Origin of the sequence: Microbispora sp. CA-135349 (genome assembly GCF_050947365.1) — a bacterium.
In the GTDB taxonomy this organism is placed as follows: Bacteria; Actinomycetota; Actinomycetes; order Streptosporangiales; family Streptosporangiaceae; genus Microbispora.
Genome location: NZ_CP192001.1, coordinates 169,978 through 224,724, shown reverse-complemented (window position 1 = coordinate 224,724; position 54,747 = coordinate 169,978). Strand labels below are relative to the sequence as shown.

The following is a 54,747-nucleotide window of genomic DNA, read 5'->3' as shown; positions in this document are numbered from 1 at the left end:
AGCGCATCCACGAGCCAGCCTATAAGCCGGAAACGCCCCGGCCGCGCTTTCGCTGCGGCCGGGGCGCCGGGATCGGACGACGCGGCGTCAGGACCGCTCGATGGTGACCTCTTCGAGGACCACATCGTTCACCGGGCGGTCGTTGCGGCCGGTGGGGGTCTTGCCGATCGCGTCGACCACCTCGGAGCCCTCGATCACCTCACCGAAGATCGTGTGGCCCTGGTTGAGGTGCGGCTGCGGGCTCATGGTGATGAAGAACTGGGAGCCGTTCGTGCCCTTGCCGAGCCGCTTGCCCGCGTTCGCCATGGCGAGCAGGTAGGGCCGGTTGAACTGGTTCTCCGGGTGGATTTCGTCGTCGAAGCTGTAGCCGGGCCCGCCGACGCCCTGTCCGAGCGGGTCGCCGCCCTGGATCATGAACCCGTTGATGACGCGGTGGAAGATCGTGCCGTCGTAGAGCTTGACGTTCGTCTGCTTCTCGCCGGTCTCCGGGTGGGTCCACTCCCGGGTGCCCTCGGCGAGTTCGACGAAGTTGCGCACGGTCTTCGGCGCCTTGTTGGGGAAAAGCTGAACGCGGATCGTGCCGTGGTTCGTACGCAGATTCGCGATGAGGTTGTCAGCCACGAGGGCCGCCCCCTTTGTCTGATCGTGTTTGTTGTCCGTGAACAGGGTAGCGAGCATGCCTTCAAGCACTGCTCGTGATTGAGCCGCGACCATCCGGGAAGGGGTCGTCTCGGGGCCCCGTCGATTGGGGAGGTTGATCGTGTCCCTGACAATGAACAGAAGGCGCCGCGCCGAGGTAGTCATCCCGCAAACGTGGCTGAGCAGGATGAGAGACCAGGCGAGGAAGGCAAGCGGCCGGATGAGCCCGGTGGCGGAGACCGCACGGGATCTCGCCACGCACCGGCTCGAGGACGCCAGAGTCTGGGCGGCGCCGAAGCTCGACCAGGCGGCTCAGTCGGTCGAGGAGCAGATCGCTCCGATCGTGAGCGCGTTCCTGGCCGAATTGGCCCGCCGGATCGATGTGACCAGCGCCAAGAGGACCCGCCGGCGCTGGCCGGTCGTCGCGCTGCTGGGTGGAGTCGCCATCGGCGCCGTGGGCGTGGCGATGTACCGCAACAACGCCCAGCGGTGGACCGAGACCATGCGGGAGAGCATGCGGCACACCGGCTCCGACGCCAGCAAGTGGGTCGGCGACAAGGCCGGGGAAGTCGGCGAGAAGGCCGACAAGGCCGCCGACGAGATCTCGGGAAAAATGTCCTAGCCCGTCCCTCACAGCCACCCGGTGCGGCCGGCGTTCCCCCAACGCCGGCCGCACCGTGTTTCCCGCTTCGCTCATCGGGGCGCTCACTCCCGGTGTCTTCCCTCGTCACGTGCTCGCTCGTTCCTCGCTGCGCGCGTTCCTCAGTCCAGACACCGGCGCGCCCCTCCGGCTCGCTCGGCGTTTCCCGCTTCGCCATCGGGACGCTCGCTCGGCGTTTCCCGCTTCGCTCATCGGGGCGCTCACTCCCGGTGTCTTCCCTCGTCACGTGCTCGCTCGTTCCTCGCTGCGCGCGTTCCTCAGTCCAGACACCGGCGCGCCCCTCCGGCTCGCTCGGCGTTTCCCGCTTCGCCATCGGGACGGAGCGAGGGAGCGGAGCGGAAGGGAGCGAGGACCGGAGCGAAGGCCCAGCGGAGCGGGCTTCGCGAGGACCGGAGGTTCCTTCCGGCGCAGTGACCGGCCCATCGACGCAGTGACCGGCCCGTCGGCGCAGTGACCGGCCCGTCGACGCAGTGACCGGCCCGTCGACGCAGTGACCGACCGGGCTGACGACCGCGAAAATCCCACTAGCTGATCGAATTCTCCAAGCGGTGCAGGACGGCGGGGAGGCGGTCCTCGTAGACCACGGTGAGCCGCCGGGTCGCCCGGGTGATGGCGACATACAGGTCCTGGCCGCCCTGCGGCGACTGGCGCAGGATGCCCTCGGGATCCACGACCACCACCGCGTCGAACTCCAGGCCCTTCGAGCCTCGGACGGTCAGGACGGCCACCGGGCTGTCCAGCGGGTCGACGGCCTCGGGGAACAGCGCGGCGACCTCCGCGTGCCGGGCGTCCGGCGTGACGACGCCGACCCGTCCCTCTTCGATCTCGCGCAGCTCCGACTCCACCAGCAGCCGCAGGTCGGTGCCGTCGGCGGGCACGGCGCGGGGGCGGGCGCCGCCGAACCGGACCGACTCGGGCGGCTCCTCTCCGGGCGCCACGGCGCGCAGCACGTTGGCGGCGACCTCCATGATCTCGGCCGGCGTGCGGTAGTTGACCAGCAGGCGCTCCTCCCGCCAGCGTCCCTTCACGTACGGGTCGAGCATCTCGCCCCACGACCGCGCGCCCGCCGCCGAGCCGGTCTGGGCGATGTCGCCGACGACCGTCAGGGAGCGGGCCGGGACCCGCCGCATCACCGTCCGCCAGGCCATAGCCGACAGCTCCTGCGCCTCGTCCACGATCACGTGCCCGTACGCCCAGGTGCGGTCACGGCCGGCCCGGTCGGCCGTCGTCACGTACAGCCCGTCGTCGCGGTTGCGGCCGGCCAGCAGGGTCGCGTCGAGCACCGGATCGACGTCGGTGATGGTCAGGACCTCCCGCGCGTACAGTTCCTCCTCGCGCCGATCCTCCTCCGCGCGGCGCCGCCTGGCCCCGGCGCCGTAGTCGTACTCGCCGAGCAGTTCGGCGGCCTCGTCCAACAGGGGGATGTCGCCGACCGTCCACGGCGCCTCGCGAGGCCGCAGCAGGAGCATGCGCTCCTGCTCCGACAGGTGGGGCCCGGCCGCCGCGCGCAGCCGTTCCTCGTCCGACAGGAGCTCGCGGACGAGCCGCTCCGGGGTTATCTCCGTCCACAGGGCGTCGAGCGCGTCGCGCACCGCCCGGTGCTCCCACAGGGTCGTTGCGGCGTACCTCAGGTCGCCGTCCTCCAGCGGCCGATCGAGCCGTACCGCCTCGTCCAGGGCCAGTGCCCGCAGCACCTGGTCCACGAACGTCCATCGGGCGATGTTGTGCTGACGCCGCAGGCCGCGGGCGCGGTCGCGGGCCCGCAGGCAGATGGCGTGGTCCACCCGCAGCGTCATCTCCTCGACCACGACCTCCACGCCGCCGCGCACCGACGTACGGATCGGGATCTTCACCTCCAGGTCCCCCTCCGGCACGCGCTCGCGGTCGCGCACCGCCTCCTCGATCACCTTGGCCATCCGCACGTCGCCCTTGACGACGGCGACGGCCGGCTCGTCCTCGGCGGTGGCCCGCACCCCGGGGTGGAGCCCGCCCATGCTCGTCAGCACCACCTGCGTCTCGCCCAGCGCGGGCAGCACCTGGCTGATGTAGCGGGAGAAGGTGGCGTTGGGACCGACGACGAGCACGCCGCGCCGCTCCAGCGTGTCGCGGTGGGTGTAGAGCAGGTACGCCGCCCGGTGCAGGGCGGCGACGGTCTTGCCCGTGCCCGGCCCGCCCTGCACGACGAGCGCTCCCGCCAGGCCGGAGCGGATCACCCGGTCCTGCTCGCGCTGGATGGTGGCGACGACCTCGCCCATGCGTCCGGTGCGCCCCCGGCGCAGCGCCGCGAGCAGCGCGGCCTCGCCGACGAGCGTTCGGCGGTCTCCGTCGGCCATCCGGTCGAGGTCGAAGACCTCGTCGTCGATGCCCACGACATCGCGGTGCCGGGTGTGCAGGTGCCGGCGGCGTACGAGGGCGCCCGGGTCGCTGGGGGTGGCGACGTAGAAGGGGCGCGCGGCGGGGGCCCGCCAGTCGACGAGCACGGACGTGTGGTCGTCGTCGCGCAGCCCGACGCGGCCGATGTAAAGGGTCTCGCCGTCGGCATCGTCGATGCGGCCGAAGCACAGGCCGCGTTCGACCGCCGACAGTTGCGCGAGGCGGCGGGCGTGCTCGGCCGCCGCCACCTCCCGCTCCACGACGGCCTGCCGGGTTCCCGTGCCGCCGCGGGCGAGGACGTGCCGCATGCCGCGCTCGGCCCGTTCGCGGGCGATGTCGAGGCGGTCGTACAGCATGGAGACATAGGACTGCTCGATCCGCAGGGCCTCGGCGCGAGCGGAGTCGGATTGACGCTCACCCATTCCTGTGATAAACTCCTAGTGAGAGGGCTTTATTTTTCCGCTGACCTGGAACCTCTCACTATAACTCATCGCGCGCCTCACACGGTGTCCGCGTTGTGCCGCAATCCACTCCGTTTCGGGGTGGATTTTTTTCTTTTCCGGGACTTCTGGGACGGATGAGAGTGATGTCGCGTCCGTCCTGGGTAGCCGACGTTCGGCGCAATCGGCCAGGACGCATCGCCACGTTTCGTTCGAATTCACATCGCGACCTGGTCAACCGCCGCGCACCGCGGGACGTCTTTGCAAACAAGGAGGCCCGGATGGACGTCCTCGACAGCCTTGTGGACGACGAGCTCCGCCTGGAGCTCGTCCTCATCGAGGCATTGCACCATGAGGCGGAACGGCTGGCCGCCCCAGCCGTACGCTGAGATCGCCCCGCCCGCCGCCTCACCTCGGGGCGGCGGGCGGACCCCACCTCACGCCCAGGGGCGGAAGACGGCGCGGACGCAGCCGTCCTTCTTGTGCTTGAACATGTCGTAGCCCTTGGGCCCCTCGTCGAGCGACATGGTGTGCGTCGCGAGGTAGGAGGTCTTCAGATCGCCCTTTCCGATGCGGTCCAGGAGCTTCGGGATGTACCGCTGGCCGTGCTGCTGCGCGCCCCGCAGGGTGAGGCCCTTGTTCATCAGCGCGCCGAGCGGGAACTTGTCCACGAATCCGGCGAAGACCCCCAGCACGAACACCGAGCCGCCCTTGCGGCAGGCGTGGATCGCCTCCCGCACCGCGATCGGCCGGTCCTGCTCCAGGCGGAGCTGCTGCTTGACGCCGTCGTACACGCGCTGCATCCCGGTGCTGTCGGCCTCCATGCCGACGGCCTCGACGCACACGTCCGGGCCCCGCCCGCCGGTGCGCTCGCGCAACTCGGCGGTGACGTCGGTGCTCGTGTAGTCGATCACCTCGCAGCCGACGTGGCGGGCGGTCATGGCCAGCCGTTCCGGGTAGCGGTCGATCGCGATGACCCGCTCGGCGCCGAGGAGCATGGCGGCCCTGGCGGCCATCTGGCCGACGGCGCCGCACCCCCACACCGCGACCACGTCTCCCGGCTTCACCCCGCCGAGCTCGGCGCCCATCCAGCCGGTCGGGGCCGCGTCGGAGGCGAACAGGGCGTCGAGGTCCGAGACGCCTTCGGGAACCGTGAACGCGTTGTAGTCCACGAAGGGCACGCGGATGTACTCGGCGTGGCTGCCCCGGAAGCCGCCCATGGCGTGGGAGTAGCCGAAGATGCCGGCGGTCGTGCCACCCCACATCAGGTCCGTGATGCCCGGTTTGGGGTTGCTGTTCTCGCACAGCGACCACTCATCGTGCCGGCAGGCCCAGCAGCGGCCGCATCCGATGATGGAGCAGACCACGACGCGGTCGCCCGCCCGGTGCCGGTTCACCTCGGGGCCGACCTCGACGATCTCGCCGATGAACTCGTGCCCGATGACGTCACCCGCCCGCATCGCGGGGATGTATCCGCCGAGCAGGTGGAGATCGGAACCACAGGTGGTGCTCGCCGTCACCTTCACGATCGCGTCCTGGGCGTTGAGGATCGCGGGGTCGGGCACCTGCTCGACCGACAGCTCGTTCACGCCCTGCCAGCACAGCGCCTTCACAGCCGCCCTCCTTCGGACGCGCGTCCCAGCGCCATGTCGAGCACCTTGCCCGGCACAGTCGGCCTGGTCGTGCCGATCTCCTCGTCCGACCGCAGCACGTCGCCGGTCTCCAGCAGGGACTTCGTCTCGCGCAGGGCCGTACGGATCACGGTGCGGGGATCCTCACCCCGCAGCCGGGCGAAGACGCCGTCGGCGCCGGCGCGGTGCTGCCTCGGCCGGGCGTAAACCTCCGTGCCCCGGTCGCCGGGCGCCTTGTTCATCCGCACTTCGGCGTCCACTCGGGCCAGCGGCTCCGGCAGGTGCCCGCTCGGAGCGACCTCGTCGGGCGGCCGGTTGACCGTGACGCCCAGCCAGCGGCCGGCCTCCAGAGGGTCCTTCGCCGGGGACGGCACCCGGCCGCGCGAGGCCGCCCATCGCGCCATCCCCAGGCCCGCGGCCGCAAGAACCGCCGCTCCGGCAACGAGACGTTTCATGACTTCGCCCCCTCCACGGCCGACTCCTCGGGTGCTACCCCCGGCTCGTGGGCTCTATCCCACCCGTGACGGCACCTGTGGAGGTGTTGGCCGCGCGATGGCGGACCGGCGGGCTAACCCTGGTCGCGGGACGGCGCGACGGCGAGGGCGTCCTCGACAGTGGGGAAGACCGGAACATGGGAGGTCAGTCCCGTGATCCACAACGCGCGGGCCGCACCCCGCTCGACCGCGACGAGGGCCAGCCAGCCTCCCTCGTCCAGCGCGCGCTTCCAGCAGGTGACCAGCAACCCCGTCGCTCTGGAATCGAGGAAGTCCAGTTCGAGCAGGTTCACCACGAGATTCGGCCCGAACTGGGCGAAGGCCTTGTCGAAGAATTCCGTGGCCGGCTCGTGCGTGGTGAAGTCGAGCGTCCCCCGCACCGTCAGCACTCCGATGCTTTCGATGCTCTCCGCGGCGAACGTGGTCTCGGCTGTCGAGATGTTGGGAAGATCAGACATCAGGACACTTCCAAGGAGTTCGGCAAAATGCGCGCGACCAGAATGCAGGTGTCATCGCCGGTGTTACTCGGGGACAGGGCCTCCATGACCGCCGCCACCCGGTCCTGAGGCGGCACCTGCGGCACGGTCTCGGCGATCGCCGCGCTGAGGATGTCGAGGCCTTCGAACAGGTCCCGGCCCGGCCGTTCGATGAGACCGTCGGTGAACATGAGGAGCAGGTCATCCGGCTCCAGCCGGATCTCGGCACAGCTGTAGGTCACGTCCTCGAAGACGCCGAGGAGCACGCCGGGATGCAGCAGCCGATGGACCTTGTGCCCTCGGACCAGCAGCATCGGCGGGTGGCCCGCGTGGGTCCACCTCAGCGTGCGGTCCTTGGTGCGGTAGCGGGCCACGACCGACGTCGCCAGCACGTCGGGACGCATGCGCCGCAGCAGCCGGTTGAGCGCCACGAGGATCTGCGCGGGGTCGTGGTCGGCGAAGGCAAGCCCGGTGATCGCATGGCGCAGCTTGGCCATCGCGGATGCGGCGGCCAGACCGTGCCCGGCGACGTCTCCGACGGCCAGCAACGCCTCCTCGTTGTCGAGGTGGATGGCCTGATACCAGTCGCCGCCCAACGGCGCCGTCTCCGCAGGGAAGTAGCGCACGCCGATCTGCAGCCCCGGCACCGCGTCCTGCACCGGCAGGATGATGCTCTGCAGCCGCGCGGTGAGCTGCGACTCCTCCTCCAGCCGCTGGGTGACCTCGGCGAGCTCGTCGGCGGTCCTGCGCCAGTCGGTCACATCCTGCACGACGCCGTGAATCTCGACGGGCCTGCCGCCCGCGTCCCTGCTGACCTCGGCCGTGGCCCTGATGTGCCGGTATTCGTCGCCGACGCGAATGCGGATCTCGAACTCGTGCGGCCCGCCGGTGCTGGTCAGCGTCGTGAGCGCGTGCTCCACGACCGTGACGTCGTCCGGGTGGGCGATCTCGCGGTAGTGCTCCAGCGCGAACGGCCCCTCGGCCGGGTCGCGCCTGTGGATGACGTAAAGCTGGTCCGACCACTCGGCCTCACCGGTGATCAGGCTCCAGTGCCCCCATCCGAGATGGCCGAGGCGCTCGGTGTGGAGCAGCCGGGCCGACAGGCGCTCCTCCCTGTCGTGCCTGTCGTGGCGCACCCAGGAGGTGAGCAGGCCGCCCTGCAGCCGGGCGAGATGGACGCCGTAGGTGGACAGCTGGGGGACGTCGTCCCCGTCTTCCCGGTGCACGTAGGGGTCGACGTCCTCGACTTCCCCGGTCTCCATGACGCGGAGGTACGCGTCCCACAGAGCAGAGCCGGCGATGCCCGGATACGCCTCGAGCGTGCGCAGGCCCACGAGCTCCTTGCCGGTCCGGTTGTGGATGTCCCGGGCTTCGGGACTGGCCGCGAGCACCTCGAAGTCGAGGATCACACCGGCCTGATCGCGGATGGGCACCACCCAAGCGCCCTGGATCGGAGCCGCATCGAGCATGGCCTGCACCAGCCCGGCCATCACTTCGACAGACGACTCGCCCGGGTCGACAGACTGGCCGCTCGCTGGATGAAGCCGCAGGATGCGATCACCTCCGCTCATTTGATCCGCCGGCCACCTTCCGCAAGGCATCCACAAGAGCGGACGTTCGGGAGGATCGCTCTTGCCTTCCCGATGAGGTTACCCTCCACTGCCCAGGATAGTGCTGGACGCCCATTGGTCTCCCGGCGATGTTCCGACCTCCGCGTTCCGCGCGATCCGTCTGAGGGGACGCCCGGCTCCCGGCGCCCGCTTCGCGCGCGGCGATAAATGGGGTGACGAGCAGGAACCGGAGACGGCACGATGGACTGTCCCCCCTTCTTCGTGTTCCACGTCCTCCGGAGTTCTCCCATGCCTGGCTTCCGCCGAGATCTCGGCCTGCTCAGGGATCGGCGGTTCGCCCTGCTGCTGGCGGCCCGGACGATCTCCGTGCTCGGCACCGCCTTCGCCCCGGTGGCCCTCGCCTTCGGCGTGCTGGGGCTCCCGGGCGCGGACGGCACCACACTGTCGGCCGTGCTCACCGCCGAGGCGCTGCCGATGGTGCTGTTCATGCTCGTCGGCGGCGTGATCGCCGATCGGCTGCCACGCCACCGGGTGATGACGACGGGGGAGTCGATCAACGCGGTGGCGTACTTCTGCCTGGCCGCGATGATGCTGACGGGTTGGACGCCGCTGCCCGCGCTCGTGACGGCCAGCGCCGTCAGCGGCATCGCGACCGCGATCCTGTTCCCCGCGCTGACCGGCATCATCCCCGACGTCGTGCCCGCCGAGCGGTTGCAGACCGCCAACGCGCTGCTGGGACTCGGCCAGAACATCTCCCGGGTCGCCGGTCTCGTGCTGAGCGGCGCGGCCGTGGTGCTGCTGGGCGGCGGCTGGGCGCTGGCGGCCAGCGGGGCGATGTTCGCCGTCGCCGGCGTTCTGATCGCACTGCTGCGCCTCACGCCGGCCGAGCGCGCGCCCGGCGGGGGGCACTCGGTGCTGGCCGAACTGCGGGACGGCTGGCGCGAGTTCGTCTCCCGGCAGTGGCTGTGGGTGGTCGTCGCCCAGTTCTCGATCCTGGTCATGGCGCTGCAGGCCGCCCACGGGGTGCTCGGGCCGCTGGTGGCCAAGGAGTCGCTGGGCGGGGCGCCCGCCTGGTCGGCCGTCCTGGCGGGGGAGGCCGTCGGCATGATCGTCGGGGTGGTCGTCACGCTGCGCCTGCGGCCCCGGCGGCCGATCCTGGTCGGCACGCTCGTCACCCTGCCCACGGCTCTGCCGTACCTGCTGCTGGGCATGAGCGCACCGCTGTGGACGGTCGTCGGCGGCGCGTTCGTGATGGGGGTGTGCTTCGACATCTTCGGCGTGCTGTGGCAGACCACGATGCAGCGCGAGATCCCGGCCGAGTCGCTGTCTCGGGTGAGCTCCTACGACGCGCTGGGTTCCCTGATGTTCGGGCCGATCGGCCTGCTGCTGGCCGGGCCCGCGGCCGTCGCGGTCGGGCCGCGGCCGGCGCTGGTCGCCTGCGGGACGATCATCGTGCTGGTCACGCTGGCCGCGCTGCTGGCCCCCGGCGTACGGCGGCTGCGGGTGGTCGACGAGAAGCCCTCGCCCGTGCCGGCCCCGTCCTGAAACCGCACGCCCTGGGATGACGCCGGTCGTGCGGGCCCGAGCGGCCCTGCCCGGAGCCGGAACACGTGCGTCCCGGCTCCGGGCAGGGCCCCGGCGTCAGGCCGGCCTGGTCAGCCGGACCTCGACGCTGATCCCCTCCGTGCGGATCTCGCAGGTGCCGAACGCGCTCTCGGCGGCGAGGCGGGCGAACAGGCCCCGCGAGTAGGCGCGGCGGCGCAGCGCCAGCAGCGGCACCTTGGTCATGAAGGAGTTCAGCGGCGTGAGGCCCATGCCCCTGACCTCCTCGTCGATGTCGGCCCTGGACGCCTCCCGGCTCATGTCGTGGATCACCGCCGTACCGCCGGGACGCAGCACCCGGTGCATCTCGTCGAGCGCGCGGACGGGCCGCCCGAAGTTCTTGAACGCGGCCTGGCAGACGACCAGGTCGAAAGAACCGCCGGGGAAGGGGAGGTCGGCGGCGTCGCCGTGGCGCACGTCGACGCGCACCCCCGCCCTCCGGGCGTTGTCCGCGGTGATCTCCACGAACGTGCGGCTGAGGTCGAGCGCGGTCACCGCACAGCCGAGCCGCGCCATCTCGACGGCCAGGTAGCCCGGCCCGGGGGCCACCTCCAGGACGTCCGCCCCCGCCGGCAGACCGGCGGTGACCTGCGCGGCATACCGCCGTACGGCGTCGATCTGGGGCGCCGAGGCGCGCTGCCGCGCGTACCACCGGGCCATCGCGCCCTCCATGCCGGGCGCCTGATTCTGCGTGATCTTCTCCATGGTCTCCTCCGGTTCCGGATCGTGGGTGTCCGAACCGGCCCGTGGAGGGAGCCCGGCTATCCTTGCGGTTGCCACTTTCCGACCGGATTCCGCCCGCGGGTTTCGGTTCGGGGGTCACGGGCTCCGGCCAGGTGTTCCCGCACCTCGCCGGGGCCCGTATCAACGAGTTCAGTCCGTCGTGCGGCCCCTTTCGGCGAGTTCGGCCACCTCGGGCGGCATCTGCCCGGACTCGTGCCACGCCCGCCACAGAGACAGGTCGGGGAACGACCCCGTGGTCAGCTCCTCGATGAAGGACCGGACCCAGGACGCCTCGGCCTCACGGACGGCGAGGTCGTACTCCGCCTCGACGAGGAACAACCGGGGCACCGCCTCCCCGCGCGACGCGTCGAGCATCTCCCGCTGGGCGGCGACCTCCTCCTCCAGCAGGGCCAGCCGCCGCCGCAGCAGGCCGGCCAGCTCGTCCGGCGGGAGCACGGCGCTCACCGACAGCCCGGCCTGGAAGCGTGACCGCTCCCGTTCCGGCGTCGCGATCAGGTCGCGCACCCAGTCGGCCAGCTCCGCCCGTCCGGCGTCGGTGATGCGGTAGATCGTGCGTTCGGGGTGCGCCCCCTCCCGTACGGTCCCCTCCACGGCCAGGAACCCGTGTTTCTCCAGGTTGCGCACGACCGTGTAGAGCGAGCCCCACTTGACGTCCATGTCGCGGTCCTTGCCGCGGGCACGGATCAGTGTGGCCATCTCGTACGGGTGCATCGGCCGCTCGACGACGGTCGCGAGCACGGCGAGGCCCAGAAGGTTGTTCACCTTCCGCCGTCCGGCCATCGTCCTCACCTCATCCCGATATTCGTCTGCGAGTATACGTCGGCGAGTAAAGCCCGTCCATCCGTGAACTCGGAGAGGGACGAGTGGCGAGACATGGCTGTCAGATCCCCGACGGTTAGGCCGGCTCGATGCCATGGTGTCCTTGATGATCCCCCTTGCCGCCTCGCGCGAGGACTCGGATTTGATCGCCGAGTCCAGGGTGCGGCCCGAGGCGTTCGCGGCGCTGTTCGACCGCTATGCCGGGATGCTCTACCGCTACGTGTCCCGCCGGCTCGGGCCCGAGGTCGCCGAAGACCTGGTGGGCGAGACGTTCCTGGTCGCGTTCCGGCGCCGGGACCGCTACGACCTCACCCGCCCCGACGCCCGTCCCTGGCTGTTCGGCATCGTCAGCAAGCTCGTCTCGCGGTACCACCGCGACGAGGCCGCCCGCTATCGGGCGCTCACCCGCAGCCCGCTCGACGATGTCGCGGAATCTCCCGCGGAACGGGTCGAGGACGGCGTGCGCGCGACGACGGTCCGCCCACTGCTCGCCTCGGCGCTCATGCGCCTGTCCAAGGGCGATCGCGACGTCCTGCTGCTCATCGCCTGGGCCGACCTGTCGTACGACGAGGCGGCACAGGCCCTCGGCATCCCCGTGGGCACCGTGCGCTCACGCCTGAACCGGGCCCGCCGCAAGGTGCGCGAGGCGCTCGGCCACACCAATCCGCTGCGCGACGAGGAGTAGCCATGGACGACCTGACGATGCTCCGCGACCTCGGCCGGGCCCTTGAGCACGAGCCGCCCGCCGGTCTCGCCCGTCAGCGGGGCCGCCTGCTGGACGAGGCGGCGGGCGGGCGGCGGCGCCTGATGAGATGGGCCGGCGGCCGACGGGCGGGCTGGATCACTGTGGCGGCGGTCGCGGCGGTCACCGCCGCGCTGGTCGTGGTCCCGACCGTGCTGTTGCGCGGGACGACCGGCGCGCACATCGGGGCACACACCGTGGCACCGCCCACCAAAGACCGCCCGGCCGGGAAGGGCGAGGCGCTGACCGTGCTGCTCCTGGGCACCGACGAGCCGCCCCTGCACGCCGGGCGCGACCGTGGCGATCGCAGTGACCTCATGATCCTCCTGCGGCTGTCGGCCGACCGGAAGCGGGCGACGGCCGTCAGCCTGCCGCGCGACTCCATGGTCCGGATCCCGCAGTGCCGGTCGGCCGACGGCAAGACCGTCGCCGCACATCGGGACATGATCAACCAGGCGTACGCGATCGGCGGCCTGACCTGCGCCTGGAAGACGGTGGAGACCACCACGGGCGTGCGTGTGGACCACGCCATCGCCATCCGCTACGACGGATTGGAGAAGCTGGTCGACGCGCTCGGCGGCGTCGAGGTCACCCTCCCCCAAGCGGTGAACGACCCCAAGGCGAAGCTGAGGCTGCCGGCCGGCCGCTCGGTGCTCGACGGCGAGACCGCGGTGGCCTACGCACGGCTGCGGTTCGCGTTGGGCGACGGCTCCGACGTCGCCCGCATCGAACGGAACGTGGCACTGATGCAGACGATGCTGCAGAAGGTCTCGCGTCTCGGCGATCCCGCCGCCCTGACCCGCCTCGTCCGCGTGGCCGCGGCGTCCGTCACCACGGACGCGGGGCTGGACCTGGACACCATGCTCACCCTGGCCCAGGACGTGCAGCGGGCCGGCACCCGGGTCTCGTACGTGACCGTGCCGTGGCGGCCCCACAAGGAGGATCCGAACCGGATCGAGTGGAAGCAGCCCGAGGCCTCCCGCCTGTTCGCGCGACTCGCTGACGGCTGAGGCCCGCGGCCGTGCTCCCGCGGTGCTGGGGCTGTCAGCGGCCCCGGCCACGCTGGCGGCATGGAGACCACGGATGCGGTCCGGCTGGAAGCCGTCCGCAAGATGTACGGCGGGGGCGGCGGAGCCGTCGAGGCGCTGGCCGGTGTCACGATCGGCTTCCCGAAAGGCACGATGACGGCCGTCATGGGCCCCTCGGGGTCGGGGAAGACGACGCTGCTCCACTGCGCCGCGGGGCTGGACCAGCCCACGTCGGGATCGGTCACGCTGGAGGGCCGCGAGATCACCGGCATGAGGGAGAAGGCGCTCACCCGGCTGCGGCGCGAGCGCCTGGGCTTCGTCTTCCAGGGCTTCAACCTGCTGCCCGCCCTCACCGTGCTGCAGAACGTCACACTGCCGCTGCGGCTGGGCGGGCGCCCGGTGGACGACGCGCAGGTGGCCGCCGTGATCGAGCGGGTGGGCCTGACCGGCCGGGTCGGCCACCGCCCCGCGGAGCTGTCCGGCGGCCAGCAGCAGCGCGTCGCGATCGCCAGGGCCCTGGTGACCCGGCCCGCGGTGATCTTCGCCGACGAGCCGACCGGCGCCCTCGACACCCGGACCGCGCTGGAGGTGCTCGGCCTGCTGCGGGAGATCGTGCACACCGGCGGGCAGACGATCGTGATGGTCACCCACGACCCGGTGGCCGCCGCACACGCCGATCACGTCGTGTTCCTCGCCGACGGCACGCTCGTCGACCGGCTCGACCGGCCCACCGCCGACGCCGTGGCCAAGCGGATGACCGGTCTCGGCGCGTGGGGGCGGTCCTGATGTGGTCGCTCGCTCTCGGCACCCTGCGGCGGCGCGGCAGCGCCTTCGTCGCCACGTTCGTGGCCCTGCTCGTCGGAACCGCGATCGTCGCGGCCTGCGGCGGGCTGATGGAGACCGGCATCACGCTCGCCGTCACACCTCACCGGCTCGCCGCCGCGCCGGTCGTCGTCACCGGCGACCAGACGTACGACCTGCCCAAGGCCGACCCGGCCGACGAGGAGGAGGACGTCGAGTCGGCCGTACTGCCCGAGCGGGTGCGCCTGGACGGCGACGCGCTCGCCCGGGTCTCCCGTGTGCCCGGCGTGCTGCGCGCCGAGGCGGACCGCGAGAGCGGCGCCGTCGCCGTGTGGACGACACCGGACTCCGGCGAAGCGGTCGCGGACCGCATCGAGCGGGCGGTGCCGGGCACGGTCGCGCTGACCGGGGACGAGCGGGGGCTGGCCGAGCACCCGGAGGCCCTGCTCAGCCGGGAGAACCTGGTCGTCCTGGCGGCCGTGTTCGGGGCGATGGCCGTCATGGTGGCGTTGTTCGTCGTGTCCACCACGCTGGCTCTGGCGGTGCGGCAGCGCCGCCGCGAGATGGCGTTGCTGCGGGCGGTCGGGGCCACCCCGTCGCAGGTGCGGCGCATGGTGCTGCTCGAGGCGCTGGCGGTCGCGGCGCCGGCCACCGCGCTCGGGTGCCTGGCCGCGCCGTTCCTCGGCCGGTGGCTGCTCGCCCGCCTGGCCGGTGCGGGCGTGGTCCCGCCGGTGGTCGAGTTCCGCCAGGGCCTGATCCCCCCGCTGGTCGCCGCCGGGGTGGCCGTGCTGACCGCGGTCGTCGCCGTCCTGGCCGGCGTGCGCGGCACCGTGCTCGCCCGGCCCACCGAGGCGCTCGCGGAGACGGCCCTGCCCGCCGGACGCGTCGGGCCGCTGCGGCGGGCGCTCGCGGCGTTCTGCTTCGCGGGCGGCGTCGCGCTGGCCCTGGTGAGCGTGCTGTTCATGCCGGTCTCTCTGGTCAGCAGCACGGCCGGGCCCGCGGTGCTGCTGTGGGCCGTCGGCCTGGCGCTGCTCGGCCCGGCGCTCGTCAGGTGGATCACGAACGCGCTGCCCTGGCCGTTCCGCGGTCCGGCGGGTCATCTCGCCATCCTCAACTGCCGCGCCCGCGCGGTCACGCTGGCCGCGGTGATCACTCCGATCACGCTGGCCAGCGGGATGGCCACGGCGAACCTCTACATGCAGACCACACAGGCCGGCGCCGCCTCCGCCGCCTACGCCCGCACGCTGCGCGCCGACGCGGCGCTGTCCCCCGTCTCCCCCGGCCTGCTCGACCGCGTGCGCGCCGTGCCGGGCGTCGAGGGCGCCTCCGAGTACGTCACCAGCACCGGCTTCGTGGAACGGCCGCACGACAACTGGCAACGCGAGGACGGCTGGCCGCTGTGGGGAGTGACCGCCGAGGGCGTGGCACGCACGATGGCGTTCGACGTCGCCGCGGGCTCGCTCGCCGACCTGCGGGGAAACACTGTGGCGCTCACCACCGAGCACGCCCGCAACATCGGGCGCGGCGTGGGCCTCGGCGACACGATCACCCTGCGCCTCGGCGACCGTACGGCCGTCGGCCTGCGGGTGGTCGCGCTGCTCAGGGTCGAGACCGGCGCCGAACTGTTCGTGCTGCCCGCCGCCCTGCTCGCGCCGCACACCACGGCCGGTGTGCCCGAGAGCGTCCTGGTGAGCACGGCGCCGGGCACCGACCTGGCCGGGCTCGGGGTGGACGTGCGGGACCGCGGCGCGCTGACGGCCGCGCACGACGCCGGGCAGAGCACGCAGGCCTGGGTGAACTACCTGCTGATCGCGATGATCCTCGCCTACACCGCGATCTCTCTGGTGAACACGCAGGTGATGGCCACCGCGCAACGACGCCGGGAGTTCGCCCTGCAACGGCTCACCGGCGCGACCCGGGCGCAGGTGATGCGCATGACCGGGCTGGAGAGCCTGCTCGTCGCCGGCGTCGGCGTCCTGCTCGGCACCGTGGCCGCCGTCGTCAGCCTGGTGCCGTTCGCCGTCGCCGTCGCCGGCACACCGTTCCCCTCGGGACCGGTGGCGATCTACCTCGTGATCGTCGCGGCCGCGGCGGCGCTGGTGCTAACCGCGACCTGGGCGCCGGCCTGGGCGACGACCCGCGGCCGCCCCGCCGACGCCGTGGCAGAGGTATGAGCACGACAACCGGGGGCTCAAGACCCGATAATTCGGGACATGCGGTTCGGGATCTTGGGCGAGACGGAGGTCTGGGCCGGGCCAGACCGGATCCCCGTCGGCGGCGCCCGGGTGCGCGCCGTCCTGGCGCTGCTCCTGCTCGCCCCGGGACGCCTCGTCCCCGCCGAGCACATCATCGACGGGGTGTACGGCGACGCCCCGCCGACCGGCGCCGGCAACGCCGTCCAGTCGCAGATCGCCCGGTTGCGCCGCATGCTGGGCGACGACGGCCTGATCCGGTCCCGTCCGGGTGGCTATGTCCTTGAGGCCGGCCCCGACGACGTCGACGCGCACCGCTTCGAGCGCCTTGCCGCCGAAGGGCGGCGGATGCTCGCCGCGGGCGACCACCGGGGGGCCGCCGGGCTGCTGCGCGAGGCCCTCGGGCTGTGGCGCGGGCCGGCCCTCGCCGACGTCGGTCCCGCGCCCTTCGCCGCGGCGCGGATCGCGCGCCTGTCCGAGCTGCGGCTCGCCGCGACCGAGGACCGGATCGAGGCCGACCTCGCGGTGGGTGAGCACCGCGGCCTGGTGCCGGAGCTGGAGGAGCTGGTCGCCGCCCATCCCGTGCGTGAGCGCCTGCGGGCCCAGCTCATGCGGGCCCTGGCCGCCTCCGGGCGGCAGACCGAGGCGCTGGAGACGTACGCGGACATGCGGCGCGTCCTCGCCGACGAGCTGGGCGCCGATCCCTCCGCCGAGCTCGCCGCCGCGCATCTCGCCGTGCTTCGGGGACAGACCGGGCTTGGGGAACATTCAGGACTCGGGGAACATCCGGGACTCCGGGCAGAGGCGGGCGGGGAACGGCCCGCGCGGCCGTCCGGTGGAGCCGGAGTGCCCGTGCCGCTGACCGGCATCGTCGGCCGCGACGACGAGGTGGAGCGGGTCACCGGGCTGATCGCCCGGCACCGCCTCGTCACCCTCACAGGACCCGGCGGCGTGGGCAAGACCCGCCTCGCCACGGAGGTGGCCGGCAGACAGCCGGGCGAGACGTACTTCGCCGAGCTGGCCGCGCACCCCGACGTCCTTCCTGCGCTTCTCGACACCCTCGGTCTGCGCGACGGCGGGCTGGGCGCCCCCGCCACCGGGCCGGATCCGCTGGAGCGCCTGGTCGCCGTCCTCGCCGGCCGTCCGGTGCTGCTGGTGCTGGACAACTGCGAGCACGTCGTGGACGAGACGGCGCGGGTCGCCCAGCGGCTGCTGGCCCGCTGCCCCGGGCTGCGTGTGCTGGCCACGAGCCGCGAGGTGCTCGCCGTGACCGGCGAGGCCGTCGTCCCCGTCCAGCCGCTCCCGCTCGACGCGGCGGTCCGGCTGTTCACCGAGCGGGCCACGGCCGCCCGGTCGTCGTTCGCCGCCGACCCGGCCGCGCTGGAGCGGATCTGCGAACTGCTCGACCGGCTGCCGCTGGCCGTCGAGCTGGCCGCAGCACGCCTGCGCACGCTGCCGCTGGCGGACATCGAGGCCCGCCTGGACGACCGCTTCGCGCTGCTGTCCCAGGGCAGCCGTACGGCGCAGCGGCACCACCGCACCCTGCGCGACGTCGTGGAGTGGAGCTGGAACCTCCTCGACCCCGCCGAGCAGGCGGCGGCGCGGCGGCTGGCCGTGTTCGCCGGCGGAGCGACCACGGCGGCGGCCGAGCGCGTGTGCGGCGCGGGGGCCGCCGAGGCGCTGTCGTCGCTGGTGGACAAGTCGCTGGTGGACTTCGACGGCGAGCGGTATCGCATGCTCGCCACCATCCGCGCCTTCTGCTGGGACGGATCGCCGGAGGCCCGCCGCGCCCACCTGGACTACTTCCTCGCCCTCGCCGAGGCCGCCGAGCCGTGGTCGCGCCGCGCCGAGCAGGTCGAGTGGCTGGCCGCGCTCACCGCCGAGCACGCGAACCTGAACGCGGCCCTGCGCTGGGCCGCAGAATCGGGCGACCTGACGGCGGGGCTACGGCTCGTGGCCGCGCTGGCGCCGTACTGGATGCTCGGCGGCCGGGGCGGCGAGGCCGGCCGTGCGGCGGCGGAGGTGCTCGGCGGCATCGCGGAGCACGACCACGCGGAGCGGGTCCCTGCCGGGCTTGAGGAGGAGTACGTCCTGTGCGTGCTCATCGCTGCTGCGGTCGGCCTCGCGCCGCCCGCGCACGTGGCGCGGGCCCGCGCCCTCATGGAGGGCCGGGCGCCGGCGGAGAGCCGGGCGGTCCGTCCGTTCCTGACCTTTCTGTGGGGCAGTTTCTCCGGCATCGCCGACGGACCGGCCGACCTGCGTGCCGCCACGGATCCGTGGACGCGGTCGCTGCTGCACTACGGCCTGGGACTGCGGTCGTGGTGGGTGGAGTCCGACCAGGCCGAGGCCGAGCGCGAGTTCGGCCTCGCTCTCGGCGGGTTCCGGGCGCTCGGCGAGCGCTGGGGCATGGCCACCACCCTCTCCGACCTGGCGCTGCTGGCCGACGCCCGGGGCGACACCGCCGCCTGCGCGGCCATGGCGGAGGAGGCGCTGGGCCTGTTCGGCGCCCTCGGCTCGACCGAGGACATGGCGCGCCTGCTGTGCCGCCGGGGGGACGCCCGCCGTGCCCGCGGCCTGCTCGCCGACGCCACCGGCGACTACGAGCGCGCCGCCGGGCTCGCCGGACGCGCGGGGGCGCCGGGCATGGTCGCCATGGCCCGGCACGGCCTCGCCGAGGCGGCGCGGGAGCGCGGCGATCTGCCGCTGGCCCGGCGGTTGTGCCGGGACGCGCTCGCGGCCTGTCCCGCCGGCTGGGTCACCGGCGAGGAGACCCGCGCCAGGATCCACCTCACGCTGGGCGAGATCGCCCGGGCGGAGGGCGACGCCGGTGAGGCCAGGACGTGGCTGCGCCGCGCGCTCGGATCCCAGAACCTCGAGACCAGGACGGCCGCCACCGCCGCCCTGGAGTCCCTCCCCGACCCGGTGGTCAGCCCCGGCCCGGCCGCCACCGCCCGCCCGTCGACCGGGTGAGCCGCGGTCAGGGCACGGCCGGTTCCCGAAGACCGGCGGCTCGGGCTGCGACGAGACCGCTGATGCGGGCCAGCGCCTCCGCGGCGGGCATCGCGTCCAGGGCGCGTCCGTCGCGCAGGCGCAGCGCGACCTCGTCGCCCGCGGCCTCCTTCGCGCCGATCGCCAGCACAGCCGGCGATCACGCCCGAGCCGGTTTCCGGCTGTCCGGCCTGACAGGACGTCGCCGTCACATCGAGATGGGGCCGAGGTCGGCGGCGGTCTGGGCCAGTGCGCGTATGGAGGGGCTGTCGGCGGTGGAGCGCCACGTCAGGGCCCATTGGAGGGCGGGAGCGTCACGGATGGGCAGGAAGACGACGCCGGGCGGCCTGTTGTAACGGGCGGCGAGCTCGCCCAGCGGGTGGACGCAGTGTCCGGCGGCGACCAGGGAAAGGATCTCGTGGAAGGTCCGTGCGGCGGGCCCGCGTGGGATGCGGCGGCCGAGCGGTGTACGCGTGGGAACCATGGACGTGACCCAGTACTCGGGAGCGTCGGGGCCGAGGTCGACGACATGGTTGTCCGCGAGGTCCTCCAGGGAGGCGGTGCCGCGCTCGGTGAGCGGATGGTCCGCCGGCACGGCCAGCACGCGGCCTCCGGTGAGCACGGTGGGGCCGACCGTGAGGTCCGGTTCGGCGACGGGCAACCACAGCACGTTCACGTCGTGCTCCCCGGTGCGCAGGGCGGTGAACGGATCGCTGCCGTAGATCTCGCCGAACTGGACGTCGGCGCCGGGGTAGCGGGCGCGGAACGCGTCGACGAGGGGACGCAGTTCGTGTCCGGCATGGCCGAAGACGCCCAGCCGCAGGGTCCGGCCGGCGCCCAGGCCGGCCGCCTCGGCGCGGGCGAGTCCCGCCTTGAGCAGGTCGAGGGCCTGCTGAAGGTCCTCGCGGAGGCGCCGGCCGACAGGGGTCAGGGTCACGCGCCGGCTGGTGCGATCGAACAGGGCCACGCCGAGGCGCCGTTCCTGCCTGCCGATGGCCTGGCTGACGCGGGCCTGGGACACATGAAGGCGCTCCGCGGTACGGCCGAAGTGCAACTCCTCGGCCAGCGTCAGGAAGATCTCGATGTCGCGTAGCTCCATCAATAACTCCAAAGTTATGGATCGCCCCACGAAGCGTACATTGTTCCGCTGCTGACCTGCCTCGATGCTGGACGCATCGGCAGCGGACAGGCGGCGCACGCCTGCCGGCACATCGACAAGGCAGGGAGACCGATGAGCGACACGCAGGCCGTCGTCGACCGCTTCGAGATCGAGGCGCTGCGCGCCGAGCTCACCGACGCGGTGACGATGCGCGACTACGACCGCGCCACATCGCTGTTCACGCCCGAGGCCGCGGTGCGGTGGCCGCACATCGGCAGGCAGTTCGTCGGCAGGGACGAGATCCGCGCGGGGATCGAGTGGGGGCAGGGGCTCTGGGAGTTCTTCGTGCAGCACGTCCACCCGGGCGTCATCCGGCTCGACGGCGACACCGCGACCGGCCGTGCGTACATCCAGGAGTTCGGGCGGATGCGCGACGGCGGCTCCCATCTGAACTACGCGCTGTATCACGACCGCTACCAGCGCACCCCCTACGGCTGGAAGTTCAGCGAACGCGTCTACGAGGTCAGATATCTCGACTCCACCCCGCTCACGGGCTCACCGCCCCCCGCGGCCGCCCGAGTCCCGGACGCGGCTCACGACCGGCCCGGAGCCGGACGATCGACTCTTCCCCCTTTCCCCCAGGAGCGACCAGAGTGACGACCACAGCTCTGACCGGCGACTACACCCTCGACACCGCCCGCACCCGGATCGGCTTCGTCGCCCGGCACACGATCGGCCCCGAAGTCCGCGGACAGTTCGAGAAGTTCGAGGGCAGCGCGCACCTGGACGGCGACGACCCGGCCGATTCGAGCGTCGAGCTCACGATCCAGGTCGGCAGCATCCAGACCCGCAACGCGCGGCGCGACGACACGCTGCGCCGCAGGTTCCTCAAGCTGGACGATCATCCGACCATCACCTTCGTCTCGACCGGCGCTCGGCAGGTCGGCGAGAGCACCTTCGAGCTCACCGGCGACCTGACCATTCGCGGCGTGACCAAGCCGGTCACCGTGGCTTTCGCGCGCATCGGCGCCGAGCACGACCCGCAGGGCGATGTCCGGATCCGCTTCAGGGGCAGCGCCACGATCAATCGCAAGGACTGGGGCGTGCGCTGGACCGCCGCCGCGGGCCTGGTCGGCGGGAAGGTGGCGCTGGAGCTCGACGTCGCCGCGATCCGGCGGCCCGGAGAGGACGCCCTATAGGTTGTATTCCTAACTAGGTCGCTCTATCGTCTAGCTCGTAACCTGACGTAGCAAGGGCGGCAATCCATGAGCATCTCTGCGAGCTTCTCGTCCCCCGGCCTGTTCCTGACGGTCGCACTGACGGCCTATCTGGCCTTCGTCTCCCCGTGGCTGGGCAGGCGGCAGTACGACCGGCTGGCGAGCCGCCGCGCCCACGATCCCCGGGCGCTGACGCGCGCGTACCGGCTGTGGATCGCCGAGGAGTGGATCTGGGTGGCCGTGCTGGCCCTGATCCTGGTGCTGTCGCCGGGGATCGATCTCGCGGACGTGGGCCTCGCCAAGCCGGACAACCTCGGCCGGGTCGCCCCGATGATCGCCGGTATGTCCGGCGCCCTCGTGATCGGCACCGTGCTGCTGCGCCACCTCGCCCGCACCGGACGCGCCGTGCCGGGCCAGGCGGCCGTGGCGGAACTGATGCCGCGCACATCCGGCGAGCGGTGGCACGCCCTCGCCATGGCGGTGACCGCGGGAGTCTGCGAGGAGATCGTCTACCGCGGCCTGCTCATCGCGTTCGGCGTCGGCGTGCTGGGCCTCGGCACCGCCGCGGCGGCGGCCCTCGCCCTGGTGGTCTTCGTCGCGGGTCACCTCTACCAGGGCTGGAAGGGCCTGGTCGTGGTGGCACTCCTCGGCTTCTGGCTCACCACCGTGTACCTGTCCACCGGCAGCCTGCTGCTCCCGATCATGGCGCACATCCTGATCGACGTCCGGGGTCTCGTGTGCATGCCCGCACCCACCCGGAAGACAGTCGGTCATGCGGCCTAGGTAGCGCCCCTACCGTGCGAGGATGAGGGAATGGCGACCGACCGCCGCGCGAGCTGGCTCAAGGGCGTCCTCGACCTGCTGGTGCTGGCCAGCCTGACCGAGGGCGAGAACTACGGCTACGAGATCGCCAAGATGCTCGCCGGATCCGGACTCGGCCAGATCCGGGGCGGCACGCTCTATCCCGTGCTCAACCGGCTGGAGGAGGCGGGCCTGGTGTCCGCCGAGTTCCGGGTGACGGAACGAGGACCGGGCCGGCGCTACTACCGGCTGACAGAACAGGGCAGGCAGACACTGGCCGAGCAGGGCCGCCTGTGGCTGGCGTTCGACGAGTCCGTACGCACCGTGCTGGCCTCGGGAGGACTGAAGTGAGCGGCTATTTCGACGAGCTCTCCACCCTGCTGCGCGCGGGCGGCGTGCCCGCGGAGCAGGTCGAGGCCACGGTCTCCGACCTCGCCGCGTACGTCGCGGAGACCGGCGCCGACCCGGAGGAGGAGTTCGGCCCGGCCGATGACTTCGCCGGGCAACTGCTGGCGGCGCGCAGGCCCGAGGCGGACGCGGCGGACGCGACGGAATGGCGGTGGACAGCCGACGTCTTCGCCGAGCGGCAGATGCTCGCCCGGCTCGGCGACCAGGGCTGGGAGGTCGACCGGGTCGACCACCTCGGCAGGTTCGTCAGCCATCGCGACCCGGAACGGCCGCAACGATGGGAATACCGCAGGGAGCTGGTTCCCCCGGGCGGCGCAGGCGCGCTGGTCGCGCGGCTGGCGCCCGACGGCTGGGAGCCCTGCGGCACCTGGATCTGCTTCGAGTACTTCAAGCGGCCCAGGGCCGCCAGCGTGGGGCCGGCCGCGCAGCTCGAATCCCCGCCCGCGGCCCCCGGCCGGAACGTCTTCTTCAGCCGGCGGTTCTATCTGGTGCTGGCGGTCCTCCTGCTCGCCCTGATCGTGCCCGGGATCATTTTGGGATCCTCGGACGGCGACGCGGCGGACTTCTACGCCGGCATGACCGTCGGGGTCTGTGTCGCGGTCGCGGTCCTGACGCTGATGTGGCTCTGGACGGCCCGCCGCCGCCTCTGAGCGCCGCCGCCGGGTCCTCCGCTCGGACCGGCGCCGTTCGAGCGTGACCCCTGATACGGCATAGCCTGAGGCGCGATGGACCGTATGACGACGGCGCGGGGAGACTTCGACCTCGCCCGGTTTCCCGAGGATCCCCGCGACCCGCTGCGCGCGTGGGACGCGGCCGACGAGTATCTGCTGCGGCACCTCGACGAGCGCGAGGACGGGCCGGTGGACCTGTCGGGGACCGTGGTCGTGCTGGGCGACCGGTGGGGTGCCCTCGCCACCACGCTCGCCGCGCGCCGTCCCGTCCACCCGCCGGTGCAGATCGGCGACTCCTTCCTCGGGCAGCGGGCCACCCTCGCCAATCTCGAGCGCAACGGCCTCGACGCCGGCGCCGTACGGGTGCGCACGACCAGAGACGCGCCACCGGGCCGGATCGACGTGCTGCTGGTCCGGGTGCCCAAGAGCCTCGCCCTCCTGGAGGACCAGCTGCACCGCCTCGCCCCCTCCGTGCACGAGGGCACGGTGATCGTCGGCGCGGGCATGGTCACCGAGATCCACACCTCGACGCTGAAGCTGTTCGAACGCCTTGTCGGGCCCACCAGGACCTCGCTGGCCGTGAAGAAGGCGCGACTGATCTTCTGCTCGCCGGACCCCGGCCTGCCGCGAGAGGCCGATCCGTGGCCGCGCGGCCACACCCTGCCCGCCGACGCCGGGGTGGTCTCCGGCCTGACCGTCGTCAACCACGCCGGTGTCTTCTCGGCGGAGCGCCTCGACGCCGGCACCCGGCTGCTGCTGCGCAGCCTGCCCGCGCGTACGGACTCCGGGCACGTGGTCGACCTCGGCTGCGGCAACGGAGTGATCGGGCTCGCCGCCGCGCTGGCGGGCGACGAGACCGAGGTGACGTTCATCGACGAGTCGTACCAGGCGCTGGCCTCGGCGGAGGCGACGTTCCTGGCGAACGCCCCGGCGGGCGCCACCGCCCGGTTCGTCGCGGCCGACGGCCTGTCGGGCTTCCCGCCGGGCACGGCGGACCTGGTCCTGAACAACCCGCCGTTCCACACGCACCGGGGCAGGACCGACGCCACCGCATGGCGGATGTTCAACGGCTCGCGTGCCGCGCTGCGCCGGGGCGGCGAGCTGTGGGTGGTCGGCAACCGCCACCTCGGCTACCACGTGAAGCTGCGACGGCTGTTCGGCAACTGCGAGGTCGTCGCGAGCGACCCGAAGTTCGTCGTGCTGCGGGCCGTGAAGCGCTGACTCAGAACAGGGTCAGCGGCTCCTCCGGCGCGTTCGGCATGGGCTCGGGCAGCGGCTCCACGCCGGGCACCACGGCGCGAACGTCGTCGTGGAACCGGCGGGCGAGCGTCAGCGCGTCGGCGTTGTCGGGGGTGTGGACGAACACCGTCGGCGAGCGCCCTTCACGCAGCCACCCCGCGACCTCGTCCACCCAGTGCCGCCAGCCCTCGGCCGTACGGTCCGGGTCGTCGCGGCCGATGTAGCGGACGATCGGGCGGTCGGTGAGAGCCGTGGTCCGCAGCGGCACCCGCGGCTTCTTCGACCAGGCGTCCCGTTCGGCGTCGCTGGTCGGCGGGCTGCGGAACAGGACGGTCGTGTCGAACGGGATCCACTCGGCGTCCGCCCCGGTCAGCACCCTCTCCAGGAGCCGTACGGCCCGGGGGTCCTCGAAGAACGCGCGGTGCCGGACCTCCACGGCGTATCGGAACGACCCGGGAAGGCGGCCGAGGAAACCCGCGAGCGCGCCGACGTCCGCCGGGCCGAACGAGCCCGGAAGCTGGATCCACAACGCGTGGGCACGCGGGCCCAGCGGCTCGATCGCGTCGAGGAACGCGCGGAGCTCCTCGTCCGCCCCGATGAGGCGCCGCTCGTGCGTGATCGGCCTGGGCAGCTTGACCACGAAGCGGAAGCCGGGGCCGGTCTGCCGCGCCCAGGACTCGGCCGTGCTCCGCGAGGGCGTCGCGTAGAACGTCGTGTTGCCCTCGACCGCGTTGCACCAGCTCGCGTAGGCCCGCAGCCGCTCTCCGGGAGGAAGCGGATGCGGCAGGAGACGCCCCTGCCACGGCGCGTGCGTCCACATCGCGCATCCCACATGAAGCCGCATGGCCCCGACGCTATCCGGTTCGGATCACTCCCCGGCTCACTCCCCGGATCACTCCCCGGCGACGGGCGGCGGCACGTCCGTCACCGACCACGTGACGCGGTGGCGCAGCACCTCGCCGGGCGCGAGCGAGGTCAAAGGCGACATGGTCTCGGCCTCGACCAGCCGGGCGGTGGGACGCAGGCCCTCCAGCCCCTCCAGCTCCTCCTCCTTGGGGTACTGCATCCAGACGGCGATCTCCGAGCCTTCGTCGGGGTAGGGCGCGCCCGGCCGCACGTCGAACCGCTGCGTCAGCGTCGCCCCACCGGGCGCCACCACGGCGAGCCACCCGGCCGTGCCGCCGATGCCGATCTTGCCGACCACGTCGCGCACCGGCACCCGGCCCGCCGAGGGGGAGACCCGCTCCAGGACCGGCGCGTCGTCGGGGGCGAACAACGTCACCGGCGCCCGGTGCCGCTCGGTCAGCCCGACCCACACCCCGCATCGAGGGTCGTCATCATCGCGGAACGACTCGGTCGCGAACTGGGTCACCGTCCAGGCCGCCCACCGCACCGGATGGTCGGTGACGTTCTCCAGCTCGCTGTCGACCACGAGGACGGGCTCGCCGGCCGACATCGTGACCGTGCGGGTGACGGCCAGGCCGGTGCGCGGGTCGTCGCCGCTGCGCATCCGTACGCGCAGGTCGTCGTGCTCCAGCACGGTGTAGGCGCCGGCGTCGAGCACCGGGTCGGGCGGCCCCGCCCACTCCTGCGCCGACGACCATCCCTGCGGGGCGGGCCAGGTCTTGTCTCCGCCCCAGTTCGCCCAGCTCGCGAACCCTGTGGGGGCGGGCAGCCGCCGCGCTGCGAGGGTGAGCCCGAGCGACGCGTCGAGCAGGTCGGGGTTGCGCCACAGCCACTCCCGGCCCGCGGCGCGCAGCGAGATGACGCGCCCGCCGCGGCCCGGCAGGACGACCGCCTCCCCCCAGGGCGCGGCAAGCCGGATCAGCGGCTCGTTCTCGTGGTTCGTCATCGGCTCCGGGCTCGTCATCGGCTCTGCGTGGGGACCAGGCAGACCTTGCCGGTCCGCCCCGAGTCGGCCAGGCGGTACGCCTCGTCGGCCTTCTCCAGCGGCAGCACGTCGGTCACCAGCCGCTCCGGGCTCGCGCCCCACCGCACCAGGCGAAAGGCCAGCTCCTCCATGGCCTGCAACGAGGTGACCCAGGAGGCGTACAGGGTGAGCTGGCGGTGCAGCAGCAGGTCGGAGACCTCGGTCTCCAGCCGGCCGCCCTCGCCCACCAGGGAGACGCGACCCCACTCGGCCGCGCCCCGGATCGCGACGCTGCGGCCCGCGGCCGAGCCCGAGCAATCCATCGTCACCGAGCAGCCGCGTCCCCCGGTGGCCTCGTCCAGGGCCTCGGCGACCCCGTCGTCGGCGATCAGGACGTCGTCGAACAGGCCGAGCGACCGGGCGTGCGCGGCGCGCTCGGGCGAGCGCTCCACGCCGAGCACCCGGGTCGCGCCAAGACCGCGGGCGATCATGGCGGCGGCCAGCCCGACCGGCCCGAGGCCGACCACCAGCAGGTCGTCGCGCCCGCCGACCCCGGTGCGCAGCAGCCCCTCGTACGCCGTGCCGAACCCACAGGCGATCAGGGCGCCGTCCACGTAGGACAGCTCGTCCGGCAGCGGCACGGCCGTGCTCTCCTCGACCAGGATGTACTCGGCGTGCCCGCCGTCGCGCTGCCAGCCGTACGCCGACCTGCGCTCGGGGTCGGAGCAACTGATCATGTGGCCGCGGCGGCAGTTGGAGCAGCGCCCGCAGCCGGAGATGTGGTAGACGATCACGCGGTCGCCCACCCCGAAACGCCGGCAGCCAGGACCGGTCTCCACGACCTGGCCGCTGGGCTCGTGCCCGGCGACGACCCCCTTGTACGCCGCGCCCTCCTGGCCGACGTGCGTCTTGTGCCCGCGGTAGATGTAGGACAGGTCGCTACCGCAGATGCCGGAGGCGCCCACCCGTACGAGCAGTTGGCCCGGACCTGGCGTGGGCACCTCGACGTCGCGGAGCACGGCGGTGAAGTCGCCGGGCAGGAAGACGCCTTTCATGGTGGTCATGAGCTACGGGCTCCGTTCCGCTGGGAGAGCATCACGTTGATCAGCACGGCGCCGACGATGATGACGCCGCGGACCACGTCCTGGAAGAAGGCGTTGACCCCGAGCAGCACGAGGCCGTTGCCGATGATGGTGATGAAGGCGACGCCCAGCAGGGTGCCGAGCAGGGAGCCCTTGCCGCCGGCGAGAGAGGTGCCGCCGATCACGACCGCGGCGATCACGTCGAACTCGAGGCCGACCGACGCGCCGCCGTTTCCGGACCCGAGGCGCGCGGCCAGCAGCAGGCCGCTGACCGCGGCGAGCAGGCCGGTCGTGGCGAACAGGATCACCCGGATCCTGGAGACGTTGATTCCCGCGAGACGGGCCGCCTCGGCGTTGCCGCCGACCGCGAAGACCGAGCGGCCGTACGCCGTGCGGTTGGCCACGAAGAGGAACACCACGAACAGGACCGCCATGATGATCGCGGGCGTGGGGATACCGAGGATGCTCCCGGACAGGACGTCGAGGAACCCGTTGGCCTCCAGCGGGACCGGCAGGCCGTCCGTCATGTACTGCGCCAGTCCGCGCAAGGCGCTCCACAGGCCCAGCGTGGCCACGAACGACGGGATGCCCCAGCGGGCGCGCAGGAAGCCTGCCCCGGCCCCGAGCAGCAGGCCCACCGCGAGGCAGACCAGCACGGCGAGGGCGAACGGGATGTGCCACTCCCCGCTGGCCTTGGCCAGCAGGACCGAGGAGAACGCCACGGCCGGGCCGATGCTGATGTCGATCTCGCCAGCCACGATGACGAGGGTCATCGCCCACGCCACGACGCCGATCGTCGCCGCGTCGCGCAGGATGGCCAGCTGATTCGTCACGGACAGGAAGCCCGGCGCCGTGGCGGAGAGCACCACGAACAGCACCACGATGGCCCCGATGAGCCCGATCTCGTTCAGCCGTTGCGTGTTGCGTCCCAGCCGCCCGCCCCGGGCGTCCGCCTTGGCCACGGGCGGGCCAGTGGGCGTGGTCGTGCTCATGTTCTCCCTCACTCCTCGGCAATCGCCAGGGCCATGACCCTGTTGAGCTCGATCTCGTCGCCGCTCAGCTCGGCCACGGCACGCCCGCCGCGCAGGACGACGATCCGATCGCAGACGTCGGCCAGCTCCTCCACCTCGCTGGACACGAAGACCACCGCGCGCCCGTCGTCGGCCAGCCGGCGCATCTGGTCGTAGATCTGGCGTTTGGCCTCCACGTCCACGCCGCGGGTGGGCTCGTCGAGCAGCAGCACGTCGCTTCCCGCGTGCAGCCACCGGGCGAGCACGGCCTTCTGCTGGTTGCCGCCGCTGAGCGTGCCGATCGGCGTCCCCGGACGGGCCGTCTTGATCGCCAGGCGGTCGATGAGCGCCCGGGCCGCCTTCCGTATCGCCCGGCGGTCGAGCACGCCCGACCTGCTCACCCTGCGCAGGTCGCTGATGACGATGTTCTCGTCGACGCCCATCAGCGGCACGATCCCCTCGCGCCGCCGGTTCTCCGGCGTCATGCCGAGCCCCCTGCGGAGCATCGCGGCGAACGCGCCGGGCCGTACGGCCTCGCCGCGCAGGCGGATCTCGCCGGAGGCCGGGCGGTCGAGCCCCACCAGGGCGCGCAGCGTCTCGGTGCGGCCCGAGCCGAGCACCCCGGCGATGCCCAGGATCTCGCCGGGACGCACGTCGATGTCCAGGCCGTTCAGCCGGTCGCTGACCAGGCCGCGCGCCGACAGCACCGGCGGCTGTGCGCTCGGGCGGCGGGCCCTGGCCGCCACGGTCTCGGGCGCCGTGCCGAGCATCATCGCGACGATCTCGTGGGTCGAGGCCGTGCGCACCGGCAGCGTCTCCACGATCCTGCCGTCGCGGACGACCGTGGCGGTGTCGGCCACCTGCCGGATCTCGTCCATCCGGTGGCTGACGTAGATGACCGCCACGCCCTGCTCCGCGACGGTCCGTACGACATCGATCACCTGCCGCACCTCGGCCGCGGCCAGGGAACTGGTCGGCTCGTCGAGGATGAGCAGGGTCGGCTTCTGGCTGACGGCGCGGGCGATCTCCACGAGCTGCTGCCCGGCGGCGCCCAGCGAGCCGACCGGGCTGTCGACGGCGATGTCCACGCCGATGCGCGCCATCGCCGCCTTCGCGTCGGCGCGCATCCTGCGCAGGTCGAGCCCGCCGCGGGAGCGTGGCCAGGCTCCGAGGAACAGGTTCTCCGCGACCGTCATCTCCGGCACCAGGCTCAGCTCCTGGTAGACGGTCGCGACCCCCAGGGCGGCGACGTCCCGCGTCCCGAGCCCCGCCAGCGGCTTGCCGCGTACGAGCGCCTCACCGGAGTCGAGGTGCTCGGCACCGGACAGGACCTTGATCAGGGTGGACTTGCCTGCGCCGTTCTTGCCCAGCAGCGCGCGGACCTCGCCGCGCCGCACCGCGAAGTCGACGTCGCTGAGAGCGGTGACGCCGGGGTAGCGCTTGGTGCCCGCACGCACCTCCGCGACGACGTCGGTGTTCGACATGTGAGCCTTCCTGGGAGCCTTCGGTGGGGACAGGGGACTGCGCCTCTGACAGGGGGGCGGCTTACGGGATTCCGTCGGCGTGCTCGGTCAGCCACTTCTCGTTCGTGGCCTTGTCGTCGGCGGTGTAGAGGACCGGGTCCACCGGGATGACGAACGAGTCGTTCTTGGCGCCGCTCGACGCCTTGCGTGCGGCCTCGTAGGCCAGCTTGCCCACGGTCTGCGCGGGGACGTCGATCTCCGCCTTGAGGATGCTGCCGTCGACCAGGGCCTTGGCGATGTCGACGGTCATGTCGCTGCCGAACACGACGGTCCTGCCGACGCGGGAGCGCGTGGTGACGGCCTTGATACCGGCCAGGGTGCCGCCGCCCGCGACGGCGTAGAACGCGTCGAGCTCGGGGTTGGCGGTGATGATGTTCTCGGCGACCGGGGTGGCCTTGTCGACGACCGCGCCCTCCTGGTCGGCGACGTACTGGGCGCCCGGCACCGACTCGGCCAGGCCGTCCTTGAAGCCGCGCTTGCGCTCCTTGCAGACCTCCACGAAGTCGCAGTTCAGAATCGCGATCTTCGGCTTGTCGATCTTCTGGGAGGTGAAGTACGTGCCGGCCTGCTCACCCAGCTTCTTGCCGAAGACGTACGGGTCGGACAGGACGTAGCCCCAGACGTACTTCTTGGCGTCCGCGTCGTTGATGCAGGTGTTGTAGCAGACGACCGGGATCCCGGCCTTGCTCGCCGCCGCGATCGCCGGGGTGGACGCCGTGGCGGAGACGGCCGAGGTGATGATCGCGTCCACGTTGGAGGCGACCAGGGTCGACATGAACGAGGACTCCTTGGCCGCGTCGCCCTGCGCGTTGTTGCCCAGCAGCTTGAGCTGCGAGTCCTGGGCGGCGGCGGTCTCGATGCCCTTCTTCACTCCGGCGTAGAAGCCCTGCGAGTCCAGGTAGATCACCCCGACGCGCAGCTGCTCCTTCGCTCCCGAGGCGCCGCCGGACCCGGCGGACTGACCGCAGGCGGCGAGCACGGCGCCGACGGCCAGCAGGGCGATGCTCCGCATCGCCGTGAGTCGAACTGATGCCACGAACGGCCTCCCATGAGTCTGTCTTCGGTTGGCGACGCCACCGGTAGGGCGCGCTGCGCCACGTTCCAGATGATGCGGCGGACGTAACGTGCCTGTCAATAAATTGTCATAAAAAAACACTTATCGTAGAGTGGCGGCGTGAACCTCCCCGGACCTTCCACGGAGGCCGGATGCTGCGCGGTCGTGACCGGCGCCGCCTCCGGCATCGGCGCGGCCACCGCCAGGCGTCTCGGCGCGACGGGCATGCCCGTCCTGCTGTGCGACATCTCCCCGGAAGGGGAAGACGTCGCCGCGGCTGTCGTCGAGGCGGGCGGCACGGCAAGATTCGTGCGCATGGACGTCAGCGACGAGAGCGCGTGGGGGGAACTCCGCCGCGTCGCCCACCGGGAGTACGGCCCGGTGCGGCACCTCGTCAGCAACGCCTACGTCGTGGACGTCAGACCCGTCCACGACCTGGGCGCGGCATCGTGGAACCGCCAGCTGGAAGTGAACCTCACCGCCTCCTACCTGGCCTTTCGCACGCTACACGAGGATCTGAACGCGACGTCGGGGGCGGTCGTCCTCGTCTCGTCGGTGCACGCCCTCGTCGGCCTCCCCGGCCACCCGGCGTACGCCGCGACGAAGGCGGCGCTGGTGGGTCTCGGCCGCCAGCTCGCCGTGGACTACGGCCCCGGTGTACGCGTCAACACCGTGCTGCCCGGGCCGATCATGTCCCCCGCGTGGGACCGTGTGGCGGAGGACGACCGGCGCCTGAGCGTGGAGGCCACGACCGCCAAACGGTTCGGCGAGCCCGCCGAGGTCGCCGCGGCGATCGCCTTCCTGCTCTCGGACGAGGCGTCCTACATCACCGCCACCACCCTCGTCGTCGACGGCGGCTGGAGCGCGACGAAGAACTCCTCCTGAGAGGGATGACCGGAGAGCATGAGCACCTACAAAGGGCGTGGCATCCACGGCCAGGTCGTCGAGATCATCGGCCGCCGCCTCGTCACCGGGCAGTTCGCCGAGAACGGGCGCATCGACCTGGTCGAGCTGGAGGCCGAGCTGCAGGTGTCCCGCACCGTGGTGCGCGAAGCGCTGAAGGTGCTGGCCGGCAAGGGCCTGGTCGACTCGCGGCAGAAGCGGGGCACGGTGGTACGCCCCCGCAGTGAGTGGAACCTGCTCGATCCCGACGTGATCAGCTGGGAGTTCGAGAACCGGGGCGGCGAGATGCTCGGGCAGCTCGGCGAGGTGCGGCAGATGTTCGAACCGGCCGCCGCCGCGCTGGCCGCCGACCGGCGCACCGACGCCGACCTCGCCGAACTCGAGGCGGCCCTGGACGACATGACCGCGGCCCTGACCCCGGCCGAGGCGGCCTCCGCCGACCTGCGTTTCCACCGCGCCGTCCTGGCCGCGACGGGCAACGAGCTCCTGGTCCGCATGGAGGTCGTCATCGAGTCCGTGCTCGCGGAACGGGACCGCATCGTCCACGACGTCGTCACCGCCGACGACCCGGTGCCGAGCCACCGGGCCCTGCTCGACGCCATCCGGGCGGGGGACGGCGAAACCGCCAGAACCCGCGCGCTCGCGCTCCTCGACAAGTCCATGGCCGACGCCGACCGCGCGGCCCGTCTCCAGGGAGACCGGTGAAAATCACGCGCATCGAAACGTTCCTGGTTCCGCCCAGGTGGCTGTTCTGCCGGGTGGAGACCGACGAGGGACACGTCGGCTGGGGCGAGCCGGTCGTCGAGGGACGGGCCGGCTCGGTCAGGGCCGCGGTCGGCGAGATCGCCGAGCTGCTCGTCGGCACCGATCCGCTGCGCATCGAGGACCACTGGCAGGTCATGACCAAGGGCGGCTTCTACCGCGGCGGACCCGTGCTCGCCAGCGCCGTCGCCGGCCTCGACCAGGCCCTGTGGGACATCGCCGGCAAGGCGCGCGGCGTCCCCGTCCACGAACTGCTCGGCGGTCCCGTACGCGACCACGTCCGCGCGTACGCCTGGATCGGCGGCGACGAGCCCGGCGAGATCGAGGAGGAGGCCCGGCGTCAGGTGGAGGCGGGCTTCACCGCGGTGAAGATGAACGCCAGCGGCCGCATGTCCCCCATCGCGGGCCCGGGTGAGATCGACGAGGTCATCGGCCGCGTCGCGGCGGTGCGCGAGGTGCTCGGCCCGGGCCGCGACGTCGCGGTCGACTTCCACGGCCGGGTGTCCTATGCGAACGCCCGGCGGCTGCTGCCGCTGCTCGCACCGCTCACGCCCCTGTTCGTCGAGGAACCGGTCGTGCCGGAGTCGATGCCCCAGGTGCGCAGTCTCGTGGAGGCGTCCAACATCCCCATCGCCCTGGGCGAGCGGCTCTACTCCCGCTGGGACTTCCTGCCGGCGTTCCAGGCGGGCGTCGCCGTGGCCCAGCCCGACCTGTCCCACGCCGGCGGCATCTCGGAGGTCCGCCGCATCGCCGCCCAGGCCGAGGTGTTCGGCGCCCTGCTCGCTCCCCACTGCCCGCTGGGACCGATCTCCCTGGCCTCCAGCCTCCAGGTGGCGTTCGCGACCCCCAACTTCCTCATCCAGGAACAGAGCATCGGCATCCACTACAACGACGGCAACGAACTGCTGGACTACCTGGTCGATCCGTCCGTCTTCGCCTTCACCGACGGCCGGATCTCCCGGCCGACCGGGCCCGGGCTGGGCATCGTGGTCGACGAGGCCGCGGTGCGCGAGGCCGACAAGCGGGGCCACACCTGGCGCTCTCCGATCTGGCGTTACCCCGACCACTCCTTCGCAGAATGGTGACCGGCGTGCAACCACACGATCTGCTCGACCTCCTCACGACCAGGCGCCTCCTGGCCATCGTCCGCGGCGACGACCCGGCGGCGGCGCTGCGCAGCATCGACGTCCTCGCCGAGGAGGGCGTGACCCTGATGGAGGTCTCGCTCAGCGGCGCCGACGCGCTGTCGGTCATCCGGAAGGCGGCCTCCACCCTGGGTGCGGGCGTGCACCTCGGCGCCGGGACCGTGCTGACCGCGCGGGACGCCGTCGCGGCCCGGGACGCGGGCGCGACGTTCGTCGTCACGCCCGGCCTGGGCGAAGGAGTGGACGAGGCGCTGCGCCTCGGACTGCCCGTGCTCGCCGGGGCGCTGACCCCCACCGAGGTCATCGCCGCGACCGCGCGGGGCGCCGCCGCCGTCAAGCTCTTCCCCGCCTCCGCGGGAGGGGCCTCCTACCTGCGCGCGCTGCGCGACCCGTTCCCCGCCGTGCCGTTCGTCCCGGTCGGCGGCGTCGGCCTCGACAGCGTGCACGCCTATCTGGAGGCCGGCGCCGTCGCGGTCGGCCTCGGCTCGCCGCTGCTCGGCGACGCCCCGCGGGGTGGCGACCCGGACGGCCTGCGCCGCCGGGTCAGGAAGGCGCTCGACCTGGTGGGCGCTCCGTGAGGGCGGACGTCCTGACGGTCGGCGAGGCGATGGTCACGGTCCGCTGCGCAGGACCGCTGCGCCTCGGCGGCGACTCGCGGGTGTCCGTCGCCGGTGCGGAGGCCAACGTCGCGATCGCCCTGTCCCGCCTCGGACACTGCGCCCGCTGGGCCGGCGCCCTCGGGAACGACGAGCCGGGCGAGCTGGTCCTGCGCACGCTGCGGGCCGAGGGCGTGCTGACCGACCACGTCGTGCGGCGCGCGGACGCCCCGACCGGCCTGCTGCTCCGGGACGTGGCGGCCGGGGCCCGGGCCCGCGTGCACTACTACCGCAGGGACTCGGCCGCCTCGACGCTGTCGTGGGACGAGGTGCGCCCCGCCGTCGAGGCGGGTCAGGCGGGCCTGCACCTCACGGGCATCACGCCGGCGCTGGGACCCGCGCCGCTGGAGGCCGTCGCCGCCGCCGCCGAGCAGGCGCACCGGTCGGGCGCCTGGGTGAGCCTCGACGTCAACCACCGTTCGCTGCTGTGGACCCGGGAGGCCGCCGTGCGGGCGCTGCGCCCGCTGCTGCCGTACGTCACGGTGCTGATCGCGTCCGACGACGAGCTGGACCTCGTGGCGGACGGCGACGGCGAACGCGACCGCGTGACGGCCCTGCTGGACGCCGGTGTCGAGGAGGTCGTCGTCAAACGCGGCGCGGCGGGCGCGAGCTACCACGACGCGCGGACCTCGTTCGACGTCCCCGCTCGCGCGGTGCCCGTCGTGGACGTCGTCGGCGCGGGCGACGCGTTCACCGCCGGATACCTGTCCGGGCGGCTCGACGGGCTCGACGCGTACGGCCGGCTCGGACGGGCGACCCTGCTCGGCGCCGCCAGCGTGGCCTGCGCCGGGGACTGGGAGGGCCTGCCCACCCGGGCGGAGCTGCCCGCGCTGGCCCTGCCTGAAGGGGAGACGCTGCGATGACGGCTTTCGCGGACAGCGCGCGGATGCTGGTCCAGGCCGGTCTCGAGCTCGGCGAGGGCGCGCGCTGGCTCGGAGACCGGTGGGTCGTCGTGGACATCCTCGATGGCGCGTTGTACGAGGTCTCCGAGGGACCCGGCGCGTCCCTGACGCCGCTGCTGCGCACCGGCGGAGAACCGCTGGGCGCGGTCGCCCCGCTCAGGGACCGCCCCGGGCACTGGATCGCGGCCGTCGGCGAGGGCGTCGCCGTCCTCGGCCCTGACGGCACGGCCGACTGGCTGGCGCGTCCCGAGGCGGGCAAGAGCGTGCGCTGCCGGATGAACGACGGCGCGGTCGATCCGGTGGGCCGCTTCTGGGCCGGCAGCATGGCCTACGACGGCACGCCGGGGGCGGGCAGCCTCTACCGGGTCGATCCCGACGGCACCGTGGTCACCGCCCTGACCGGAGTGACCGTCGCCAACGGGCCCGCGTTCTCCCCGGACGGCACCAGGCTGTATCTCGCGGACAGCGCACGCGGCGTCGTCAGCGCCTATCCCCTGGACTCGCGCACCGGAGCGCTCGGCGCCCCGGAACCGCTCATCCGTCTGGACGGCGCGAGCCCGGACGGCATGACGGTGGACGACGAAGGCTTCCTCTGGACGGCGGTCTGGGGCGAGTCCCGTGTCCTGCGCGTCAGTCCGTACGGCGAGATCGACCGCGTGGTGCGCCTGCCGTGCCGGCAACCGTCGTCCGTGGCGATCGGCGGTCAGGACGGGACACGGCTGCTGGTGACCTCGGCGCGGTACGGCCTCGACGACCCGGCCCCGGCCGACGGCGCGTTGTGGACCTGCGACGCGGGGGTGACCGCCCCGCCGGCGGCCGCCGCCGTCCTGTCCCGCTACCCCACGTCCCCGGCTCGCTGATTCGGGCGGCGGGCCGGCGGGTGCCGCCGGTCGCGTGAACGGCTTGTACCGGGCCGGCAGCCGCGCCGCTCGTCGTCGCGGACGCGGATGCGCCGCCGGATGGAACCTCGCGCGGCCCCCGGCCGTATGGAGAACGACATCGCGGCGGTCCCGGACGTGGACGCGGAGCCGGTCGGGCAGACCCCTGCCGCCGGTGCGGACGACGTTCGCAGGCCGGGAGCCGCCGCGTCGTTCCCGATGAGGGCTCCCGCCGTCGTCCCGCACGCGGGCCGGGACGGACCGCGGGCTCCCTCCATGAGGAGGTCGGTGTGGTGATCAGACGTGGTCTTTCTGTCCTCGGCGCACTCGTCGCGGCAGCCGGATGCTCGGCCGGCGGCCAGGCGCCCGAGCCCCGGGACGCCGGGCGGCCGTCCGGCTCGTGCGTGTCCACCGTCAGCAGGGACGCGCTGCCGACCTGGGCGCGAAGGGGCTTCAGCGACGACGGCTCGGGAGTCCCGCACGTGTTCGGCGAGCGCGGCGACATACTCGCCGTGCTGTTCGAGTATCCGCCGAAGGCGTCGTCCGGTCCCGACGACGGCACCAAGATCCTGTGGGTCTCGCGGCTGCCGCAGCAGCCGATGCGGCCGCTGACGATCGAGGCGCGCCTCGACGGGACGGCGACCTCGGTGACCCGCGAGATCACGGGAGGCGCCGGCCCCTCGTCGGTCGACCTGCCCAAGGCGGGCTGCTGGCGCCTGACCTTGAACTGGTCGGGACACACCGACGCGATGACGCTCACGTTCGTCTGACCGCGCGACCGTCTCACCAGGTGGGGCGGTAACCGGAAAGGCTGTGCCACCTGCCCGGACCAAGCCGTGGAGGACCGACAAAAAAAATTGTCTTGACAATCGATCTATTCGGCTGCGAATCTTGAGTCACGCGAACGCGAGACAGAGGAGACCCAAATGCGCAGGATCGTCGCCAGCTTCTTCATGTCCCTCGACGGTGTCGTCGAGTCGCCCGACCAGTGGCACTTCCCGTACTTCAGCGACGAGATGGGCGCGGCCGTCGGCGCGCTGATGACGGAGTCCGACGCGATGATGATGGGCCGGGTCACGTACGAGGCCTGGGCGGCCTACTGGCCGGGCAAGACCGACGCGGACGACCCCTTCGCCGGCTTCATCAACGACATCCGCAAGTACGTCGTCTCATCGACCCTCGACACGGTCGAGTGGCAGAACTCCACGCTCGTCAACGGCGACTTCGCCGAGGAGATCACCAAGCTCAAGCAGCAGCCGGGCAGGACCATCGGCATCAGCGGCAGCACGAACCTCGTGCGCTCCCTGCTGCGGCACAACCTGCTGGACGAGCTCCGGCTGCTGGTCCATCCCCTCGTGGTCGGCAAGGGCCAGCGCCTGTTCGAGGACGGCCTGGAGATCCCGATGAAGCTCACGTCCTCGCAGACCTTCTCGACCGGCGTGCTGTCCCTCGCCTACCAGCCCGTCGCTCTCGAGCCCGCGGAGAAGTGATCGTCGCGGCCGACGTCGCCCCGCCGCCGGGCCGGAGCGTGGGTAGTATCCGGCCACATGACCGAAGCGCAGCCCGTGATCCGGCAGGTCTCCTCTCGCATCGTCTACAGCAACCCGTGGATGACGGTGCGAGAGGACGCGGTCGAGCACCCCGACGGGTCTCCCGGCCTGTACGGGTATGTGGTCAGGCCCGACTTCGTCCTGATCGTGCCGGAAGAGGACGACGGCTTCCACCTCGTGGAGGAGTACCGGTATCCGATCGGCCGCCGCTCGTGGAGTTTTCCCCAGGGAGTGGCCGAGGCGGACACCCGCGAGGACGAAGCCCGGCGTGAGCTGGTGGAGGAGGCCGGGCTCCTGGCCGACCGGCTGCGCTACCTGGGGCGCATGGACAGCGCCCACGGGATGACCGACCAGGGGCTGCACGTCTACTGGGCGACCGGCCTCACCAGGGGTGAGCCCCGCCGCGAGCACACCGAGCAGGACATGCGCCAGCGGTGGGTGCACCGCACCGAGTTCGAGCAGATGATCCTCGACGGCGTCGTCAGCGACTCGTCGTCCGTCGCCGCCTACATGCTCTGGCGGCTCCGCCGAAAGTGATCGCGGCGCCGTACGGCCGGTGTCGTTTCTGTACAAGACCGGGGCGGGGGCTTCCCCCTAGCCTTTCATTCGCAGTCAGTTCTACGACATTAGGAGCGAAGCAAGTGGCCAGGATCGTCGCGAACTTCTTCATCTCCCTCGACGGCGTCGTCGAGTCGCCCGACCAGTGGCACTTCCCGTACTGGAACGACGAGATGGGCGCCGTGATCCAGGCGGGCATGCAGACCTCGGCCGGCATGCTGATGGGCCGCAAGCTGTACGAGGAGTGGTCCGCCTACTGGACGACGACGGACCAGGACCCGGAGATCGCCGCGGTCTTCAACAGCGCCCCCAAGTACGTCGTGTCGAACTCCCTGGAGAAGGCGGACTGGAACAACACCACCGTCGTCAACGGCGACGTCGCGGCCCGGTTGCGCGAGCTCAAGGAGCAGATCCAGGGCGGCGACCTCCAGATGTCCGGCAGTGCGACGACCGTGCGGTGGCTCCTCGACAACGGGCTGCTCGACGAGCTGAACCTGCTCGTCCACCCGATCGTCGTCGGCCACGGGCAGCGGCTGTTCGAGGACGGCCCCACGCACAAGCTGAAGCTGGTGAAGTCCGAGACGTTCAAGACCGGCGTGCTCAACCTGTCCTTCGTGCCGGACGCCGGCTGACGGACGCCCCGCCCGGTCTAGCGGGCCGGCCGGGGCGTCCGGCGGCACCGCCGTCAGACGTAGTAGCCCTCGACCGGTACGCGTGCCTCCTCGAAGAGCGCCGGCCCCTCCTGCCGGAAGGACGATGGGCCGGCGGGCGGCTTGAGCGTTCCGAGCTGCTCGCCGGAGAGCGCGAAGACGACCCGGCCGAGCCCGGAGCGCTCGATGGCGCCCGCGCACATGCCGCACGGCTGGCAGCTTGTGTACATGGTCGTACCGGCCGCGGTGGCCGAGTCGAGCTCGCGGGCGGCCCAGCGGGCGAGCTTCAGCTCGGGATGAGCCGTGATGTCGGAATCGGTGAGCGTGGTGTTGCGCTCCTCGGCGAGCACGTCGCCGTCCGGGCCCACCAGCAGCGAGCCGAACGGCGGGTTACCGCCCGCCCGGGCCCCGGCCGCCAGCTCGATAGCCCTGCGCAGGAACTTCTCGTCGTGGGGTGTCATGAATGCTCCGCTTTCGTGTACGCGGCCACTGTTTCGAGCATGTGCCAGGCCGTCTCCGGATGGTTCGTCTCCTCGGGGTCCCCGCAGAAGGGATCGAGGAGCACGGTCTCCGCACCCAGGAGACGCAGCCGTTCCAGGTCGTCCATGACCTGGTCGATGGTGCCCTCACCGGCCCGGCGTCCCTCGCCGCTCACCGGTGCGCCGGTTATCCGCAGCAGGATGCGCGGGGCCAGGACGGGGACGGGGCGCCCCAGGCTTTCCGCCACCGCGGCCAGCCGGCCCATCCGCTCGTCGAGCCACGGGAGCGTGAAGCGCAGCGGGTGCCAGGCGTCGCCGAGGAGCACCGCCCGGCGGAGAGCGGCGTCGCCGCCGCCGCCGACCCAGATCGGGATGCGCCCGGCCCGGTAGTCCTCCTCCCCCTGCCAGGCCAGGCGCATCGCCCGCAGGTGCTCGTCGGTGAGCGCGCCGCGCCGCCCGTACGGCACGCCGAGCGCCTCGAACTCCTGCCGGGCCCAGCCCACGCCCACGCCGAGAACCAGCCGTCCCCCGCTGAGGTCCTGGAGATTGGCCGCCATCCGGGCGGTCAGCAGCGGGTGCCGGTAGGGCAGGATCAGCACGGTGGTGCCGAGCCTGATCCGGGTGGTGATCCCGGCGAGCCAGGACAGCGTGGTGAAGGGCTCATAGAACGGCCCGGGATACTGCTCGGCCACGTCGGGGGTCACCACGACGTGATCGGAGACCATGAGCAGGTCGAACCCGAGCCCCTCGGCCGTCTCGGCCCAGCCCCGCAGCACGTCCGGCCGGGTGCCCGGCCCGAAATTCGGGACGTTGACGCCTAATTTCACCGGACCAGCGTATTCAGTCGATCAGGCCGTCCGGAAGAAAGAACCCCCTGGTTAGAGGCGATTTCGCCGTGGATCCCACGGTATATTCGGCCGATGGCCGAGACTCTTGACGCGACGGACTGGTCGATCCTGGCCGAGCTGCAGCGCGACGGCCGCGTACCGCTCACCGAGCTGGCCCGGCGGGTGAGCCTCAGCGCCTCCGCGACCACCGAGCGGGTGCGGCGCATGGAGGCGGCCGGCGTCATCAGCGGCTACCGTGCGGTCGTCGACCTGGGAAAGGCCGGATACGCCGTGCTCGCCGTGGTGCGGCTGAAATATCCGGGCAGCCGGCACGAGCCGCTGCACCGGCTGCTCGGCGAGCGTACGGAGATCCTCGAGTGCCTGCGCACCACCGGCGACGACTGCTACACGCTCAAGGTCGCCGCGACCTCCATGGCCCACCTGGAGAAGGTGGTGGACGAGCTCGCGCAGTTCGGCAGCACCACCACCAACATCGTCTACAGCGAGACCCTTTCGTATCGGGGACCGCACGCCCCGTGACATCGAGCGAGCCTGAGGGTCGCGCCGCCGGGCCGGACTGAGGAACGAGCGAGCACGCGCTCAGGACGAGACCGCGACGGGACGGCAGAAGGTCGACGGGTCGTCGAGGCGGTCCACCACGAAGGCGGCCAGATCGGCGCGGGAGGTACGGTTGCCGACACGCCCGGTCGCGCCGATCGAGACGCGCGGACGGCCCGTGCCAGGCCGGTCGGTCAGGCCGGTCGGCCGCACCGCCGTCCACCTGAGGCCGCTCCCGGCGAGCAGCTCTTCCATGCGGGCCATGTCGGCGTACGTGTCCCGCATCAGGCGATGCAGCACACGTCCGAGCAGCCGGGTTCCCGGTCCGGCGTCCGCCGGGACCGCGAGACCGGCGGACGAGATCACCATGAGACGGGCGTCCGGCGGCAGCGCCGCGACGATCGCGGCCGTCCCGGCCGAGTAGACGGTGGTGGGTCCCCGCCCGGCCGAGCCGAGCGCGGAGACCACGACACGCAGTCCGGTGAGGGCGTCGCGGAGCGCGCCGGGGTCGAGCACGTCGGCGGCGCTGCGGGTGAGGCGCGGATGGTCGAGGCCGAGGTTCTCGGGGCGGCGGGCGACGGCGGTCACGTGGTGCCCGGCCGCCAGGGCGCGTTCGACGACGAGGCGGCCGGTGCGGCCGGTGGCGCCGACCACGGCGAGACGGGCCATGGGAGTCCCCCTCCGGTCGGTGCTGATCAGGCGGCGGGCTTGGTGGCGGGCTGAGCCCGGAAGGAGATGGCCTCCATGAGGGCCTTGTGCTTGGTGTTCTGGAAGGCGGCGACCTTCCAGCCGCCGTCCGCCTGGCGGACCAGCGTGTAGGTCTGGATCTTGCCCAGCTTGCCGGGCCTGCCCTTGTGGACGTCGCCGCGGGTGACGACCAGAGCGGTGTCCGGGCCGGCGAAGCGGATGCCGGCGATCTCGCAGGCGAGCCGGGTGCCCTTGAGAAAGCTGCCGAAAAGCGCCTGGTGGGCGCTGCCGATCTCGGCACCGCCGACGTAGAGGGTGCCGACGTAGGTGATGTAAGTGGCGTCCGCGGTGAACTCAGCGCCGTAGGCGGCGCCGTCCCCGGCGTTCCAGGCGGCGGTGAGACGGTCCAAGACGGCGGTGACAGCGGCGGTGTCGGCGGCGACGGAGGCGTTCATGAGCCATACCCTCTCGTGATAGCTTCTTCCAAGCATTTGCTTCTCAGAAGATTTCTCTTCTCTGAGGAAGAGATTAAGGAAAGGAGTGAGGACGTGTCAACAGCCGACGACGCGGGAGCGGTGTACCGGCGCTACCTCAGCGCCGTGATGCTGCACGGTCACGCCGGCGCCAAGGCCGTCGGCCTGGGCGCGACCGACCTGTACGCGCTGAACATCCTGGGGCTGGGCGGCGCGATGACCCCCGGCGAGCTCGGCCGGCGCACCGGCCTGACCACCGGGCCCACGACCCGGCTGATCGACCGTCTCGAGCAGGCAGGCTACGTGCGCCGCGCGCCCGACCCGGACGACCGCCGCAAGGTCATCGTCGAACTCGTCGCCCAGCCCGGCGGCCTCGACGAGGCACTGGCCCCGGCCCGCCGGAAGATCGGCGCCATCGTCCAGGGCTACTCGCCCGAGCAGCGGGCCGTCCTGTTCGACTACTTCGCCCGCGCCGCAGACGCGTATCTGGAGGCCACCGCGGAGCTTCACGGCAGACAGACCGGCTGACGGACGCCGACCGGCCGGGACGAGCCGGACCGGGTCATGCCTCCTGCGTCAGTCCGGCCGATCTCGCGACGGCGGCGCAGCGGTCCTCGCCGGGGGCCGCCCCGGTCGCGGCGTGCTCCAGCAGCGCCCGGAGGACATGCCGGTCCTCGGGCGGGAGGGTGGAGAGCAACTCGTCCTCGGCCTGCGCGACGCGCGCGTCCACTTCGGCGAGGACCCGCCGGCCGTGGTCGGTCGGCACGATGCGCCGCGCCCGGCGGTCGGACGGGTCCTGCCGGCGCTCCAGGAGATCGCACCCCTCGAACTTGTCGAGCAGATAGGTCATGACCGTGCGGTCGATGCCGAGGCGGGCGGCGAGCGCGGCCTGCGTGGGCGGGGCGTCGTGCACGACCGCGGAGAGCACCTGGTAGCCGCGCACGCCGTGCGGCAGGTCGCGTGAGGCGTCCTCGACCCGCGCGCTCCACTCCCGCAGCAGCACGGTGAGGGACCACCCGAGCACGGAACCCTGTGATGACGAACCGTGTGATGACGAACCGTGTGATGACGAACCCTGCGATGACGAACCCTGCGATGACGACGTCGTGGAGTCGGCGGGTTCGCGAGTGGTCACATCGACCACTCTAACCCGGAATACGATGATGCTCCGATAAGTTGTGCCGCATATCGTCTGTTCGACAGATTACTTCTCCGAGAGGCCCGGCATGACGGACTACGGCCACGAACTGGCCTTCGGCACGTTCCTCACCCCGCAGAACAAGGACCCGCAGGGGCCGGTCCGGCTCGCACAGGTCTCCGAGGCCGCCGGACTGGATCTCGCGACTTTCCAGGACCATCCGTACCAGCCGGGGTTCCTGGACACCTGGACGCTGCTGTCCTGGGTGGCCGCGCGCACCGAGCGCATCACGGTCTCCGGCAACGTGCTGAACCTGCCGCTGCGTCCGCCGGCCGTGCTGGCCCGCGCCGCGGCCTCGCTCGACCTCCTCTCCGGCGGCCGGTTCGCACTCGGCATCGGCGCGGGCGGCTTCTGGGACGCGATCGAGTCGATGGGCGGCACCCGCCTGACGCCGGCCGAGTCCGTGACCGCGCTGGAGGAGGCCATCGAAATCATCCGCGGCATCTGGGACGTCAGCGAGCGCCGCATCCTGCGCGTCGACGGCGAGCATCACCACGTCGCCGGTGCCAAGCGCGGCCCGGCCCCCGCGCACGACATCCCGATCTGGCTCGGCGCCTACAAGCCGCGGATGCTGCGCCTGGTGGCGCGCGAGGCCGACGGCTGGCTGCCCTCGCTCGCCTACCTCAAGGACGGCGACCTGCGGCGTGGCAACACGATCATCGACGAGGCCGCCGAGGAGGCCGGGCGCGACCCGGCGCAGGTGCGCCGCCTGCTGAACATCGGTGGTGCGGTCACCGAGGCCCGTCAGGGCTTCCTGCAGGGGCCGGTCGGGCAGTGGGTGGAGGAGCTGACCGCTCTGGCGCTGGAGGACGGCGTCGGCACGTTCATCCTGGGTACGGACGACCCGCGGCTCATCCAGACGTACGGCGAGGAGATCGCCCCCGCCGTACGGGACGCGGTGGCACGCGAGCGGGCGGCCGCCGGCACCGTCTCCGCAGCCGCCCGCCGCGGCGCCGCCGCGATCGCGCTGCGCCGCGACGGCATCGACTACGACAAGGTGCCGGCGAGCCTCGCGGCCGACGCCGTCGAGCCCGGCGACCGCGCCTACGAGTCCGTGCGGCACAACTACCTGCGCGCGGGGTCTCCCGGCCTGGTGCTGCGTCCCCGGACGGCCGCCCAGGTCGTCGAGGGCCTCGCGTACGCCCGCTCCCAGGACGTGCCGCTCGGCGTACGCTCCGGCGGGCACGGGATCAGCGGCCGTTCCACGAACGACGGCGGCATCGTGCTCGACGTCGGCGCGCTCAACGCCGTCGAAGTCGTGGATCCGGCCACGCGCAGGGTACGGCTGGGCGCGGGCGCGACCTGGGGCGAGGTGGCCGAGGCCCTGGTGCCGCGCGGATGGGCGATCAGCTCGGGCGACTTCGGCGGCGTGGGCGTGGGCGGCCTCGCGACGACGGGCGGCGTCGGCCTGCTCGGGCGCAAATTCGGCCTGACGATCGACCACGTCGTCGCGGCGGAGGTCGTGACCGCCGACGGGCGGGTGCTGCGTGCCTCCCAAGAGGAGAACCCCGACCTGTTCTGGGGCCTGCGCGGCGCCGGGGGCAACCTCGGAGTGGTGACCTGGGTCGAGGTCGAGGCGATGGAGCTCGGCGACGTCGTCTTCTCCCAGATGACCCTGGACGCCCGCGACACGGCCGGGCTGCTCGAGCGCTGGGGCGCGGCCGTGGAGAAGGCCCCGCGTGAGCTGACGAGCTTCCTCATCCTCTCCCCGGCGCGCCGCGGCCAGGACGCGGTCGCCCAGCTCATGACCGTGTACGCCGGAGCGGACACCGAGGCCGCGGTGAGCGAGCTCGAACGGCTCGCCGAGGCCGGCCCGCTGCTGGGGCACCAGGGATACGTGCTGCCCTATTCGGGCGTGGTGCAGCCGGCCGAAAAGCACCACACCGGCGGCGGCAGCCCCGCCGTACGTTCCGGCCTTGTCACCCATCTCGACGGAGACGTGAGCCGCGCCTTCGACAGAATGGCGCGCTCCGGCCTGTCCTACTTCCTGCAGATACGCGCCACCGGTGGCGCCGCGCACGACCTGGCTCCCGACGCGACCGCGTATCCGCACCGGCACCAGAACTTCCTGCTCACGGCCATGGGCGCCGCGCAGCCGGCCCTGAATGCCGCGTGGGACGCCGAGGTCGCGCCGTACACCGACGGCCTCTACCTCTCCTTCGACACCGACACCCGGCCCGAGCGGCTGCTCGACGCGTTCGGCGAGACCAACCTCGCCCGGCTGCGGCAGGTCAAACGCGCCTACGACCCGGACAACGTGTTCCACGCGAACTTCCCCATCCAGCCGGCGGACGACCGAACGTCATGATCCGCATGCCGACTACCCTTCGCGCCGAGCCCGCACAGGCGTACTCGATCGGATGGCGGCTCGGCGACCAGCTCGCTCGGCAGAGGCGCTGGGACAGGGACGAGCGCGGCCCCTGGTCGGATCCGCACGAGATGAGCACCACGGGCGCCGACCTCGACCGGATGACGTACGACCCCGGTGAACCCCGGCACGACGTCCGTCACCTGCGCGTCACGCGGGTCGAGTCGCTCGACTGCGACCGGCTCGCCGAGCGCTTTCCCGAGCTGAGAACGCTCTGCCTGTCCGGCGACCTCGGCCTGCTCGTCCACGCGTCGGGTCTCAATCGGCTGGCGTCGCTCCGACATCTGTGGATCACCGATCTCTTCGGCATGAGCGCTTCCGACGCTCTGCTGCCCGAACGCGTTCCCGCACTGGAGTTCTTGTGCCTGCGCGGCATTCCGCGCGAGTACGCCGTGGCGATGCGGTCGAGATGGCGCCCCCAGATCGCGTACGGCACCTACGTCGACATCACCGCTGCCCGCACACCCGAATGGGTCGCGGAGAACCGCGGCAACCCGTTGCGCGACTGGGATGGCCGGGAGCAGATCAGCAGAACCTGCTTCAGAAAGGCCGTGGCGCAGTACAGGAAGACACGGGCGGCACTGATCACGGCCCTGTCCGACGGCTCTCCGGAGGACCGCGCGGCCCGGCTGTACGAGATCGGCCGCGAGTACGGCGAGGGCTTCAACCTGCTCGACCGCCGGACGGGGTTCATCGAGACCGAGGAACGCGAGGAGCTCTTCGCCGCCCTCGACGTCATGGTGAGTGACGCCGAAGCGGCTCTCGGCGTACGGCTCGAATCGGCGGCGGACATGCTCGCCACGGGCGTGAACGCGGTACGCGACTGGTAGAGCCACTCCCAGTCCGGGTGTCAGCAGGCCCGTTGGAACCGGGCCCCCCACTCTTGGATCTCGTCGCGCAGTTCGGGCGGGGCGAGGACGCGGAACTCCGCGCCGGCCATCCCCAGTGCCATCGCCGGCCAGTGCAAGGAGTGGGTGACCATCCGGATCCGGCAGCGTCCGGCGTCGACCTCCTCGACCGTGCACCAGTGGCCGATCCGTTGGCGCACGGTGGCCGCCGGAGCCTCGGCGAGCACCTCCACCCGGTACGGACGGGGCAGGTTGTCCATGGCGGCGCGGACGAACTCGGCGGCGTCGGCGGCGGGCAGGTCCCGGGGGCGGAACCGGGAGCCGGTCCCCTCGGGCTCGACCAGCCGGTCGACCCGGAAATTCCGCCAGTCGTGCCGGGTGAGGTCGTACCCGACCAGATACCAGCGGCGGCCGAGACGGACCAGCCGGTGCGGCTCGACCTGCCGGTCCGTCCGCCGGCCGTCCGCGGAGGTGTAGGTGAAGCGAAGCCGTTCATGGTCCCGGCATGCCAGCGCGACCGTGGTGAGCACGTCCGGGTCGACGCTCGTCGCGGCCTGGCCGTCCCACCCGGCGGGTACGGTCATCGTCCGCAGCGCCTCGACCCTGTGCCGCAGCCGGGTGGGCATCACCTGCACCACCTTGGCCAGCACCCGCACCGAGGACTCGGCGATGCCCTCCACCGCCCCCTGGACGGCGGTCTGCAGTCCCACGGCCAGCGCGACCGCCTCCTCGTCGTCGATCACCAGCGGCGGCAGCGCGGCGCCCGCGGCGAGCTGGTAACCGCCGTCGACACCGCGCTGCGCCTCGACCGGATAGCCCAGCTCACGCAGCCGGTCGATGTCCCGGCGCAGGGTGCGTACGGAGACTCCCAACCGTTCGGCCAGTTCACCGCCCTGCCAGTAGCGGTGCGTCTGGAGCAGGGAGAGCAGCCGCAGTGTCCGCGTGCTGGTGTTCGCCATGGTCGCGATTGTCTCGTCGATTCAGGTCAGAAAGTGACCGTTATGGCTCCTAGCGTGGTCCTCGACCGAGCGGAACAACGGAAGGCAGACGATTGTGACCGTCAACGAGCCGGCCACCTCCGACCACGCCGGCACGCCGGCCGGCAGCGGCGAGCGCGCCGACCTGCTGGCGATGCTGGCCAAGACCCGCCACTTCCTGCGCCTCACCACCCGCGACCTCACCGACGAGCAGGCCGGGCGGCGGACCACCGCCAGCGAGCTGTGCCTGGGCGGCCTGATCAAGCACGTCACCCTGACCGAGCGGAACTGGGCGAACTTCATCGTGGAGGGCCCGTCGGCGATGGGCGACGCCACCGCCATGACCGAGGCCGACTGGGCCGCGTGGGCCGGCCAGTTCCGGATGCTGCCCGGCGAGACACTCGCCGGCGTGCTGGCCGGCTACGCCGAGGTGGCTCGCCGTACGGACGAACTGGTGGCCGGCCTGCCCGACCTGGACGTGACCTGGCCGCTGCCGAAGGCCCCGTGGTTCGAGGCCGGCGCGCGATGGTCGGCCCGGCGGGCGCTGATGCACATCATCGCCGAAACCGCGCAGCACGCCGGCCACGCCGACATCATCCGCGAGTCCCTGGACGGCGCCAAAAGCATGGGCTGACGCGGGGCTTCCGCCGATGCCGCGGCGACCGCGCCGGCCGCTCCCGAAGTGACCGTGGCCGGGTGGACGAGGTGATGACCACGGTGTCGCCTCGTCTCTACGCCGCTTCCTTGACGATGTGGCCCGCCGCCGCCCGTTCCCTCGTGACAGGGCGGCGCCGGGCCGGCAGACCGAGCATCGGGTTGGCCACGGCCCAGGCCGCGCCCTTGCAGATGAGCTCCTTGTAGACGGCGGCGAGCCGTCCGGTCAGGACCGCCGGCACGGCCCGGTCGTCGGCCGTGACGTACTGGATCAGCCCCTCCTTGCGGCCCAGCGAGATGCACTGGTTGAAGTAGCGGATCGGCGCATTGGGGAGCTTTCCGCCGGTCAGGCGTGCCGCGATGGCGTCGGCGGCCTGCCATGCGGCCGGAGTGCCGGAGGCGCACGACATCCGCAGCGGCTTGTTTCCCGGGCCCATCGCCATGGCCGCGTCGCCGACGGCGTACACGTCGGGGTGCGAGACGGAACGCATGGTCTCGTCGACCACGATCTGACCGGTGCCGGTGACCTCCAGTGTGGTCTCCTTCGCGATCGGGTGGACCGCGAAGCCGGTGGTCAGCACGGTGACCGCGGCCGGGATGGGCGTACCGTCGGCGGTGACGACACGATCGGCGTCGATGCCGGTGACGACGGTGTGCTCGTGCACGGTGATCCCGAGCGTGTGGAAGACCTTCCGCAGGTGCTCGCGGCCCTTCGGCGAGAGCCAGTCGCCGAGGTCGCCGTCGGCCACCAGGGTGACGTCGAGGTCGGGACGGGTCTCGGCGATCTCGGCCGCGGCCTCCAGACCGGTGAGGCCGCCACCGACGACGACCACGGTCTGCCCGGCGGTCAGGCGGGCCAGGCGTTCGCGCAGCCGGAGCGCTCCGGCGCGGCCGGCGATGTCGTAGGCGTGCTCGGCGGCCCCGCGGACGCCTTGCGCGTTCCAGCCGCTGCCGAGGGCGTAGACGAGGGTGTCGTAGGCGAGCTCTTCGGCGCCGGACCCGGGCGCGATCGAGCCGGCGCCGGACCCGGGCGCGATCGAGCCGGCGCCGGACCCGGGCGCGGTCGGGCTCGCGCCGTTCGCGTCGACGACGGCGACGGTCTTGCGGTCGACGTCGACGCCGGTGACCCTCGCGAGCCTGACTTCGACGCCGGTGCCCGCGAACATCTCGCCCAACGGCCGGGGGGTGAGATCCTGCCCGGCCGCCAGCTGGTGCATGCGGACGCGTTCGACGAAGTCGGGCTCGGCGTTGACGAGCGTGATGGCGACGTCCTCGCGGCGGAGCCGCTTGGACAGTCGCCCGGCGGCGATGGCTCCGGTGTATCCGGCTCCGAGGACGATGATGCGGTGCTGCATGCCCGTCTCCTGTCTTCCGCGATGTGCCACCTGAACCGGACAGCGCGCCGTTTCCTGACAAGGTCGTGGTGTGAAGCACCTCACATAGCGATCAGAGGGCCGTGAACAGGGGTTCTCCGTGGTCGGTAGCGGCCCACCGCGTGGTCGCGCGTTCGAGCTTGTCGGGATTGATCTGGTTGCGGACCGCGGCGACGCCCTCGGCGGTGACCTCCAGGCACATGATGCCCACGACCCGGCCGTCCACGACGGCCACGACGGCGGGGTCGCCGTTCGCGGTCCAGATGTAGACCTCGGGCGTGCCGCCGATCATGGCGCGCTTGACCTCGGCCGGTCTGAACAGGCCCCGCAGGAACTTCGCGACCGCGACGGCACCCTCGAACGCCTTGGTGCGGGCCGGGATCTTCCCGCCGCCGTCGCCGACCGCGATGGCGTCCTGGGTGAGCAGGCGCACCAGCGGCTCGATCCGGCCGCTGGTGGCGGCCGTCAGGAACTCCTCGACCACCCGCCGGGCGGCGACCTGGTCGATCCGGGCGCGGGCCTTGCCCTCCGCGACGTGCTTCCTGGCACGGTGGAAGATCTGCTGGCTGGCGGCCTCGGTGATGTCGAGGATGTCGGCGATCTCCCGGTGCGGGTAGCCGAAGGCCTCCCGCAGCACGTACACCGCCCGCTCACTGGGAGACAGACGCTCCATGAGGGCGAGAACCGCGTACGAGACCGATTCACGCTGCTCGGCGCTGTCGGCCGGGCCGAGCATCGGGTCGCCGGCGAGCAGCGGCTCGGGCAGCCATTGGCCCACATAGGTCTCGCGGCGCGCCCGCGCGGAGGTGAGCTGGTTGACGCACAGGTTGGTGAGCACCTTCGTCAGCCAGGCCTCGGGGACCTCGACACGGCCGACGTCGGCGGCCTGCCAGCGCAGGAACGTCTCCTGTACGGCGTCCTCGGCCTCCGCGGCGGAGCCGAGCAGTCGGTAGGCGATGGCCTCCAGACGCGGCCTGGCCGCCTCGAAGCGGCCGACGTCGTCCAGGGTCAAAGCCATGCCCCGATCCTAAGTCGCGCGGCACGAATCGGCCGTCCGGGCTCCTCGCATCGAACGAGACGCTCAGGGCCGGGAGTCGCCGGGGCACCGCCGAGCACGCCACTCACACCTCGCGGTGCCGGGCCCACTGGATTGTCACCGTCGATCGGAGAGGACGAGGTCATGGCACGCGTGGAAGAGACCCGGGGCTGCTGCGACATCATCGGTGTGAGACGGCTGGCGGGCTGGACCGTGGCGTACGAGTACTGCGGATGGGAGGGCGCCCGCACGGAACTCCAGCGGGAGTTGTCACGCGACGGCGGCGAGGCCGTCACCGTCTGCCGGCACGATTACGGGCACGACCGTTTCTCCTATTCGGTGGACGGCGAGCTCGTCACGTCTTTCGATCCGATGTTCCCGGAGGACCGCTGGGGAGCCGCCCCCGACCGCCTCCTGTCCGACATGGCCGAGCTCGGGCTGGACCCCGATCGCGCCCCCGGTGAGCCCGTCGCCAACAGGATCGCGGCGGCTCTCGCCCTGGCCGGCCGCGTCAGCGGTGTCCTGGTGAGCGAGGACGACCTGACCTGGCCGATGCTGGGAGCTCGGATCACCACCCGTGTCCCCGACGATCCGGCCGTACCGTGGCGTAGAGGCCCCAAGGGCGGATCGGGCACGTGACGAGCGCGGAAGAACGCGGCGGCCTACGGCTCACGCGGCGAGCGGCTCGCAGGTCCGGGCTCACGCAGATACACGGGGAGTTCCTGGTGACCGTTGCTGATGAGGGTGGGTATCGGCCGCAGCGCTGCGGCAGGCACCGCGAGTGACATGTCGGGGAAACGCTCGAAGAGCCGGCGCAGGACTTCGGCGACTTCGAGGCGGGCCAGAGGAGCGCCCAGGCAGAAGTGCACGCCATAGCCGAACGCCAGATGGTCCTTGGCTCTGCGGGTGACGTCGAAGGTGTCGGCGTCCGGCCCGTGCCAGTCCGGGTGACGGTTGGCGGCCCCATAGGCGGCGAGGATGGGGTCTCCCGCGGAGATGACCTGTCCGTCGGGCAGCTCGACGTCGGTGACGGCGAAGCGCATCGGCAGATACTTGATGGCCGGCTCGAGGCGGAGGGTTTCCTCCACCACGTCGTCCCAGGTGGCCTGGCCGGTCCGGACGAGGTGAAGCTGTTCCGGTGACGTCAGCATCGCGAAGACGGCCTGGTCGATGACGTTGACGGTCGTCTCGTACCCCGCGTTGATCATCAGGACCAGCGTGTCGCGTAGTTCCTGATCGGTGAAGCCGGTGCCGTCCGACTCCTCGTCGCGCGCGGCGATGAGGAAGGAGGTCATGTCGTCGCCGGGGTTGTCGCGCTTGGTGGCGATCAGCTGGTCGATGCGCTCGTAGAGACGCACGACGTTGGCCTGGGCCTGCTCAGGCGTGAGCGTGCTGTCGAAAACGCGGTCGACGATCTGCCGGAAACCGTCCCGCTGGTCTTCCGGCACGCCCATCAGGTGGCCGATCACGGCGATGGGCAGCGGAAAGGCCAGTCGCTCGCGCAGGTCCACCACCTGACCGCCGGGCACCGCGGCGAGGTCGTCCACCAAGCCGCCGACCATGGACTCGATGACCGGCTTCAGCTTCGCGATGCGGCGTGCGCCGAAGGCGGGAGCGACCATCCGCCGTAACCTGCGGTGGTCGGCGCCGTACGCCGTGAGCATGCTCTGCACCTCGATCCACAGGGCGAGCGGCCACGTGCTGGTCGTCCGCTGGAAATCCGGGTAGTGGGCGCGGCCGTCCTTGGAGACGTCGGGACTCGTGAGAAGGGTCTTGAGGACCGCGGGGTCGCTGACCGCCCAGGCGCGCAGGCCGAGGATGTCCACGGGAGTGGCCGGGCCCCTGGCCCGCAGTGCACGGTATTCGGCATGCCGGTCGGCGCCGGTGGGATCGATGACGAACGGGAGGGGCTGTGACGATGCCTGAACCTGGACCGGCTGCCGAGTCACGCCGCCCGAACGGATCGGCCCGGAGGGCTTTCCCGCCGCGGAATCGCCGAGATGGTCGAGACGCGATTTCACTGTCATCTCCTCGCCGTGGTGGGGATACACACGATTGACCGGACAGCCCGGCAATGCGTGACAGAAAGGCGGAGATGACGTGTGTCTCGCCAAAGCAAGCTCGGCAGCGCGTACGGCATAGGCGAGTTCACCGAGGCCGTGCAAAGCCCGCGGTCGAGGGCTGCTCGACCGGCGACCACGCCCGGCGCAGAGGGCGACGCACGCTCATCGGGCGTCACGGAAATCGTCAGAAGAAGTCGTACAGGTGATCCGTCGAACCGATGAGGACGGGACGGGCGTACTGATCCCTGGAGAGGCCGACTCCGGTGGCTCGTGAAGCCAGGGCGAGGGCGCCGGGGACGGGGTCGCCGCTCGCGTCGAGGAGACCGAGTTCGCGCACGTCCTCAAGGAGCCGGTCGGGGTCGTCGCCCTCGCGGAAGCGGTAACTGTGCAGTCCGAAGGTCGTGATCAGACTGTCGTCCACCTCATAGGTGAACTCCGCTCCCTTGATGTCGGCGTGCACGGTTGCCGCCTTCGTGCGTGCCGAAAGGGGGTCGCACTGCCTGCTGTGACGGGTCGCCCATCCGGTTTCGGCGAGGACCGTCCCTCCCGTGCCCTCGTACGCCGCGATGGTGTATTCGCCGGACGTACCGGGGGCCACGCCGAACCGCCGCAGTGCCTCATCCGGTGACAGGTCGGCGACGAAATTGACACACAAGGTCGTGGTGCCGACTCCGTCGGTCCATCGGTCACGCAGCCAGGCGTAATCGGCCGCGGTCGCACCGCCCATCTTCTCTCCCTCGATCGGTCGTCGCACGCTACTCGATCTCGCGTGGTGTACGTGGCCCGGCCGCCGGTCGGGCGCGGAGGGAGATCGGCGTTCCGAAAGGTGGCTGGACGGATTTCCCGATGACCTCAGGCTTGAGTCTCGAGTGGCTCGAAGGTGCAGGCTCGTCCTCGTGAGTGATGGAACAGAGCTCTACACCGTGGGCCAAATCGCTCGGCGTACCGGTCTTTCGGTGCACACCATCCGCTTCTGGTCCGACAGCGGCCTGATCGTGCCCACCGACCGCTCGGCCGGCGGGTACCGCCTCTACGACGCCGCCGCCGTGGCCCGGTTCGATCTGGTCCGAGCCCTGCGCGAACTCGGCATCGGGCTGGAGGCCGTCCAGCAGATCCTGGTGCGGCAGACCACGCTGGCCGAGGTGGCCGAGGTGCACGCCCGAGCGCTGGACGCGGAGATCAGAGCTCTGAAGCTTCGTCGCGCCGTGCTTCGCACGATCGCCAGGCGCGGCGGCACGACCGAGGAGACGATGATGACGACGCACAAACTCGCCCAACTGTCCGCCACTCAGCGGCAGCAGGTCATCGACGAGTTCATCGAGACCACGTTTTCGGGAATCACGCTGGACGACGACGCGAAGGTCATCGCGGAGTGGATGCGGGAACTGCCCGACGAACTGCCGGACGATCCGACGCCACGCCAGGTCGACGCCTGGATCGAGCTGGCCGACCTGGTCGCCGGCGAGGACTTCCGGCAACGGCTCCGCGCGATCGCGTCGACCGGCGTCTCGTCCGCGGCATCGCGCTACGGCTACGAGCTCCGGTCGCTGACCCTGGAGCACGCTAATCAGGCGATAGCCGAATCAATCACACCGGAATCGGCCGAAGGCCGGTCGGTTCTGAATCACATCATCAAGCCCGGCATATCAACCGACGAGCGCAGCGAGCTGCAGCGGTGGCTTGAAACCGTCGCCGACGCCCGCGTGGAGCGCTACTGGCATCTCATAGCCGTGCTCAACGGCCGTGAGCCCGCTCCGACGGCCATGCCCGCTTTCACCTGGCTGATCGCCGCTCTACGCGCCCACGGCTCGACAGCCCTCGCGTGAGCGCAGCTCACGAGTGGACCGGTCACGGAAAAGCAGGAAGGCCGATCGACGCTCAACGCCCAGGAACACTGTCCCTGACCTGGGCTTTCGAGCGGGGCGCGGCGGGCGGGAACGCAACGGCAAGCGGTTCGGGCACAACGTCGAGATCCGATCAGGCACTGGTCGCAGGCCTCCACGTCCTGATCACGAGCGTTCGTGCGC

57 protein-coding genes (1 of these 57 only partly in view) are annotated in these 54,747 nt (G+C 71.9%); 30 read left to right on the top strand and 27 right to left on the bottom strand.

Features of this window, described 5'->3' with window-relative positions:
- Positions 1-87 precede the first annotated feature (87 nt).
- Positions 88-621, bottom strand: coding sequence for a peptidylprolyl isomerase (locus ACQPZZ_RS01080; RefSeq protein ID WP_432928081.1), 534 nt, complete (start codon positions 619-621; stop codon positions 88-90).
- Between the two features lie 238 nt (positions 622-859).
- On the opposite strand from ACQPZZ_RS01080, the gene ACQPZZ_RS01075 reads away from it, so the two are divergent.
- A complete protein-coding gene (locus ACQPZZ_RS01075; protein WP_432928079.1) occupies positions 860-1,261 on the top strand; it encodes a hypothetical protein in 402 nt (133 codons plus the stop codon).
- A gap of 563 nt (positions 1,262-1,824) precedes the next feature.
- Here ACQPZZ_RS01075 and ACQPZZ_RS01070 read toward each other — a convergent pair.
- From ACQPZZ_RS01070 to ACQPZZ_RS01050, 5 genes are all read right to left on the bottom strand, one after another.
- Positions 1,825-4,095 (bottom strand): HelD family protein, encoded by a 2,271-nt coding sequence (locus tag ACQPZZ_RS01070; protein ID WP_432928077.1) that lies wholly within the window; start codon positions 4,093-4,095, stop codon positions 1,825-1,827.
- 455 nt (positions 4,096-4,550) lie between these two features.
- On the bottom strand, positions 4,551-5,726 hold the full coding sequence (locus ACQPZZ_RS01065; RefSeq protein WP_432928075.1) for a zinc-dependent alcohol dehydrogenase: 1,176 nt from the start codon (positions 5,724-5,726) through the stop codon (positions 4,551-4,553).
- Positions 5,723-6,199: a hypothetical protein gene (locus ACQPZZ_RS01060; protein WP_432928073.1), complete on the bottom strand. Its 477-nt coding sequence runs from the start codon at positions 6,197-6,199 to the stop codon at positions 5,723-5,725. The genes ACQPZZ_RS01065 and ACQPZZ_RS01060 overlap by 4 nt, the downstream gene beginning before the upstream one ends.
- 113 nt (positions 6,200-6,312) lie before the next feature.
- Positions 6,313-6,696, bottom strand: coding sequence for an STAS domain-containing protein (locus tag ACQPZZ_RS01055; protein WP_432928071.1), 384 nt, complete (start codon positions 6,694-6,696; stop codon positions 6,313-6,315).
- Positions 6,696-8,285 (bottom strand): SpoIIE family protein phosphatase, encoded by a 1,590-nt coding sequence (locus tag ACQPZZ_RS01050; protein ID WP_432928069.1) that lies wholly within the window; start codon positions 8,283-8,285, stop codon positions 6,696-6,698. Before ACQPZZ_RS01050 ends, ACQPZZ_RS01055 begins: the two co-directional genes overlap by 1 nt.
- A gap of 288 nt (positions 8,286-8,573) precedes the next feature.
- Between ACQPZZ_RS01050 and ACQPZZ_RS01045 the strand changes: the two genes are divergently transcribed.
- Positions 8,574-9,830 (top strand): MFS transporter, encoded by a 1,257-nt coding sequence (locus ACQPZZ_RS01045; RefSeq protein WP_432928067.1) that lies wholly within the window; start codon positions 8,574-8,576, stop codon positions 9,828-9,830.
- Positions 9,831-9,926: 96 nt separating this feature from the next.
- On the opposite strand, the gene ACQPZZ_RS01040 is transcribed toward ACQPZZ_RS01045, so the two are convergent.
- Positions 9,927-10,592 carry a class I SAM-dependent methyltransferase gene (locus ACQPZZ_RS01040; protein WP_432928065.1) on the bottom strand — a complete coding sequence of 222 codons (666 nt, stop codon included), beginning with the start codon at positions 10,590-10,592 and terminating at the stop codon, positions 9,927-9,929.
- A gap of 168 nt (positions 10,593-10,760) precedes the next feature.
- A complete protein-coding gene (locus ACQPZZ_RS01035; protein ID WP_432928063.1) occupies positions 10,761-11,411 on the bottom strand; it encodes a PadR family transcriptional regulator in 651 nt (216 codons plus the stop codon).
- Positions 11,412-11,556: 145 nt separating this feature from the next.
- On the opposite strand from ACQPZZ_RS01035, the gene ACQPZZ_RS01030 reads away from it, so the two are divergent.
- Genes ACQPZZ_RS01030 through ACQPZZ_RS01010 form a run of 5 tightly spaced genes read left to right on the top strand, consistent with a single transcriptional unit; the run spans position 11,557 to position 19,183 of the window.
- Entirely contained in the window at positions 11,557-12,135 is a 579-nt protein-coding gene (locus tag ACQPZZ_RS01030) for an RNA polymerase sigma factor (RefSeq protein WP_432928061.1), read from the top strand.
- A 2-nt stretch (positions 12,136-12,137) separates the two neighbouring features.
- Positions 12,138-13,202 carry an LCP family protein gene (locus tag ACQPZZ_RS01025; RefSeq protein WP_432928059.1) on the top strand — a complete coding sequence of 355 codons (1,065 nt, stop codon included), beginning with the start codon at positions 12,138-12,140 and terminating at the stop codon, positions 13,200-13,202.
- A gap of 60 nt (positions 13,203-13,262) precedes the next feature.
- Entirely contained in the window at positions 13,263-14,006 is a 744-nt protein-coding gene (locus ACQPZZ_RS01020) for an ABC transporter ATP-binding protein (RefSeq protein WP_432928057.1), read from the top strand.
- Positions 13,991-16,195 (top strand): ABC transporter permease, encoded by a 2,205-nt coding sequence (locus ACQPZZ_RS01015; RefSeq protein ID WP_432928055.1) that lies wholly within the window; start codon positions 13,991-13,993, stop codon positions 16,193-16,195. Before ACQPZZ_RS01020 ends, ACQPZZ_RS01015 begins: the two co-directional genes overlap by 16 nt.
- Positions 16,196-16,234: 39 nt before the next feature.
- On the top strand, positions 16,235-19,183 hold the full coding sequence (locus ACQPZZ_RS01010; RefSeq protein WP_432928053.1) for a BTAD domain-containing putative transcriptional regulator: 2,949 nt from the start codon (positions 16,235-16,237) through the stop codon (positions 19,181-19,183).
- A gap of 7 nt (positions 19,184-19,190) precedes the next feature.
- Here the strand turns inward: ACQPZZ_RS01010 and ACQPZZ_RS01005 are convergent, their stop codons facing one another.
- Together ACQPZZ_RS01005 and ACQPZZ_RS01000 are read right to left on the bottom strand one after the other, a co-directional pair.
- Positions 19,191-19,352 (bottom strand): hypothetical protein, encoded by a 162-nt coding sequence (locus ACQPZZ_RS01005; RefSeq protein WP_432928051.1) that lies wholly within the window; start codon positions 19,350-19,352, stop codon positions 19,191-19,193.
- A 57-nt stretch (positions 19,353-19,409) separates the two neighbouring features.
- On the bottom strand, positions 19,410-20,300 hold the full coding sequence (locus ACQPZZ_RS01000; RefSeq protein ID WP_432928049.1) for a LysR family transcriptional regulator: 891 nt from the start codon (positions 20,298-20,300) through the stop codon (positions 19,410-19,412).
- 132 nt (positions 20,301-20,432) lie between these two features.
- Between ACQPZZ_RS01000 and ACQPZZ_RS00995 the strand changes: the two genes are divergently transcribed.
- The 6 genes from ACQPZZ_RS00995 to ACQPZZ_RS00970 all read left to right on the top strand — a co-directional run bounded on the left by ACQPZZ_RS00995 (position 20,433) and on the right by ACQPZZ_RS00970 (position 24,618).
- On the top strand, positions 20,433-20,957 hold the full coding sequence (locus ACQPZZ_RS00995; RefSeq protein WP_432928047.1) for a nuclear transport factor 2 family protein: 525 nt from the start codon (positions 20,433-20,435) through the stop codon (positions 20,955-20,957).
- The gene (locus tag ACQPZZ_RS00990; protein WP_432928045.1) at positions 20,954-21,499 is read left to right on the top strand and encodes a YceI family protein; all 546 of its coding nucleotides are present in this window, start codon (positions 20,954-20,956) and stop codon (positions 21,497-21,499) included. The genes ACQPZZ_RS00995 and ACQPZZ_RS00990 overlap by 4 nt, the downstream gene beginning before the upstream one ends.
- 66 nt (positions 21,500-21,565) lie before the next feature.
- Positions 21,566-22,300 carry a CPBP family intramembrane glutamic endopeptidase gene (locus ACQPZZ_RS00985; protein WP_432928043.1) on the top strand — a complete coding sequence of 245 codons (735 nt, stop codon included), beginning with the start codon at positions 21,566-21,568 and terminating at the stop codon, positions 22,298-22,300.
- A gap of 30 nt (positions 22,301-22,330) precedes the next feature.
- Positions 22,331-22,669: a PadR family transcriptional regulator gene (locus tag ACQPZZ_RS00980; RefSeq protein ID WP_193201864.1), complete on the top strand. Its 339-nt coding sequence runs from the start codon at positions 22,331-22,333 to the stop codon at positions 22,667-22,669.
- Positions 22,666-23,376: a hypothetical protein gene (locus ACQPZZ_RS00975; protein ID WP_432928040.1), complete on the top strand. Its 711-nt coding sequence runs from the start codon at positions 22,666-22,668 to the stop codon at positions 23,374-23,376. Before ACQPZZ_RS00980 ends, ACQPZZ_RS00975 begins: the two co-directional genes overlap by 4 nt.
- Before the next feature lie 75 nt (positions 23,377-23,451).
- A complete protein-coding gene (locus tag ACQPZZ_RS00970; RefSeq protein ID WP_432928038.1) occupies positions 23,452-24,618 on the top strand; it encodes a methyltransferase in 1,167 nt (388 codons plus the stop codon).
- Between the two features lies 1 nt (position 24,619).
- Here the strand turns inward: ACQPZZ_RS00970 and ACQPZZ_RS00965 are convergent, their stop codons facing one another.
- The 6 genes from ACQPZZ_RS00965 to ACQPZZ_RS00940 form a co-directional block, all read right to left on the bottom strand.
- Positions 24,620-25,480 carry a DUF72 domain-containing protein gene (locus ACQPZZ_RS00965; protein WP_432928036.1) on the bottom strand — a complete coding sequence of 287 codons (861 nt, stop codon included), beginning with the start codon at positions 25,478-25,480 and terminating at the stop codon, positions 24,620-24,622.
- A gap of 48 nt (positions 25,481-25,528) precedes the next feature.
- Entirely contained in the window at positions 25,529-26,506 is a 978-nt protein-coding gene (locus ACQPZZ_RS00960) for a DUF4380 domain-containing protein (protein WP_432928034.1), read from the bottom strand.
- The gene (locus ACQPZZ_RS00955; RefSeq protein WP_432928032.1) at positions 26,503-27,570 is read right to left on the bottom strand and encodes a zinc-dependent alcohol dehydrogenase family protein; all 1,068 of its coding nucleotides are present in this window, start codon (positions 27,568-27,570) and stop codon (positions 26,503-26,505) included. The genes ACQPZZ_RS00960 and ACQPZZ_RS00955 overlap by 4 nt, the downstream gene beginning before the upstream one ends.
- Positions 27,567-28,580, bottom strand: coding sequence for an ABC transporter permease (locus ACQPZZ_RS00950; protein ID WP_432928030.1), 1,014 nt, complete (start codon positions 28,578-28,580; stop codon positions 27,567-27,569). The genes ACQPZZ_RS00955 and ACQPZZ_RS00950 overlap by 4 nt, the downstream gene beginning before the upstream one ends.
- 8 nt (positions 28,581-28,588) lie before the next feature.
- Complete coding sequence (locus ACQPZZ_RS00945) at positions 28,589-30,082, bottom strand: sugar ABC transporter ATP-binding protein (RefSeq protein WP_432928028.1); 1,494 nt, start codon at positions 30,080-30,082, stop codon at positions 28,589-28,591.
- A 61-nt stretch (positions 30,083-30,143) separates the two neighbouring features.
- Positions 30,144-31,133 carry a substrate-binding domain-containing protein gene (locus ACQPZZ_RS00940; RefSeq protein ID WP_432928026.1) on the bottom strand — a complete coding sequence of 330 codons (990 nt, stop codon included), beginning with the start codon at positions 31,131-31,133 and terminating at the stop codon, positions 30,144-30,146.
- 162 nt (positions 31,134-31,295) lie between these two features.
- Here ACQPZZ_RS00940 and ACQPZZ_RS00935 point away from each other — a divergent pair, with 162 nt between their 5' ends.
- From ACQPZZ_RS00935 to ACQPZZ_RS00890, 10 genes are all read left to right on the top strand, one after another.
- Complete coding sequence (locus tag ACQPZZ_RS00935; protein ID WP_432928024.1) at positions 31,296-32,060, top strand: SDR family NAD(P)-dependent oxidoreductase; 765 nt, start codon at positions 31,296-31,298, stop codon at positions 32,058-32,060.
- Between the two features lie 18 nt (positions 32,061-32,078).
- Positions 32,079-32,783 carry a FadR/GntR family transcriptional regulator gene (locus ACQPZZ_RS00930; protein WP_432928023.1) on the top strand — a complete coding sequence of 235 codons (705 nt, stop codon included), beginning with the start codon at positions 32,079-32,081 and terminating at the stop codon, positions 32,781-32,783.
- Positions 32,780-33,925 carry a galactonate dehydratase gene (gene dgoD, locus ACQPZZ_RS00925; RefSeq protein WP_432928020.1) on the top strand — a complete coding sequence of 382 codons (1,146 nt, stop codon included), beginning with the start codon at positions 32,780-32,782 and terminating at the stop codon, positions 33,923-33,925. The genes ACQPZZ_RS00930 and dgoD overlap by 4 nt, the downstream gene beginning before the upstream one ends.
- Positions 33,926-33,930: 5 nt before the next feature.
- Positions 33,931-34,563 (top strand): bifunctional 4-hydroxy-2-oxoglutarate aldolase/2-dehydro-3-deoxy-phosphogluconate aldolase, encoded by a 633-nt coding sequence (locus ACQPZZ_RS00920; protein WP_432928018.1) that lies wholly within the window; start codon positions 33,931-33,933, stop codon positions 34,561-34,563.
- Positions 34,560-35,504 (top strand): sugar kinase, encoded by a 945-nt coding sequence (locus ACQPZZ_RS00915; protein WP_432928016.1) that lies wholly within the window; start codon positions 34,560-34,562, stop codon positions 35,502-35,504. The genes ACQPZZ_RS00920 and ACQPZZ_RS00915 overlap by 4 nt, the downstream gene beginning before the upstream one ends.
- The gene (locus ACQPZZ_RS00910; protein ID WP_432928014.1) at positions 35,501-36,403 is read left to right on the top strand and encodes an SMP-30/gluconolactonase/LRE family protein; all 903 of its coding nucleotides are present in this window, start codon (positions 35,501-35,503) and stop codon (positions 36,401-36,403) included. The genes ACQPZZ_RS00915 and ACQPZZ_RS00910 overlap by 4 nt, the downstream gene beginning before the upstream one ends.
- A gap of 308 nt (positions 36,404-36,711) precedes the next feature.
- The gene (locus ACQPZZ_RS00905; RefSeq protein WP_432928012.1) at positions 36,712-37,191 is read left to right on the top strand and encodes a hypothetical protein; all 480 of its coding nucleotides are present in this window, start codon (positions 36,712-36,714) and stop codon (positions 37,189-37,191) included.
- A 156-nt stretch (positions 37,192-37,347) separates the two neighbouring features.
- On the top strand, positions 37,348-37,911 hold the full coding sequence (locus ACQPZZ_RS00900) for a dihydrofolate reductase family protein (protein WP_432928010.1): 564 nt from the start codon (positions 37,348-37,350) through the stop codon (positions 37,909-37,911).
- Between the two features lie 57 nt (positions 37,912-37,968).
- Positions 37,969-38,508 (top strand): NUDIX domain-containing protein, encoded by a 540-nt coding sequence (locus tag ACQPZZ_RS00895; protein WP_432928008.1) that lies wholly within the window; start codon positions 37,969-37,971, stop codon positions 38,506-38,508.
- Positions 38,509-38,612: 104 nt separating this feature from the next.
- Entirely contained in the window at positions 38,613-39,161 is a 549-nt protein-coding gene (locus ACQPZZ_RS00890) for a dihydrofolate reductase family protein (protein ID WP_363635614.1), read from the top strand.
- Between the two features lie 53 nt (positions 39,162-39,214).
- Here the strand turns inward: ACQPZZ_RS00890 and ACQPZZ_RS00885 are convergent, their stop codons facing one another.
- Positions 39,215-39,640 (bottom strand): nucleoside deaminase, encoded by a 426-nt coding sequence (locus tag ACQPZZ_RS00885; RefSeq protein WP_363635616.1) that lies wholly within the window; start codon positions 39,638-39,640, stop codon positions 39,215-39,217.
- Positions 39,637-40,485, bottom strand: a complete 849-nt coding sequence (locus ACQPZZ_RS00880; protein WP_363635618.1) for an LLM class flavin-dependent oxidoreductase — start codon at positions 40,483-40,485, stop codon at positions 39,637-39,639. The genes ACQPZZ_RS00885 and ACQPZZ_RS00880 overlap by 4 nt, the downstream gene beginning before the upstream one ends.
- A 93-nt stretch (positions 40,486-40,578) precedes the next feature.
- On the opposite strand from ACQPZZ_RS00880, the gene ACQPZZ_RS00875 reads away from it, so the two are divergent.
- Positions 40,579-41,025 (top strand): Lrp/AsnC family transcriptional regulator, encoded by a 447-nt coding sequence (locus ACQPZZ_RS00875; protein WP_432928005.1) that lies wholly within the window; start codon positions 40,579-40,581, stop codon positions 41,023-41,025.
- A 60-nt stretch (positions 41,026-41,085) separates the two neighbouring features.
- On the opposite strand, the gene ACQPZZ_RS00870 is transcribed toward ACQPZZ_RS00875, so the two are convergent.
- The gene (locus ACQPZZ_RS00870; RefSeq protein ID WP_432928003.1) at positions 41,086-41,712 is read right to left on the bottom strand and encodes an NAD(P)-dependent oxidoreductase; all 627 of its coding nucleotides are present in this window, start codon (positions 41,710-41,712) and stop codon (positions 41,086-41,088) included.
- A gap of 26 nt (positions 41,713-41,738) precedes the next feature.
- Complete coding sequence (locus tag ACQPZZ_RS00865) at positions 41,739-42,185, bottom strand: SgcJ/EcaC family oxidoreductase (RefSeq protein ID WP_432928001.1); 447 nt, start codon at positions 42,183-42,185, stop codon at positions 41,739-41,741.
- Positions 42,186-42,278: 93 nt separating this feature from the next.
- Between ACQPZZ_RS00865 and ACQPZZ_RS00860 the strand changes: the two genes are divergently transcribed.
- On the top strand, positions 42,279-42,731 hold the full coding sequence (locus tag ACQPZZ_RS00860; RefSeq protein WP_432927999.1) for a MarR family winged helix-turn-helix transcriptional regulator: 453 nt from the start codon (positions 42,279-42,281) through the stop codon (positions 42,729-42,731).
- 34 nt (positions 42,732-42,765) lie between these two features.
- Here the strand turns inward: ACQPZZ_RS00860 and ACQPZZ_RS00855 are convergent, their stop codons facing one another.
- Complete coding sequence (locus ACQPZZ_RS00855) at positions 42,766-43,227, bottom strand: MarR family winged helix-turn-helix transcriptional regulator (RefSeq protein ID WP_363635628.1); 462 nt, start codon at positions 43,225-43,227, stop codon at positions 42,766-42,768.
- A gap of 202 nt (positions 43,228-43,429) precedes the next feature.
- On the opposite strand from ACQPZZ_RS00855, the gene ACQPZZ_RS00850 reads away from it, so the two are divergent.
- Both ACQPZZ_RS00850 and ACQPZZ_RS00845 read left to right on the top strand, forming a co-directional pair.
- A complete protein-coding gene (locus ACQPZZ_RS00850; RefSeq protein WP_432927996.1) occupies positions 43,430-45,709 on the top strand; it encodes an LLM class flavin-dependent oxidoreductase in 2,280 nt (759 codons plus the stop codon).
- Between the two features lie 5 nt (positions 45,710-45,714).
- The gene (locus tag ACQPZZ_RS00845; protein ID WP_432927994.1) at positions 45,715-46,599 is read left to right on the top strand and encodes a hypothetical protein; all 885 of its coding nucleotides are present in this window, start codon (positions 45,715-45,717) and stop codon (positions 46,597-46,599) included.
- A gap of 20 nt (positions 46,600-46,619) precedes the next feature.
- Here the strand turns inward: ACQPZZ_RS00845 and ACQPZZ_RS00840 are convergent, their stop codons facing one another.
- On the bottom strand, positions 46,620-47,576 hold the full coding sequence (locus ACQPZZ_RS00840; protein WP_432927992.1) for a helix-turn-helix transcriptional regulator: 957 nt from the start codon (positions 47,574-47,576) through the stop codon (positions 46,620-46,622).
- A gap of 94 nt (positions 47,577-47,670) precedes the next feature.
- On the opposite strand from ACQPZZ_RS00840, the gene ACQPZZ_RS00835 reads away from it, so the two are divergent.
- Positions 47,671-48,228, top strand: coding sequence for a DinB family protein (locus ACQPZZ_RS00835; protein ID WP_432927990.1), 558 nt, complete (start codon positions 47,671-47,673; stop codon positions 48,226-48,228).
- A gap of 97 nt (positions 48,229-48,325) precedes the next feature.
- Here the strand turns inward: ACQPZZ_RS00835 and ACQPZZ_RS00830 are convergent, their stop codons facing one another.
- Together ACQPZZ_RS00830 and sigJ are read right to left on the bottom strand one after the other, a co-directional pair.
- Positions 48,326-49,603: an NAD(P)/FAD-dependent oxidoreductase gene (locus ACQPZZ_RS00830; RefSeq protein WP_432927988.1), complete on the bottom strand. Its 1,278-nt coding sequence runs from the start codon at positions 49,601-49,603 to the stop codon at positions 48,326-48,328.
- Positions 49,604-49,694: 91 nt separating this feature from the next.
- Positions 49,695-50,639, bottom strand: a complete 945-nt coding sequence (gene sigJ / locus ACQPZZ_RS00825; protein WP_432927986.1) for an RNA polymerase sigma factor SigJ — start codon at positions 50,637-50,639, stop codon at positions 49,695-49,697.
- A 162-nt stretch (positions 50,640-50,801) separates the two neighbouring features.
- On the opposite strand from sigJ, the gene ACQPZZ_RS00820 reads away from it, so the two are divergent.
- Positions 50,802-51,296 (top strand): DUF6461 domain-containing protein, encoded by a 495-nt coding sequence (locus tag ACQPZZ_RS00820; RefSeq protein ID WP_432927984.1) that lies wholly within the window; start codon positions 50,802-50,804, stop codon positions 51,294-51,296.
- Positions 51,297-51,319: 23 nt separating this feature from the next.
- Here ACQPZZ_RS00820 and ACQPZZ_RS00815 read toward each other — a convergent pair whose 3' ends face one another.
- Together ACQPZZ_RS00815 and ACQPZZ_RS00810 are read right to left on the bottom strand one after the other, a co-directional pair.
- Complete coding sequence (locus ACQPZZ_RS00815; protein ID WP_432927982.1) at positions 51,320-52,678, bottom strand: cytochrome P450 family protein; 1,359 nt, start codon at positions 52,676-52,678, stop codon at positions 51,320-51,322.
- 226 nt (positions 52,679-52,904) lie between these two features.
- Positions 52,905-53,447, bottom strand: coding sequence for a DUF6461 domain-containing protein (locus tag ACQPZZ_RS00810; protein ID WP_432927980.1), 543 nt, complete (start codon positions 53,445-53,447; stop codon positions 52,905-52,907).
- Positions 53,448-53,616: 169 nt separating this feature from the next.
- On the opposite strand from ACQPZZ_RS00810, the gene ACQPZZ_RS00805 reads away from it, so the two are divergent.
- A complete protein-coding gene (locus tag ACQPZZ_RS00805) occupies positions 53,617-54,546 on the top strand; it encodes a MerR family transcriptional regulator (RefSeq protein WP_432927978.1) in 930 nt (309 codons plus the stop codon).
- A gap of 183 nt (positions 54,547-54,729) precedes the next feature.
- Here the strand turns inward: ACQPZZ_RS00805 and ACQPZZ_RS00800 are convergent, their stop codons facing one another.
- Positions 54,730-54,747: the final stretch of a hypothetical protein gene (locus ACQPZZ_RS00800; RefSeq protein WP_432927976.1), read on the bottom strand. The gene runs 237 nt beyond the window's last position; only the last 18 of its 255 coding nucleotides appear in the window; the start codon falls outside the window, past its right edge; it ends in the stop codon at positions 54,730-54,732.

Excerpts from the sequence above, each read along its gene's own strand:
- ACQPZZ_RS01075 (WP_432928079.1), top strand. The coding sequence starts at position 860 with ATGAGCCCGGTGGCGGAGACCGCACGGGATCTCGCCACGCACCGGCTC.
- ACQPZZ_RS01070 (WP_432928077.1), bottom strand. The coding sequence starts at position 4,095 with ATGGGTGAGCGTCAATCCGACTCCGCTCGCGCCGAGGCCCTGCGGATC.
- ACQPZZ_RS01060 (WP_432928073.1), bottom strand. The coding sequence starts at position 6,199 with ATGAAACGTCTCGTTGCCGGAGCGGCGGTTCTTGCGGCCGCGGGCCTG.
- ACQPZZ_RS01055 (WP_432928071.1), bottom strand. The coding sequence starts at position 6,696 with ATGTCTGATCTTCCCAACATCTCGACAGCCGAGACCACGTTCGCCGCG.
- ACQPZZ_RS01050 (WP_432928069.1), bottom strand. The coding sequence starts at position 8,285 with ATGAGCGGAGGTGATCGCATCCTGCGGCTTCATCCAGCGAGCGGCCAG.
- ACQPZZ_RS01045 (WP_432928067.1), top strand. The coding sequence starts at position 8,574 with ATGCCTGGCTTCCGCCGAGATCTCGGCCTGCTCAGGGATCGGCGGTTC.
- ACQPZZ_RS01040 (WP_432928065.1), bottom strand. The coding sequence starts at position 10,592 with ATGGAGAAGATCACGCAGAATCAGGCGCCCGGCATGGAGGGCGCGATG.
- ACQPZZ_RS01035 (WP_432928063.1), bottom strand. The coding sequence starts at position 11,411 with ATGGCCGGACGGCGGAAGGTGAACAACCTTCTGGGCCTCGCCGTGCTC.
- ACQPZZ_RS01030 (WP_432928061.1), top strand. The coding sequence starts at position 11,557 with ATGATCCCCCTTGCCGCCTCGCGCGAGGACTCGGATTTGATCGCCGAG.
- ACQPZZ_RS01025 (WP_432928059.1), top strand. The coding sequence starts at position 12,138 with ATGGACGACCTGACGATGCTCCGCGACCTCGGCCGGGCCCTTGAGCAC.
- ACQPZZ_RS01020 (WP_432928057.1), top strand. The coding sequence starts at position 13,263 with ATGGAGACCACGGATGCGGTCCGGCTGGAAGCCGTCCGCAAGATGTAC.
- ACQPZZ_RS01010 (WP_432928053.1), top strand. The coding sequence starts at position 16,235 with ATGCGGTTCGGGATCTTGGGCGAGACGGAGGTCTGGGCCGGGCCAGAC.
- ACQPZZ_RS01000 (WP_432928049.1), bottom strand. The coding sequence starts at position 20,300 with ATGGAGCTACGCGACATCGAGATCTTCCTGACGCTGGCCGAGGAGTTG.
- ACQPZZ_RS00995 (WP_432928047.1), top strand. The coding sequence starts at position 20,433 with ATGAGCGACACGCAGGCCGTCGTCGACCGCTTCGAGATCGAGGCGCTG.
- ACQPZZ_RS00985 (WP_432928043.1), top strand. The coding sequence starts at position 21,566 with ATGAGCATCTCTGCGAGCTTCTCGTCCCCCGGCCTGTTCCTGACGGTC.
- ACQPZZ_RS00980 (WP_193201864.1), top strand. The coding sequence starts at position 22,331 with ATGGCGACCGACCGCCGCGCGAGCTGGCTCAAGGGCGTCCTCGACCTG.
- ACQPZZ_RS00970 (WP_432928038.1), top strand. The coding sequence starts at position 23,452 with ATGGACCGTATGACGACGGCGCGGGGAGACTTCGACCTCGCCCGGTTT.
- ACQPZZ_RS00965 (WP_432928036.1), bottom strand. The coding sequence starts at position 25,480 with ATGCGGCTTCATGTGGGATGCGCGATGTGGACGCACGCGCCGTGGCAG.
- ACQPZZ_RS00960 (WP_432928034.1), bottom strand. The coding sequence starts at position 26,506 with ATGACGAGCCCGGAGCCGATGACGAACCACGAGAACGAGCCGCTGATC.
- ACQPZZ_RS00955 (WP_432928032.1), bottom strand. The coding sequence starts at position 27,570 with ATGACCACCATGAAAGGCGTCTTCCTGCCCGGCGACTTCACCGCCGTG.
- ACQPZZ_RS00950 (WP_432928030.1), bottom strand. The coding sequence starts at position 28,580 with ATGAGCACGACCACGCCCACTGGCCCGCCCGTGGCCAAGGCGGACGCC.
- ACQPZZ_RS00945 (WP_432928028.1), bottom strand. The coding sequence starts at position 30,082 with ATGTCGAACACCGACGTCGTCGCGGAGGTGCGTGCGGGCACCAAGCGC.
- ACQPZZ_RS00940 (WP_432928026.1), bottom strand. The coding sequence starts at position 31,133 with ATGCGGAGCATCGCCCTGCTGGCCGTCGGCGCCGTGCTCGCCGCCTGC.
- ACQPZZ_RS00930 (WP_432928023.1), top strand. The coding sequence starts at position 32,079 with ATGAGCACCTACAAAGGGCGTGGCATCCACGGCCAGGTCGTCGAGATC.
- ACQPZZ_RS00910 (WP_432928014.1), top strand. The coding sequence starts at position 35,501 with ATGACGGCTTTCGCGGACAGCGCGCGGATGCTGGTCCAGGCCGGTCTC.
- ACQPZZ_RS00900 (WP_432928010.1), top strand. The coding sequence starts at position 37,348 with ATGCGCAGGATCGTCGCCAGCTTCTTCATGTCCCTCGACGGTGTCGTC.
- ACQPZZ_RS00895 (WP_432928008.1), top strand. The coding sequence starts at position 37,969 with ATGACCGAAGCGCAGCCCGTGATCCGGCAGGTCTCCTCTCGCATCGTC.
- ACQPZZ_RS00885 (WP_363635616.1), bottom strand. The coding sequence starts at position 39,640 with ATGACACCCCACGACGAGAAGTTCCTGCGCAGGGCTATCGAGCTGGCG.
- ACQPZZ_RS00875 (WP_432928005.1), top strand. The coding sequence starts at position 40,579 with ATGGCCGAGACTCTTGACGCGACGGACTGGTCGATCCTGGCCGAGCTG.
- ACQPZZ_RS00870 (WP_432928003.1), bottom strand. The coding sequence starts at position 41,712 with ATGGCCCGTCTCGCCGTGGTCGGCGCCACCGGCCGCACCGGCCGCCTC.
- ACQPZZ_RS00865 (WP_432928001.1), bottom strand. The coding sequence starts at position 42,185 with ATGAACGCCTCCGTCGCCGCCGACACCGCCGCTGTCACCGCCGTCTTG.
- ACQPZZ_RS00850 (WP_432927996.1), top strand. The coding sequence starts at position 43,430 with ATGACGGACTACGGCCACGAACTGGCCTTCGGCACGTTCCTCACCCCG.
- ACQPZZ_RS00845 (WP_432927994.1), top strand. The coding sequence starts at position 45,715 with ATGCCGACTACCCTTCGCGCCGAGCCCGCACAGGCGTACTCGATCGGA.
- ACQPZZ_RS00840 (WP_432927992.1), bottom strand. The coding sequence starts at position 47,576 with ATGGCGAACACCAGCACGCGGACACTGCGGCTGCTCTCCCTGCTCCAG.
- ACQPZZ_RS00830 (WP_432927988.1), bottom strand. The coding sequence starts at position 49,603 with ATGCAGCACCGCATCATCGTCCTCGGAGCCGGATACACCGGAGCCATC.
- sigJ (WP_432927986.1), bottom strand. The coding sequence starts at position 50,639 with ATGGCTTTGACCCTGGACGACGTCGGCCGCTTCGAGGCGGCCAGGCCG.
- ACQPZZ_RS00820 (WP_432927984.1), top strand. The coding sequence starts at position 50,802 with ATGGCACGCGTGGAAGAGACCCGGGGCTGCTGCGACATCATCGGTGTG.
- ACQPZZ_RS00810 (WP_432927980.1), bottom strand. The coding sequence starts at position 53,447 with ATGGGCGGTGCGACCGCGGCCGATTACGCCTGGCTGCGTGACCGATGG.